A 53,829-nucleotide genomic window follows, 5' to 3' on the forward strand; every position below is an offset into this window, starting at 1 on the left:
CGCTGGAGGAGGCGAGCCTGCTCGACGGGGCCAACCGCCGGCAGCGCCTGCGGTACGTGACGCTGCCGATGCTCAAGCCCAGCGTCTTCCTGGTGCTGACGCTCGGGCTGATCAGCACCTGGCAGGTCTTCGACCAGGTGTACGTCATGAGCCAGGGCAATCCGGCCAAGACCACCCTGACGCCCGCCTACCTTTCGTACCGGACCGCCTTCCGCGACTTCGACTACGGGTCGGGAACGGCGATCTCGTTCATCCTCTTCCTCATCATCGTGGTGCTGGCGTTGATCCAGCGAGCGGTGATGCGCGACCGTGTCGCGGACGCGGGAGCGGGCGCTCGCACGCGAAGGAGCTCGTGACATGCCGGTGATCCCTGACCGCGCCGCGCCGCCGAGGTCCGCCCGCCGGCCGGGGGACGGCAGGAGCCTGGTCTCCTCGTTCGTCGGCTACGCGGTCCTGGTCTTCTTCGCCCTGGTCTTCCTGTACCCGTTCGTCATCCAGGTCTCGAACTCCCTCAAGACCGCGCCCGACGCGGCCGCGCACCCGCTGTCACCGATACCCGGACCGCTGACGCTCGCGAGCTACGAACGGGTCTTCTCCGGCACGGACCTGCCGCTCTGGCTGGGCAACTCGATCCTCGTCACGGTGATCGTCACCGTCGGGCGGGTCTTCCTCGACTCGCTCGCGGGGTACGCGCTGGCCCGGCTCCGCTTCCGGGGGCGAAGGGCGATGTTCGCCACCATCGTCGCGATCATCGCCGTGCCCGGGGTCGTGCTGTTCATCCCGAAGTTCCTGGTCCTCAACCAGCTCGGCATGTACGACAGCTACTCGGCGCTGATCCTGCCGGTGATCGCGGACGCGACCGGGGTCTTCATCATGAAGCAGTTCTTCGACTCGATCCCGGTGAGCGTCGAGGAGGCCGCGCGCATCGACGGGGCCGGGGTGTTCCGTACCTTCTGGTCGGTCGTGCTGCCCATGGGACGCCCCGCGCTGATCACCTTGACGATCCTCTCGTTCCAGGGCACCTGGAACGAGTTCCCGCACAGCCTGGTGGCGGTGCAGAGCCCTGCCCTGTTCACGCTGCCACGCGGGCTGGCCGACCTGGTCAGCGGTTCCCTCGGCGTCGGCACGCAGTATCCGCTCAAGCTCGGCGCCGCGGTGCTCGCCACCATCCCCGTCGCGGTCATCTTCGTGGTCTTCCAGCGGTACTTCATCCGCGGCGCCAACGAGACCGGCGACAAGGGATGAGCACACCCCGGCGTGCCGATCAGTCGGGATGAATTACCACAAAAGCCGTCTTCACCAACAAACCCACGTTTACCTGCGCAAATGCGGGCAAAAGCCCTAAGAAGGGAACGCCGCCACCGGCATGGGAGGCAAGCATGGCGAACGTGTTCGAAGTACTGGAACGCGACCATGAAGAGGTCAAGGGACTGGTGACCGAGATGGAGGCAGGACCTCCCTTGACGGCCGCCAGCGAGCACGATCTGCTCCTGGCGCGCAAGCACCAGGTGGACCGGCTCATCACCGAGGAGTCCAAGCACGAGGCCGTCGAGGAGGAGTACTTCTGGCCGACGGTCCGCGAGCTGGTGCCCAACGGGAACGAGCTGGCGAACCATGCGGTCAAGCAGGAGCAGCAGGCCAAGTTCGTGCTGGACGACCTGATCGGCTACGAGCCGGGCGAGGCGCGGTACGAGGAGATGCTCACCGGGGCCATGACCATGCTGCGCGAGCACATCGCGTACGAGGAGGAGCAGGTCTGGCCGGAGCTCCGCCTGGTCATCAGCCCCGAACGCGCCATGGAGCTCGGTACGAAGATCGAGCGGGCCAAGAAGATGGCGCCGACCCGCCCGCATCCGCGTACGCCGCCGAACCCGGGACTGCTCAAGGCGACCAGCCCCTTCGTGGCCACCGCCGACCGGATCCGCGACCTGGTCACCGGCCGCGGCCGCCGCTGAGACCCCCTTCGACCGACGGAAGGACGGCAGTAGAAGCGGCGCCATGTCCAATACGGGTATGGGACTGCGGTTCATACGTATTCGCATATAGTCCCTGCCGATGGACCTGGTGCGACACCTGTACTACTTCACCGTGGTCGCCGAAGAACTGCACTTCGGCAACGCGGCCATCAGGCTCGGCATGGCCCAGCCGCCCCTCAGCCAGCGCATCAAGCGCCTGGAGGAAGAACTGGGCGTCCGCCTGTTCGACAGGTCGAGCCGCCAGGTCCGCCTGACCGAGCCGGGCAGGCTCCTGCTCGTGGAGGCCCGGGACATCGTCCACCGGGTCGACCGCATCCGCGATCTCATGGCACGTGCGGCCGGCGAGGGAACGGCGAGCCTGCGAATCGGCGTGCCACCCGACCTCGGCGGCGCGGCCATCGCCGCGCTGCTCGCCGGCTTTCGCGTCGCGCGTCCCGAGGTACGGCTGGCGCTCACAGAGATGTGCACGGCCGACCAGCTCAAGGCCCTGGCGGAGGACGGCCTGGACGGTGGCGTGCTCCGCCACCCGGTGGCCGCCTCCGGGCTGGGGTTCGGGCCCATGCTGGTCCAGCATCCGGGCGTGCTGCTGCCCGAGGGCGACCCGCTGGCCGCCTTCTCCTCGGTGCACCTCGCCGACCTGGCGGCGCGGCATCTGGTCCTGTTCCCCCGCGAGAGTGAGCCCGGCCTGTACGAGGAGACGCTGACCGAGTGCCGCCGCCACGGGTTCGTCCCCGGCGAGGTGCATCACGGGCAGCACCCGCAGTTCACGCTGGGGCTCGTCCTGTCGGGCACGGCCGTCGCCTTCGGGCCGCCGGCCGAGCAGCCGGGGGTCGCCTGGCGGCCGTTGCTCGGCGACCCGCTGGCCTGGCGGGTGTCGGTGGCGTGGCAGCGGCCGTCCGACGCGATGGCGGAGTTCTGCGCGGTGGCCGTGCGCGTGCTACGGGACAATGCCGGGATGGTCGACGACGGTGCGGCGCGGGCGCGCAGGATCAGCCCGCGCCCGGCTTCGGGGCTGCTCGCATGAGGGCTCCCGACCTGCAGGGCATCTTCCGCGCGGCGTCGGTCACCGGCGGCCTGCACGCCGTCGACCTCGACAGCGGAGCGGAGATCGGGATCGGCCCGGACGAGGCCGTCGTCCTGGCGTCGGTGTTCAAGCTGCCCCTGCTGGTCGAGTTCTACAGGCAGGCCGAGGCCGGGATCCTCGACCCCTCGCAGCCCTGCCGCGTCGGCACCGCCGAACGGACGGCCGGGGGCACGGGGCTGGCCGCCATGCTCGACGAGGCGACGCTCTCCCTGCGGGACCTGGCCTATCTCATGATCGCGGTGAGCGACAACGCCGCCGCGGACGTCGTGGCGCGGCACGTCGGGCTGGACTCGGTCAACGCCATGCTGTCGGCGTCCGGTCTGCCGAACACGTGGATCGAGCACGACTGCCGCGGGCTGTTCGCGGCGCTGGAGGCGGACGCCGGGGCCCTGACCGCGCCGCTCGATCCCCGCACGGTCGGCCGCCTGCGCGTGCTCGACCCGGCGCACACCAACCGGAGCACCCCCAGGGAGATGACCCGGCTGCTCGGCATGGTGTGGCGGGACGAGGCCGCCGGGCCCGAGGCGTGCGCCGCGGTCCGCCGCCTGCTCGGCCTGCAGGTGTGGCCCCATCGCCTGGCCTCGGGATTCCCCTACGACGACGTCGTCGTCAGCGGCAAGACGGGCTCACTGCCGACCCTCCGCAACGAGGTCGGCGTCGTGGAGTACCCCGACGGCGGGCGGTACGCCGTGGCGGTGTTCACCCGCTCGATCGGCACCGCGCAGAACCAGCCGAGGGCCGACGCCGCCATCGGCACCGTCGCCCGGGCGGCGGTGGACCACCTCCGCTCGCTCTGACGCCCTCTCTCCGCTCGGCGTCTCACCCTCTTCAAAGCACGGACGCCAGGTGCGCGCCACCTTCCCGATTTCCCCATCACCCGCGTGCCGTGCTGGACCGGTGACGCCACGTAGTGACATGACTCGAATAGGCAGTCATTTCGGGAGTCGCCGGTCCAGCACCGGCAACAGCCAGGAAGAGGTGTCATTATGTGCGTCCATACCACCAAGACCGCCTCACGACCTGAGGAGACGCCTGCCCGGCCGCGCGCCGGGCACCACGGAGCGTCCTCGGGACAGCGCCGCCGGCGGCTGGCGACGCTGGTCCTGCCGCTCGCCACGGCGTCCCTGGCGGGATCGGCGCTCACGACGGCGACCGCCGCCGCCCACGCGGCCGTGGCCGACTCGGTGCGGGCCGACCGGGTCGTCACCGTGAACACCGAGACCGGCGGGCACATCAACGTACGGGCCAAGGCCTCGATGGACAGCAGGGTGGTGGGCAAGCGGCGGGACGGCCAGCGGGTCGCCATCGTCTGCCACAAGGTGGGCGACCAGGTCTCGGGCACCTACGGGACCAGCAGGTTCTGGGACCTGCTCGCCTCAGGAGGGTACGTCTCGGACGCCTACCTGAGCACCGGGTCCAACGCGCCGGTGGTCCCGATGTGCGGCCGGGCGGCCAAGGAGCCACCGCACCGGGCGCTCGCCCCTCGCATCCACATCGGTTTCATCTCACACCGGTGAGGTGCCGGCGCGTGCACGCTCAACGTGACCGGAGATGACCACCTCCATGATGTCAAGCGGTGCATGCGATCCATGAGCGTAGTGCTGACGCCGTAGGCCCGTCCGGCGTACCGGACGGGCCTACTAAAGCAGGGCGACCGTGCAGGTCAGTCGACGTCCACCCAGTTCATCGTGCGCTCCACGGCCTTCTTCCAGCCCGTGTAGCCCCCGGCGCGCTGCTCGTCGCTCCAGGTCGGCAGCCAGCGCTTGTCCTCGTTCCAGTTCCGCTTGAGCTCCTCGGTGGAGCCCCAGAAGCCGAGGGCGAGGCCGGCGGCGTAGGCGGCGCCGAGCGCGGTGGTCTCGGCCACGACCGGCTTGGACACCGGCACGCCGAGGATGTCGGCCTGGATCTGCATGCACAGGTCGTTGGCGGTCACGCCGCCGTCGACGCGCAGCACGTCCAGGGGGACGCCCGAGTCGTTCTGCATGGCCTCGACGACGTCCCTGGTCTGGTAGCAGATCGCCTCCAGGGTGGCCCGCGCGATGTGCGCGTTGGTGTTGAACCGGGACAGCCCGACGATCGCGCCGCGCGCGTCGGACCGCCAGTACGGGGCGAACAGGCCGGAGAAGGCGGGCACGAAGTACACGCCCCCGTTGTCGTCGACCTGCCGCGCCAGGGACTCGCTCTGCGCCGCGCCGGAGATGATGCCGAGCTGGTCGCGCAGCCACTGCACCGCGGAGCCCGTCACGGCGATCGAGCCCTCCAGCGCGTACACCGGCTTCTCGCTGCCGAACTGGTAGCAGACGGTCGTGAGCAGGCCGTGCTCGGACCGGACCAGTTCGTTGCCGGTGTTGAGCAGCAGGAAGTTACCGGTGCCGTAGGTGTTCTTGGCCTCGCCGACGCCGAAGCACACCTGGCCCACGGTCGCCGCCTGCTGGTCGCCGAGGTCCCCGGAGAGCGGGACCTCGCCGTGCAGCGGTCCGTTGGCCCGCGTGACGCCGTACAGGTCGGGGTTGGAGGAGGGCCGGATCTGGGGCAGCATCTGGCGGGGGATGCCGAAGAACGACAGCAGCTCGTCGTCCCAGTCGAGCGTCTCCAGGTTCATGAGCATGGTGCGGCTGGCGTTGGTGGGGTCGGTGACGTGCACCCCGCCGTCGGTGCCGCCGGTGAGGTTCCACAGCAGCCAGGTGTCGGTGTTGCCGAAGACCGCCTCCCCCGCCTCGGCCGCCGCCCGGACGCCGTCGACGTTGTCGAGGATCCACTGGATCTTGCCGCCGGAGAAGTAGGTCGCCGGGGGAAGCCCGGCCTTGCGCCGGATGACGTCGCCCTTGCCCTCGCGCTCCAGCGCGCTGGCGATGCGGTCGGTCCGGGTGTCCTGCCAGACGATGGCGTTGTAGTACGGCCGTCCTGTCCTGCGGTTCCAGACCACGGCGGTCTCGCGCTGGTTGGTGATGCCGAGCGCGACCAGGTCGGCCGCGGACAGATTGGCCTTGCCGAGCGCGGTCTCGACGACCGCGCGGGTGCGCTCCCAGATCTCCACGGGGTTGTGCTCGACCCACCCGGCCTGCGGGAGGATCTGCTGGTGTTCGAGCTGGTGGCGGGCGATCTCGTTGCCACCGTGGTCGAAGATCATGAAGCGGGTGCTCGTCGTGCCCTGGTCGACTGCTCCAACGAAGTCAGCCATGAAATGTTGCCTCCTTTGTGACCCGCGGGTGCGGCCCCGCGAGCCGGCGTTCCCTTCGCGTCCGTGCCTGCCCGTGGCCGCTCGGCGCGCCGAGCGGCGGGCGTGCCGGCCGGCGCCTCAGACGGCTTCCCTCTCGGTCGGGACGGTACCTGGCTCGGGCTCCGCCAAGGTGGGCAGGAAGCGGCCGACCAGCACCTGGTAGAGGCCGGCTCCCAGCACGCCTCCGATGATCGGCGCCAGGATGGGCACCCAGAAGTAGAGGTTTCCGTACTGATCTCGCCAGGCCGTTTCGTATCCGGTCAGGAACGAGGCGAGGCGGGGGCCGAAGTCACGGGCGGGGTTGATGGCGTACCCGGCGTTGGTGCCCCAGGCCATGCCGATGGCCACGACGATGAGGCCGACGATGAACGGGGCGAGGTTGGCCGCCGGGGAGCTGTTGTTGAGGTCGGTGACCGCGAGGACGAGGAAGAGGAGGATCGCGGTGCCGATCACCTGGTCCCGGAAGGCGCCCCACTCGGTCACGGGCAGTGCCCCGTTGCCCGGCAGGGTGGAGAAGACGCCCTGGCTCTTGATCGTGAGTCCGGGGTCGAACTTGGAGAGCACCTCGGTGTAGTTCCACCTGACCAGGAGCGCCGCCACGAAGGCGCCCGCGGTCTGTGCGAGCGAGTAGGGGAGGACCTTGCGCCACTCGAAGCCCTTGAAGACGGCAAGGGCGATGGTGACGGCGGGATTGAGGTGCGCGCCGCTGATCCGGCCCGCGACGTAGATACCGAGCGTGACGCCGAGTCCCCATGCCCACGCGATGCTGTCGTGGTCGCCGATGCCGCCCGCGACCACCTGTGCCACGACCGCTGCACCGAAGAGGATGAGGATCAGCGTGCCCGCGAACTCCGCGGCAAGCTCACCGAGCAGACTGGGGGCTTCCCTCGGTTTGGCCATGTCTTTCTCCTTACTTGTTGCTGTACGACTCGCGTCCGTCCGTAGACCGCCGTGAGGCGAAGACCGGTCGCACCGCGGGTCACCCGACGAGGTCCTGACACCTCGCAGGTCTCGTGACCTGCAGCAACACTGCACCCCAACGCTGACAAGACACGTTAACGACGGGGTCAAGAATATTTTGCCGACATGCCCTGACACAGTCGGCATCGTCATGGACTGTTACGGTCTCCGCACTGATCAGGCTTCCCGATTATGAAGAACTGACGCGAAATTTCAACGGCAAGATTGTCGATCTTGCGGCAACCCCAGGAAACCGGCCCCTCGAATCGTCTCCGGACCGGGGGTGGCCGTCCGGCGCCGGCCCGCGTACCGCGATCGCGGTAGCGGTGTACGGTCCCCGAAGACGAGGAAACGTGGCCAGGTCAGCCCTAGTGTGAGGACGTGAGTCGTGTGATCCGGCTGCGAGACGCCATCCGCTCCCGCCCTTACCTCGTGGACACCGCCATTGCGGTGCTCACCTTCGCGGCGACGATGGCCGGCCGGCCCGGCGGCCATCCCGAACGTGCCGTGCCGCTGACCTCGGCCACCATCGCGCTCGGCGCGGTGATGTGCGCGGCCCTGGTGTTCCGGCGCGCGTGGCCGCGCACCGTCGCCGCCGTCGCCGTGGCCGGTCTCATCGTCAGCCTCGTCGCCGGAGGCCCGCGCACCCCCCTCGACCTCGCCACCGCCGTCGCGCTGGCCACCCTGGCGACCCACAACCCCCGCCGGGTCGCGTGGACGGCGGGAGCGATCTCGGCGATCCTCCTGGCCGGGACGCGCATCGCCGTCTCCGACGTGTCCTGGATGGGGCAGGAGGTGGCCGGGCAGATCGCGTGGATCGGCATGGCGATCGCGGCGGGAGACTCCCTGCGCAGCCGCCGCGCCTACATCTCCGCCGTGGAGGAACGCGCGCGCCGGGCCGAGCAGACCCGTGAGGAGGAGGCCGAGCGGCGGGTGATGGAGGAACGGCTGCGGATCGCCAGGGAACTGCACGACGTGCTCGCCCACCACATCGCGCTCATCAACGTCCAAGCGCAGGTCGCCTCGCACGTGATGGACGACGAGCCGCGCCAGGCCCGCGAGGCCCTCGGGCACATCCGCCAGGCCGGCCGGTCGGCGCTGGAGGAGTTGCGCACCACGGTCGGCCTGCTGCGCCGGCCCGGCACCGTCGAGGAACTGCCCACCGAGCCCGCGCCGGGTCTCGACCGCCTTCCCGAGCTGATCACGTCCTTCACCGCGGCGGGCCTCACGGTCGACTGCCGCCTCGAAGGCACGCCGCGGCCGCTGCCGTCCCCGGTGGAGCTGACGGCGTTCCGCGTCGTCCAGGAGGCGCTGACCAACGTCAGCAAGCACGCGGGCAAGGCGACGACGCAGGTGCGGATCACCTACGGGCGCCGCGACCTGACCGTCGACGTCACCGACGACGGCCGCGGCGGCGGGAACGCCACCTCGACCGGCCACGGCCTGGTGGGCATGCGCGAACGGGCCCTGTCGGTGGGCGGGACGTTCAGCGTCGGGCCGTTCACCGAACGCGGCTTCCGCGTCCACGCGGTGTTGCCCGCCCCCGAGACGAGCGCCATATGACCGTCCGCGTCCTGCTGGCCGACGATCAGGCGCTGGTACGGGCCGGTTTCCGGGTCCTGATCGACTCCGCGCCCGACCTCGAAGTGGTCGGTGAGGCCGACACGGGGCAGGACGCGGTACGGCTGGCGCGGGACACCCGGGCCGACGTGGTGCTGATGGACATCCGCATGCCGGGGATGGACGGTCTCGCCGCCACGCAGGCCATCACCTCCGACGAGGACCTCGCGGCGGTGCGTGTCCTGGTGCTGACGACCTTCGAGATCGACGAGTACCTCTTCGCCGCCCTTCGCGCCGGGGCCAGCGGGTTCCTGGGCAAGGGGGTCGAGGCGGGCGAGTTGCAGGAGGCCATCCGCGTGGTCGCGCGTGGCGACGCGCTGCTGTCCCCCAGCGCGGTCAAGGGCCTCATCGCCCGGTTCCTGTCGGCGCCCGGAGCGCGGGTCGACCATTCGGCGCAGAGCCTGTCCGCGCTCACCGACCGGGAGCGCGAGGTCATGACGCTGGTCGCATGCGGGCTGACCAACGACGAAATCGCCGACCGTCTCGGCATAAGCCGTATGACCGCCAAGACCCACGCCAACCGTGCCATGATCAAGCTGGGCGCGCACGACCGCGCCCAGCTCGTGGTGATCGCCTACGAGACCGGTCTGGTCCGCCCCCAGGCACACTGACCAGCTCGCCCTCGCCGGCCGGGACCCACCGCACGACGGCGTCATCCCATCCTCACCGGATCGGCGGGCGTGGTACTCCCCCGCGGGGCCTACGGCGATCGCCGTAGGCCAAGACCATCCCCGCGACGGACGTTCCCGCCTCCGGCACCGGCGAGCCTTGAAGTGCAGGCTGGGTCATCCTGCACTCGACCCGTACGAGCTGCGCCTCTCCCAACGACGCCAGGCGTCTACCCGCCGAACCGACAAGAAGTGGACCGATGTCGTTACTCGCCAGACTGAGCCTCGCCAATCGCGGGCTCATCGCTCTCATCACGATCGTGGTGGCCGCGTTCGGGGTGTACACCATCCCGGCGCTCAAGCAGCAGCTCCTGCCCTCGCTGTCCTTCCCCGCCGTGTCGATCGTCGCGCCCTACCCCGGGGCGGCACCGCAGATCGTCGAGGACCACGTCACCCGGCCGCTGGAGGACACCGTCCGGGGGCTGTCCGGCGTCACCGGGGTGAACTCCACCTCTCGTGAGTCCAGCGCCACGGTCCAGGTGCAGTTCGACTACGGAACCGACATCGACGCGGCTCAGAGCCGGATCCAGCAGGCGATCGGCCGGGTACAGGCGCAGCTGCCGACCGGCGTCGACCCGCAGGTGATCGTGGGCAGCACCGACGACCTGCCGGTCATCCAGCTCGCGGCCGCCTCCACCCAGGACCAGCGGCGTCTCGCGGACAGGCTGAACGACCAGGTCGTCCCTGTGCTCGCCGGCGTGGCCGGGGTCAGGGACGCGACGGTCACCGGCACGCGCGACCAGGTCATCACGATCACGCCTGACGACGACGCCCTGGCCAAGCGAGGGCTCACCACCTCGTCGATCGTCTCCGCGATCCAGTCGGCCGGCACGCCCGTGCCCGCCGGCACGCTGACGGTGTCGGAGAAGTCCCTCAGCGTCCAGGTGGGCACGGCGCTCGGTTCGGTCAAGGACATCCGCGATCTCTACCTCCCGGCGTCCGCCCCCGCCGGCCAGGGCCAGGCACAGAGGCAGGGCCAGGCACAGGGGCAGGGGCAGGCACAGGGGCAGGGGCAGGCACGGCCCGGTGGTCTGGGCGCGCAGGGCGGTCAGGGTGGTCAGGGCGCGGTGGCACCGGCTCGGGCGGCGGACAGGCCCAAGCCCGTGCGCCTCGGCGACGTGGCGACGGTCAAGCTGGGCCTCGCCGCCTCGACCACGCTCACCCGCACGGACGGCAAGCCCAGCCTGGGCGTCTCGATCACCATGAAGCCCGACGGCAACGCGGTGTCGATCTCGCATGACGTGCGGGCCAAGCTCCCCGCGCTGGCCACGGCGGTCGGCGACGGCATCCGGTTCACCGTGATCTTCGACCAGGCGCCGTCGGTGGAGCAGGCCATCGAGAGCCTCACCACCGAAGGGCTGCTGGGCCTGGCGATGGCCGTGCTGGTCATCCTGGTGTTCCTGTTCTCGCTGCGGTCCACCATCGTGACGGCGGTGTCGATCCCGCTGTCGGTGCTGATCGCGCTGATCGCCCTGTGGACGCAGAACTACTCGCTGAACATGCTGACGCTGGGCGCGCTCACGATCGCGATCGGGCGGGTGGTGGACGACTCCATCGTCGTCCTGGAGAACATCAAGCGCCACCTGTCGTACGGCGAGGACAAGAGGCAGGCCATCGAGAACGGCGTGCGCGAGGTGGCCGGCGCGGTCACCGCCTCCACGCTCACGACGGTGGCGGTCTTCCTGCCCATCGCCTTCGTCGGCGGTCTGGTGGGCGAGCTGTTCAGCCCGTTCGCCATCACGGTGACCGTCGCCCTGCTCGCCTCGCTGCTGGTGTCGCTGACCGTCGTCCCGGTGCTGAGCTACTGGTTCATGAAGCGGCCGCGCGACGGTGACTCCGAGGCGACCCGGCGGGCGGCCGACGAGAAGGAGCGCAGGAGCCTGCTCCAGCGCGCCTACGTGCCGGTGATCCGCTTCGCCACCCGGCATCGGATCACCACTGTGGCGATCGCCATGGTGATCTTCATCGGCACCCTCGGCCTGGTGCCGATGCTGCGCACGAGCTTCATCGACAACTCCGGCCAGAACACCATCAGCGTCAGGCAGACCTTCCCCGCGAGCACCTCCCTCGCCTCGGCCGACGCCATGGCCAAGAAGGTCGAGCAGGTGGTCACCGGCACAAGGGAAGTGGAGTCGTACCAGGTCACCGTGGGAGGCGGCAGCGGCGTGGGGTTCGGCAGCGTGCGGGGCGGCGGTGGCGGCACCACCCGCGCCAGCTACTCCCTCACCCTGCGCGACGGCACCGACGCGGGCGCCGTCGAGAAGGCGCTGACCGAGCGGCTCGGCGGGCTGAGCGACGCGGGCGAGATCAGCGTGGGGCAGTCCGGCGGGTTCGGCGGCGGCTCCCTCGCGGTCGTGGTCCGGGCGGCCGAACTCGACACCCTGCGCACCGCCGCGGAGGCCGTGCGGAAGGCGATGTCGGGGGTCCCCGAGGTCACCGAGGTGACCAGCAGCGTGGCCGACACCGCCCCGCGCGTCGACATCACCGTGGACCGCGAGAAGGCGGCCGAGAAGGGCCTCAACGAGGCCGTCATCGGCCAGGCCGTGTCCCAGGCGTTCCGTGGCACCACGGTCACCCAGCTCGCCTTCGACGGCACCACGGCCGACGTCATCCTGCGGAGCGGTGAAACGCCCGCGTCGCTGACCGGCCTGCGCAACCTGAAGATCGCCGGGAAGGTCACGGTCGGGGACGTGGCGACCGTCAAGCAGGTCAACGGGCCCCTGACGGTCACGCGCATCGACGGGGACCGCAGCGCCACCGTCTCTGGCAAGGCCACCGGGTCGAATCTCGGCGCGACCACCACCGAGCTGCGGACCAGGTTGGCGGCCCTGTCGCTCCCCGCCGGGGCGACGTACGAGATCGGCGGCGTGAGCGCCGACCAGCAGGAGGCCTTCGGCAGCCTCGGACTGGCGCTGGTGGCCGCCATCGCGCTGGTGTTCTTCATCATGGTGGCGACGTTCCGCAGCCTGATCCAGCCGCTGGTGCTGCTCGTCTCGATCCCGTTCGCCGCCACCGGGGCGATCGGCCTGCTCCTGGTGACGGACACCTCGCTGGGCCTGGCCGCGATGATCGGCATGCTGATGCTCGTCGGCATCGTGGTCACCAACGCCATCGTCCTGCTGGACCTGATCAACCAATACCGCAAGCAGGGCATGCCGTTGCACGAGGCGGTGGTCGAGGGCGGCCGGCGGCGGCTGCGCCCGATCCTGATGACGGCCCTGGCCACCATCTTCGCGCTGCTTCCCATGGCGCTGGGGATCACCGGCGGAGGCGGCTTCATCTCCAAGCCGCTGGCGATCGTCGTCATCGGCGGCCTGATCAGCTCAACGCTGCTCACCCTCCTGCTGGTCCCGACCCTCTACACCATGGTGGAGAACCGCAAGGAGAGGAGCCGCGCCCGCCGGCAGCGCCGCCGGGGCGGAACGCCTCCCGCGCCGCCCATCGAGGAGGCTCCCGGCGAGCCGGCGACGGCCGGGGCCGGGGCCGCCCGGGCGTGACACCGGCGGGGAGGCCGGAGACGGCCTCCCCGCCCGGTTCTACCGCGCCCGGTCGCCGAGCAGGCGCCGGGGGTGGTGTCCGTCGACGTAGCCGATGAACGGTGGGCAGATGTTGTAGCCGAGCAGTTCCTGCAGCCGTTCGGGAAGCTCGCGCACGATCTCCCTCGGGACGGCGAGCAGGTGGTTCTCCTGCGTGCGCAGCCAGGCGGCGGCGTAGTGCATGACGACGCCGAGACGCGGCCGGTCCGTACGGTTGGCGCCACCTCCGTGCCACAGGGTGCCGAGATAGATGAGCGCGGATCCGGCGGGCATCTCGGCGCTGATGACGGGGGCGTCGGGGCCGGGCTGCTCGTCGCCCCAGCGGTGGCTGCCCGGCACGATGCGGGTGGCCCCGTTGGCCTCGGTGAACTCGTCCAGCGGCCACATGACGTTGATGACGAGCTCGCGGTGCGGCCGGGGGACCGGGTAGATGCCGTCGTCGGGGTGGAGTGCCTGCGCCACCTCTCCCGGCCCGATCTCGATGCCGGTCGGCGCGCTGAGCTGGTAGTGGTACAGGTAGTGGTCGAGCACGGCGAGCACCAGCGGATGGGTCGCCGGGCCGTCGAAGAGCCGGGTCTTGGCGAAGATGGCGTAGATCCGCCGCGTGAGGTGCCCCTCGAAGTCGGTGCGGCCCACCGGGGTCCGCGCGAGCAGCATGCCGAGCTCGTCGCGGGCGGCGGTGACCTCCTCCTTGCTCAGCACGTCCTCGACGATCACGTACCCGTCGCGGTCGAGGGCCTCCAGCACGGTCGCGGTATCGGGAAGAGTCACAGACCGAGGCTAACTCTCCGGAACATAGTTCGGTAGGCCTCTCGTGAAGACCAAGATCCCAGCTCGGAAGTGCCAGGGCGCCGAGGTTCCCCGATGAGCCCGAACTAACCCGTTGTCATTCCAAATACGGCGTTTTAGCGTTTAACAAGCCAAAGCAAAAGTGCAGGTGACGGACGCGCACCAGCACGCTCCGCTACGTGAGCCAGGAGGACCCGACCCCGATGGTCAAGCCACTCGGCGTGCAGCTCTACACCGTGCGTGATCTCATGAGGGCCGATCGCGACGACGTGTTACGGCGGATAGCGGAGATCGGCTACGGTTCCGTGGAGCCGTACGATCCCACCGATGATCCCAAGGGCTTCCGGCAGGTGATCGACGATCTCGGGCTCACCGTCTCCAGCACCCACGCCTACGCCCTGCTGACGGAGGAGCCGGACGCCGTCCTGGACGCGGTCGCCACCATCGGCACCGACCTCGTGATCATCCCGGGCGGGATCCCGGAGGAGGAGTTCACCACGCGCGACGGCATCGCCCGCACCGCCGACCGCCTCAACGGGCTGGCCGGGCACGCGGCCCGGCACGGCATGCGGCTCGGCTACCACAACCACTGGTGGGAGATCGAACCGAGGATCGACGGAGTCCACGCCCTCGAGGTGCTCGCCGGGATGCTCGCCCCCGAGGTGTTCCTGGAGGTCGACACCTACTGGGCGTCCGTGGGCGGCGCCAACGTGCCGGACCTGCTCGGGCGCCTCGGTCCCCGTGTCACGGCACTGCACGTCAAGGACGGCCCCGGCGTCAAGGGCGAGCCCCACACCGCCGTGGGCCAGGGCGCGATCCCGGTGCCGGACATCCTCGCCGCCGCCCCCGGCGCCTGGCGCATCGTGGAACTCGACGACTGCGCCACCGACATCGTCGACGCCCTCGCCGAGAGCCACGCCTACCTGACCAGGCTGGAGCACGCATGAAGACAGGGCCCGTAGGGGTCGCCATCGTGGGAGCGGGCGCGATCAGCGACGCCTACCTGCGCAACCTCACCGCCTTCCCCGATGTCGAGGTGCTCGGGGTCGCGGACCTGGAGGTCGAACGCGCCCAGGCGAAGGCCCGGGCCTACGACGTGCCCGTGGCCGGGGACGTCGACACGATCCTCGCCCTGCCCGAGGTGGAGATCGTCGTCAACCTGACGATCCCCGCGGCGCACGCCGCCGTCGCGAGCGGCGTCCTGCGTGCCGGGAAGCACGTGTACGGGGAGAAGCCGCTGACGCTCGACCCCGAGGAAGGCGACAAGCTCCTGGCCGAGGCCGCCGCGCGGGGGCTGAGGGTCGGCAACGCGCCCGACACGTTCCTCGGCGCCGGCCTCCAGTCGGCCAAGCGGGCCCTGGCGTCCGGCATGATCGGCACGCCGATGGCGGCGACCGCCGTGATGCAGAGCCCCGGACCGGAGTCGTGGCATCCCAACCCCGAGTTCCTGTACCAGCGCGGAGCCGGCCCGCTGTTCGACATCGGCCCGTACTACCTCACCGCGCTGATCGCGATGATGGGCCCGCTGTCCAAGGTCGCCGCCACCGCCCGGCAGGCCCGGCCGCACCGGGTGATCGGCTCGGGGCCCAAGGGCGGCACGAGCTTCGCCGTGGAGGTGCCGACGCACGTCATGGCATTGATCGACTTCGTGGGCGGGGCGAGCGCGTCCTCGACGTTCAGCTTCGACTCGCCGGCCAACGTGACGATGATCGAGATCATCGGCACCGAGGGCACGCTGTCGCTCCCCGACCCCAACACCTTCGGCGGCCCGCTCAAGGTCCGCGGGGCGGGGGACGGTGACTGGCGCGACCTGCCCCTGGAGGGGACCACGATCGGCCGTGGCCTCGGCGTGCTCGACATGGCCCGCGCGCTGCGCGCCGACCTTCCCCACCGCGCCTCGGGCACGATGGCCCTCCACGTGCTGGAGGCCATGACGGCCATCATCGAGTCCGCCGACCGCGGGGAGTTCCGGCACCTGGAGACGACGGTGACGGAGCCGGACCCGCTGCCCATCGGGTGGGACCCGCACGAGGCCACCCTGGGCTGACCGCCTGCGCCGCGTGCCCGTGGACGGTTCGACGGGCACGCGGCCTTCGGCGGCGCCCGTCCCTCTCAGAACGGCGCGATCAGCGTGGCATCGCCACCGTGAGCAGGATCGCGGAATCCTCCAGGGCCTCCAGGCGATGGCGTGAGTCGGGCACGACGATCAGGTCCCCCGCCAGGGCGTCCCATGACACGTCGCCGGCTATCACCCGCACCCGCCCCCACAGCACGTAGATCGTCGCCTCGCCCCGTATCTCGTGCTCGCTCTCCACGGAGCCCTGCGTGATGCCGACCACGGTCTGCCGCAGGACGCGCTCGTGCCCGCCCACCACCGTGTCGGCGGCGTGCCCTCCGGTCGACTCCGCCGCGCGTTCGAGTTGCTGGCGAGCCACGGCTACGAGAGAGAACTTGTTCATCGCAGTGCTTCCCCTTGCGTTCGGCACGACCTCTCGCCGTGCAAACCGGGCCTCCAGGTACCGTGGCCCGGCCACCCTGCCGCAACGAGGTGACGAAGGCCTAACCCATGCCTACCCTCGATGCGCGCCTCTCCCCGGTCACCGAGGGCGTGAACCGTGGCACCGCCTTCACAGCTTGCGCCGGAGTTCCTCCGAGCGGCGACGGGCTTCCGCGGCCTTGCGGGCCGCCCGGTCGCGTTCCCGCTCGGCCATGCTCAGCCGCTTGGAGACGGCCTCCTCGCGATCGAGTGCGGCCTTGAGCTCCTTCCGTAACCGCTGGGTCTCGCCGGTGACGGCCGTGCGAGCCTGTCCCGCCTCCTCGACCTCCGCCTCCCACTCGGCGAGGACCTGTTCGGCGTCGCGGACCTCCGCGGCCGCGGTCGCCGCCTGCTCGGCCAGCCGCCGGCGCCGCTGCTCCTCCTCGCGCCTCTTCTCCTCGGCCCGGTCCCGCTGCTTGGCCGCGGTGTCCTTCTTCACGCCCTTGCCGCGTTTCTTGCCCGCGTCCTTCGCGGTCACGCGACGCTCGCCGGCGTCCGGCCGTACGCTCACGCCGCCCGATGCCCCTCCTGCCCCGGCGAGCCCCCCGGCCGGGACGAAGCCGGCGTGGCTGCGCGGCTGCGCGAGCCACCCCCGCCGTACCTCCTCGGCCACCGCCGAATCCATCGTCGCGGCGTGCAGGGTGTCCTCGATCTCCCGGGTCACCGGCTCCCGCAGTGGCCGCCCCGCCTCCGTGGCCAGTGACAGCGCCGTGCGGACCAGCCGGGAGACCAGCTCGCCGCGCCGCTGGTCCAGCTCGCCGATCCGCCCGCCCGACTGCCAGGCCGAACGCAGGTCCTCGCCGAGGCCGAGCAGCTCTCCCAGCTCATCAGGGGCGGAGTGCGCCAGCCGGTTGACCGCCCAGGCCGACACGGTGGGCCGCCGCAGGGCTGCGATGCTCTTGGCGAGGCCGGCGTCACCCGCCTTCTTGGCGTCGGCGGCCAGGCGCTTGCGCCTTTCGACGAAATCCTCGGGCACGCCCCCGTAAAGCTCGCTCGCCGCGGCAGACAGGTCCACCCCAACCCCTTACCCGCGATACGGCCGGATGAGATCGCCGATCGCGATCGCGTCTCACGGAGAAGTTTGCGCCGCCCGGCGAGGGTGAGGAGCGGTACGAGTTCATGCACTTGCGGGCGGAGACCAGCGACGCCGAACGCCAGGCCATGGCGGCGGGGGTCAAGGCGGCCGAGGCGATGGCGCCGACCCATCCTCACGCCGGGGTGGAGTCCGCGACCAAGAACCTGCTGCTCGGACCACCGGCCGCGATCATGGACCGGGCACGGGACGTGATCCGCAAGGCCATGGGCAAGTAGCACCGAAGTTCCGTACGGCCCGCACCGCGATCGAGCGGCGCGGGCCGTACTCATGTCCGCACGTCGTCGTGGAAACCCGACAGGTGCACGAGTTCGCGGGCACAGATCTGACCGCCCACCGCTTCTCCCCGTCAAAGATCGAACACGTGGTCGACCAGGACCGCATCCCTACAAGCCTTACTAAAGGGAACAGTTTCCTTACCTCAAGGGGTACATCATCTGTCCGTAGTGCCAACCCCTAATAGGTGTCTTTCGGATTTCACGGGTAGCACAGGTCCCCCATCGGACAGCACTCAGGGAGGAACCGGTGACTGAATACTCGTCAAACCAGGGCAGCGGGACGACCGCTCGCCAGACGGGGCATAACACGGGTACGGCAGACCGTGCCAAGGAAGCGGTCGGAGAGGTCGCGGGTACGGCCAAGCAGCAGGCCACCGTGGTGGCGAGCGAGGCGAAGACGCAGGCGGGCCAGGCCATCGGCCACCTGCGCAACCGCGCGGCCAAGGAAGCCGACACGCAGGCGCAGAAGGCCGCCCAGGGCATCCGGCAGTGGGCCGACGACCTGGCGAACATGGCCGACAACGGCAAGCCCGACTCGCCGGTACGCACGGTGACCCACCAGGTCGCGGATACCAGCCGGCGCGCGGCCGACTACCTGGAGGAGCACGGGATCGCGGGAGTGGCCGAGGACGTCCAGCAGTTCGCGCGCAGGCGCCCGGGCCTCTTCCTGGCCGGAGCGGTGGCGGCGGGCTTCCTCGTCGGACGCCTCGCCAAGACCGGTGTGAACGCCGGCAAGGAGGACCAGGAGACGACAGAACGCCGCGGCTGGCAGGGCACCGGCCAGGGCTACGACCGCGGGTACACCTCTCCCGCGGGTGAGACCGGGTACACGAGCGAGCCCTACGCCACCCAGGTGCGCGAGGAGTACATCGTCCAGCAGCCCGGACAGGGCACCGTCACCCAGCCCGGTCACGCCCGGCCGTACACCGGAAGCGCGCTGGGCGGCATCCAGGACCCGCCGTCGACCATGCCGGGGACCACGGAGACGCGGTGGCCGGACGCGGGCGAGGAGCGGAGATGACCACACCGCACCACCCGGAGCCCACGCTCGGCGAGCTGGTCGGCGACATCGGCAAGGACCTGTCCACCCTGTTCCGCCAGGAGATCGAGCTCGCCAAGACCGAGATCCGGGAAGAGGCCACCAAGGCCGGGAAGGCCGCGGGCATGCTGGGCGGCGCCGGTTTCGCCGGCGCGATGGCGGCCGTGCTCCTCAGCCTGGCCCTGGTATTCGCCCTGGCGAACGTCATGGACGCCGGCTGGGCGGCACTGATCGTCGGCGTTCTGTGGGCCGCGGCCGGAGCGGTGCTGTTCAGCACCGGACGCACGCGGATGCGCCAGGTTTCCCCAAAACCGCAGGAGACCGTCGAAACGCTCAAGGAGGACGCTCGATGGGCACGAAATCTGACGAGATAAGGCAGGAGATCGCCCGGACCCGGGCCGAGCTCACCGGTGACGTGGACCGCCTCGCCGACCGCACGAGCCCGGCGCGGATCGTCCGGCGCCGCACCGAGCGGGTCCGCTCGGTGGCCCGCGACCTTCGCGAGCGAGTGATGGGAACGCCGGACGACTTGCGATACGGCACTCACCAGGCGGCGGGCACGCTGCAGCAGGGAGCACACCAGGCGATGGACAAGGTGCAGCAGGGAACCGAGACGGTGAAGCAGGGAGCGAGCCAGGCGGTGGACAAGGTGCAGCAGCAGGCACAGGAAGCGGCGCAGAGCGCCAGGCACGGCGCTGAGGAAGCGGTCCAGGCCGTGAAGTCGGTTCCCGCACGCGCGGTCCGAACCACGCGGGGCAACCCGATGGCGGCGGGCCTGATCGCCTTCGGCGCGGGGCTGCTGGCGGCCACCGTCATCCCCGAGACCCGCGCGGAGAGGCAGGCCGCCCGGCAGCTCAAGGACCAGGTCCAGGAAGTGGCGGAGCCGGTGACCCGGTCGCTCAAGGAGTCGGCCGAGAACCTGGCCCAGGAGGCCAAGGACGTGACCCAGCAGGCCGCCCAGGAGGTGCGCGACACCGCGACCGACGCGGCGAAGACCACCGGACAGCAGGCCGGGGAGCAGACCCGGCAGGTCAAGCAGACGGCGACCGGCGCCGAGCGGTGACCCATGCCGCCGGTGGCCCTGGCACGATGCCGGGGCCACCGGCGCCCGCCGCCGACGGTGCCGGCGATACCAGGCTCGCCGTCATCCCGGATGCCTCTGGGCGAGCACGGTCACGGCCTGGTGGACGCGTCCAAAGGCCTCGACCTAGATTGACCGTGTCGGCTCGATCCCCCGGAGGCGGATTCATGGACACCGGCACGCTCGCCGTACCCGGCGCCCGCATCTACTACGAGGTGCGCGGCACCGGACCGGCCTTTCTGCTCATCAACGGCGGCGACGCCGACGCGGCGATGTACGCGCCGCTGGCCAACCTGCTCGCCGACCGGTACACGGTCATCACCTACGACCCCCGCGGCAACTCGCGCAGCCCCCTCGACGGCCCGCAGTACGAGCAGCGGATCGAGGAGCACGCCGACGACGCCCACCTGCTGCTCCGCGAGGTCGGCGCCGGTCCCGCGCACGTCTTCGGCAACAGCTACGGCGCCATGGTCGGCATGGACCTGCTCGCCCGCCATCCGGAGCAGGTCCGGGCCCTGGTCGCCCACGAGCCGATGGCGATCGAGGTGCTGCCCGACGCCGACCACTGGCACGCGGTCTTCCACGAGGTGTACGAGATCTACCGGCGCGACGGCGTCGACCCGGCCGTCCGCAGGCTGGCGGTGGAGGTCAATGTCGACTTTCCACCGGAGCCGTCCGCCGACCTGCCGGCGCCGGTGCGGGACATGCTCATCCGCATGCGGGCCAACATGGAGACGTGCCTGGCGTACGAGCTGCGCTCGTTCGTCCGCTTCCGGCCGGACCTGGAAGCCCTGCGCGGCGCCTGGGTGATCCCGGCGGTCGGCGCCGACACGGGCAAGACGTTCGCGTACCGCGTCAGCGCCGCCCTGGCCGACAGCCTCGGCACCGAGCTGGTGGAATTCCCCGGCGGGCACGTGGGCTGGCTGGTGCGCCACGCCGAGTTCGCCACGACCCTGCACGAGGTGCTCGACCGCTGAGCGGCCCAACCCGAGCGATCGAAGGAGCGCGCCGCCGAGTCATCCGAGCGGTCTAAGGAGCGCGCGCCGAGTCATCCCGAGCGGTCGAAGGAGCGCGCCGCCCGGTCGCCCGCTTCCCGCAGGCGTCAGGGGCGGCGCCCCACTCCGGTGGACAGCTCGTGGAGGCGCTCCTTGGCCCCGGCCTCGGGCCGCAGCGGGGGCGTGTCCATCCCGGCGCCGCCACGCATGCCGTAGATGAGATCGCGGATGGCCTGCACGGCGGTGTGGCGCGGCTCCCAGCCGAGCTCGGTACGGGCGCGCGTGGTGTCCATCAGCGGAATCCTCAGCGCCATCTCCACCAGGCCCGGTGAGACCGGGATCAGGTGCAGGTGCCAGCCCGCGGCCACAGTGGCCCTGGCCAGCGACGGTGAGAAGGGCACCAGGCGGGCCGTGAGCAGTTCGGCCAGCGTGGCGGGCTCCACCACCGGATCGGCCGCGAGGTTGAACGGGCCCGAGACCGGCCGGGTCACCGCCAGGCGATAGGCCTCCGCCGCGTCTTCGGTGTGCAGGGTCTGGACCCGCAGGCCGGGTATGTCGGGCACGAACGGCACCCACCCGGGCCGTACCATCCGCTGCGGCAGGAAGGGGCCGGCGAACAGCCGGCGCTGCTGGGTGGCCGACTCCCGCTTGAAGATGAACCCCGGGCGCATCCGCACCACCCGGGTGCCGGGGTTGTCGCGCTCGAAGATGTCGAGGACCCGTTCGAGGTAGGCCTTCTCCCGTGCGTATGCGGCACCGGGCCAGCCGTGGGTGGGCCAGCTCTCGTCCACCCGGTCGTCCTTGGGGCCGGGCGAGTACGCCCCGACCGAGGAGGCGTGCACCAGCGCGGGCACGCCGGCCTCGGCCACGGCGCGGAAGAGGCGCATGCCGCCCAGCACGTTCACCCGCCAGGTGGTCAGCGGATCGTGGGTCGGCTGGAACAGCCACGCCAGGTTGACCACCGCGTCGGCGCCGGAGAACAGCTCCGTCAGATCGGCGGCGGCGATGTCGGCAGACCGCCACTCCGTCTTGCCGGGCCGCCAGCCGGGCAGCCGCCTGGCGACTCCGACGATCGAAGTGATGTCCGGGTCGGCCTCCAGCGCGGAGACCACGCTCGTCCCGACATTGCCCGTCGCGCCCACCACAACTACCCGCATACCGGACAGGTGCCCTCTGCCTCTGAGCCCAAAACTCGCAGGTGGGAGGGGGCCCAGGCGTTCGAAGGGCCGCTGGATGGTTTCCCACCACCGCCGGCGGGCACACACCGTCAGATGCGACGCGTGACCGTGGTGGTGGCGACCCGTGACCGCCGCCACGATCTTGAGCGCTCGCTGCCGCGCCATCCCGCACCGGTGATCCTTGTCGACAACGGCTCCGCGGACGGCACTCCGGCGTTCGTCCGCCAGAGGTTCCCCCACGTCCGTGTCGTCGAGGTCGGGCGCAACCTCGGAGCGCCCGCGCGCAACATCGGGGCGCGTCTGGCCGCCACGCCGTACGTCGCCTTCGCCGACGACGATTCCTGGTGGGACCCCGGCGCGCTGGAGCGTGCCGCCGACGTGCTCGACGCCCACCCCCGCCTGGCGGTGCTGGCGGCGCGCATGCTCGTCGGTGACGAGCAGGCACTGGACCCGATCTGCGGGGACATGGTGGATTCTCCGCTCAAGACCGAGCCGGATCTTCCCGGGCCGAGCGTCCTTGGGTTCCTGGCATGCGGCGTGGTGGTGCGCCGGGAGGCGTATCTGGCCGCAGGAGGCTTCGACGACGTCGTCTTCTTCTACGGCGAGGAGCAGCGGCTGGCCCTGGACCTGGCCGCCGCCGGATGGGGGCTGGCCTATGTCGAGGAGGTCGTCGCCCACCACCATCCCTCCGGCTCCCGCGACTCTCGTGGCCGGCGGATCCTCGCGGCCAGGAACGCCGTGCTCACCGCCGTGCTGCGGCGGCCATGGCGGGTGGTCGCGCGGATCGTGCTCACCACCGCGCGGAGCGGGCCGGTGGGGTGGCATGGGCTGCGCGCGGCCCTCGGGCGGCTGCCCCGGGCACTGGCGCGTCGCCGTACGTTGCCCCCGCCGGTGGAGGCGGCATGCCGTTCGCTGGAGCGCGTGGTGCGCGTGTCCTCCCAGCGCTCGTCCAGGCCCGCCCCGCCCGGCCGTACCAGCCCCGGATCATAGGAGTACGCGACCGCGTCCAGATCCTCCGGCCGCAGCCCCTCCTGTTCCATGCACCAGGCCGCGGCCTGTTCCGGCGGCCGGATCATGGAAGATTGCGTTGATACCCAGGAACTTCACATGGCTCCCCCTTGGGCAGAGCAGATGTGACTACCGAGAGAAGCGCTGCTGAAACAGACCTCTCGGTAGAAGTGCAGCCAGATGCGGTGCGAGCTGCGCGGTGTTACGCGAAGTAGTTGTCAGAGGAATTCGCTGGCGGGTACCACCGCCGTCCGGAGGTGCCCTTTGCCCACGATCCCGCGCCCCGCCGCGGTGCTCTTCGACCGCGACGGCACCCTGATCGAAGACGTCCCCTACAACGCCGATCCCCGCCGGGTACGGCCGGTTCCCGGAGCGCGCGAGGCGCTGGACCGGCTTCGGCGGGCCGGGCTGCCGATCGGCGTGGTCACCAACCAGTCCGGCGTCGCCAAGGGACTCGTCAGCGTGACGGCGCTGCACGACGTCAACGCGCGGGTCGAGGAGCTGCTCGGTCCGTTCGGCGTCTGGTCGGTGTGCCCGCACGACGAGGCCGACGGATGCGCCTGCCGGAAACCGCTGCCCGGGCTCGTGCTGAGAGCGGCCGCGGCCCTCGGCGTCGACGCCCGTGCCTGCGTGGTGATCGGGGACATCGGACCGGACATGGAGGCGGCCCGCGCGGCCGGAGCGCGCGGCATCCTGGTGCCGACACCGGAGACCCTGCCGCAGGAGGTCACCGCGGCGTCCGAGGTCGCGGACGACCTGGCCGCCGCGGTGGAACGGGTGATCAGATGAGGATCCTTCTCTGGCACGTGCACGGCTCGTGGACCACCGCCTTCGTCCAGGGCCGCCACGACTACGTGGTGCCGCTCACGCCCGATCGCGGGCCGGACGGACGCGGCAGGGCGCGCACCTACACCTGGCCCGATGGGGTGCGCGAGGTTCCCTGGGACCGCCTTGGCAATGAGGAGGTCGACGTGGTCGTCCTCCAGCGTCCGCACGAGGCCGAACTCGCCGAGCGCTGGCTCGGCCGGCGCCCCGGCCGCGAGCTTCCGGCCGTCTACGTGGAGCACAACACCCCGATCGGCGACGTCCCCCGTACCAGACATCACCTCGCGGGACGCGAAGACATCCCGCTGGTCCACGTCACCCACTTCAACGAGCTGTTCTGGGACTGCGGTGCGGCGCCCACCCGCGTCATCGAGCACGGGGTCGTCGATCCGGGACACCTGTACACCGGTGAGCTGCCGCGTGCGGGCGTCGTGGTCAACGAGCCGATCCGCCGGGGGCGGATCGCGGGGACCGACCTGCTGCCGTCGTTCGCCGCCGCCGCACCTCTGGACGTCTTCGGGATGAAGGTGACGGGCCTGCCGTACGGGACCTTCGAGGATCCGCCCCAGCGGAAGATGCACGCCGAACTGGCCCGCCGCCGGGTCTACCTGCACCCCTACCGGTGGACGTCGCTGGGCCTCTCCCTCATCGAGGCGATGCTGCTCGGCATGCCGATCGTGGCCCTCGCCACCACCGAGGCCGTCGAGGCCGTGCCCGCCGAGGCCGGGGTCATCTCGACACGTGTCGCCACCCTGACCGCCGCGCTCGAGTCGTTCGTGTCCGATCGCACGCGAGCGGCGCAGGCCGGAAAGGCGGCACGGGCCGCCGCCCTGTCCCGTTACGGTCTCGACCGTTTCCTGGCCGAATGGGATGGCCTGCTGGGCGAGGTGGTCCCCCTCGGCCGCTGACCGGCCGCGGTCGGTGGCCGCCGTCGAAGGACGGCGGCCGTGTCCGCGCGAGGCCGGCCGCGTGGTCAGCCGGGCAAGAGGCGTGCGTGCGCCCGTGGCGGCACGTGCGCACGACGCCTTTCACGACCAGATGGTCACTACTTCTTCTTCTTGCCCATCGCCTGGCGGATGACGTCACGAGCGCGGTCCATGATCGCGGTCGGCGTGCCCAGCACGATGTTCTCGGTCGCCGTCTCCACTCCGGGGTGCGGATGCGTGGGGGCGATGGCCTCGGCCGCCTTGACGCCGAGCGCCATGGCGCGCCGCTCGGCCTCACTGGTCTCCCTGACCAGCTGGGCGAACTCGTAGCGCTCCTCCGCACGGGCGTGCTCGGTCACGGCCAGACGCAGATTCTCCAGATTGGAGAGGAAGGACTCGTGTTCGGTGCCGCGCTCCTCCATCAGCGTGAGCAGTTGCTTGGCCTCGTTCTCCTCCCGGAGCCGGTCGTCGACGATGGCTTCGCCCCCCTCGATCTTGCGGCGCACATAGGGATGGACGATCTCCTCCTCGGCCGTCTCATGCACCGCCAGCAGGCGCACCAGTCGCTCGAAGGCCTCCGCCCTCGCTCCCCCGGTCGCCATCTCCACCTCGCCGAACAGGTCGCGGATCATGGCGTGCTGGCGGAGCAACAGGCCCACCACATCGCTCTCGTCCAGCAGTTCCGGCATCGTCTTGCTGTCTGCCATGGCATTTTCCTCCCAAATGGAGCCACTCCCCGCAGAACGGACGAGCCGAACCGACGGCATCCCCACGGTTGGGCAAGGTAAGGGAGCAAGGCCAGGCAGGAGGTCACCCGGTCAACCGGACGTGAAACGTTCACCACGGCCGCCGGTGGCGCTCGCCTCCCAAGGGGGCGAAAGCCGCGATGACGGCGCCTCTCCCCATGGGATCCGTCGGCAGCGAGAGGGACATACGCGCTTGGCTCCGCCGCGCTTCCCGGCCGCGCCCTCCGGCCGGCCGCGAGGAACGCGCATCTTGACAGGTCTTGATGTGAGCGCTCACCATCGCGCTCATCCGTCCCGGACGGATCCGGCTCGCCGTCCCGTTCTGAGGCGGTCCATGGTCCGTACGGATTCCGCCCGCGCGGGCGGAGCGACCGAAGGTTCGTGCCCGCATGTTCGTCGTTGTTTGTTAGCGCTAACATCATGAGGAGACATCGAGATGCACAACCGCCTCGTACTCGCGTCCGCGCGTCGGAGGCTCCTGTCGGTGGTGATCGGGGTGACGGTGCTGTTCGCCGCCGTCGTGACCGGCGCCTTACCACCCGGCACCGCCTCCGCGGCCACCTATTCCGGTTACGCCATGGCGTACTTCACCGAGTCCCCGAACACCACGGGAGCGAACTACGGCCTGCATCTGGCGGTCAGTTCCGATGGCCTGAACTGGACGCCGCTGAACCAGAACAATCCCGTGGTCACCCCCGCCCAAGGGACCGGTGGCCTGCGTGACCCGTTCATCCTGCGCAAGCAGGACGGCACCTTCACGATCCTGGCCACGGATCTCCGAGGAACCGACTTCACCCAGCCCAACCAGTACATCCACGTGTGGGAGTCGGCCGACCTGCGCACGTTCACCAACTACCACCGGTTGAGGCTGCACTCGCTGAACACCCACAGCTGGGCGCCGGAGGCGTTCTGGGACGCGTCCCGAGGCCAGTACGCGATCATCTACTCCGCCGTCAGCGGCGGTCACGACGTGATCATGGTGAACTACACCAGCGACTTCGTCACCGTCAGCGCCCAGCAGAAGTTCTTCGACCCCGGGTACGGCGTGATCGACGGCAACATGATCTCCGACGGCTCCACCAACTACCTGTACTTCAAGAGCACCGCGACCGACGCCCTGATGGGCGCACGGTCCAGTTCGCTGAACCCCGGGAGCTTCAGCGTCTACACCGGAGCGGTCAGGCCAGGACGCGGAGTCGAGGCACCGGAGACCTACAAGTCGCTGACCTCGAACACCTGGTACATGTGGGGCGACACCTACAGCCCCAACGGCCGGTTCTTCTCCTGGCAGACGAGCAGCCTGAGCGGCGGCTCATGGAGCCCTCTCAACGACCGCTCGTACACGCAGCCGCTGAACTCCAAGCACCCCGGCATCACTCCGATCACCGCGACCGAGATGAGCAACCTGACCGCCAGATGGGGCACACCTGGCTGGAACCGGCTGAAGTCCTACAACTTCCCTGACCGCTACATCCGGCACGCCGACAACGTCGCCCGCATCGACGTCTATCCCTTCGACCCCTACCAGGACCAGCAGTGGAGGCTGGTACCCGGGCTGGCCGACTCGGCCGGGGTGTCGTTCCAGTCGGTCAACTACCCCGGCATGTACCTGCGGCATTCCAACTACGCCCTGGTACTTGCCACCAACGACGGCACCACGGTGTTCAGATCCGACGCGACGTTCTACCGGACGGCCGGCTTCGCCGACTCCTCCTGGACCTCGTTCCGGGCCTACAGCCACCCCGACCGCTACATCAGGCACTACGGCTACGTACTGCGCATCGATCCGATCACCAGCGGTTCCTCCGCCACGGACAGGCAGGACGCGACCTTCCGCGTCGGCTACTGACCCCGGGCGAGGAAGAGAAACGTGAACTTTTCACATCGGCCCGCCAGGCCCCGGCACAGATCAGGGCCGACGCCCTTTACCGGACATCGGCCCTGATCGTTGGTGCGCCGCCAGGGACTCGAACCCCGGACCCGCTGATTAAGAGTCAGCTGCTCTAACCAACTGAGCTAGCGGCGCCTGACCCACATCTAGGGTAGCGGTACAAACGGGGTGCCTGTGCCATTCGCCCGGCATCTCGCCCCTCAGGCGTGTCTCCTGGTGGGCGTACATCCGGACATCCCGGCGTTGACGCGGCTTACCTCCAAGTAAGGCGGACGTATCGGACGCAAGACGTTTGGCGCGGAGCTGACGGGTAGAGCGGAGAGTCCCGACGAAGTCAATCGAAGGGAGAACGCGAAGATGCAGCAGGATCTTTGGAGCTACAGCCCGACCGTCACCGGTGCCAACCAGAACTTTGATGTGGTCGGATATCACGTCGAGGCGACGGACGGCAAGATCGGTAGCGTCGACGAGGCCACGTACGAGGTCGGCGAGAGCTACCTGATCGTGGACACCGGTCCGTGGATCTTCGGTAAGAAGGTCATGATTCCCGCGAGCACGGTCACCCAGATCGACCCGCAGGAGAAGAAGGTCTTCCTGGCTCGCACCAAGCAGGAGATCAAGGACGCGCCGGAATTCGACGAGGCCGCATTCAAGGAGCCGGCGTACCGTAACCAGGTGGGCGACTACTACGGTCGCTTCCCCTTCGGGCCGGGCACACTTTAGGCCATCACCCGCCCAGAGAACGAACGAAGGCCGCGCCGCGAGGCGCGGCCTTCCGCCGTCCGGGGGCGGTTTCCGCCGCAGGGGCACTCGGCCGCCACCGTGTGACGAGACGGCCGGTACGAGACGGCCGCCGTGTGACGAGACGGCCCGTACGAGACGGCCCGTACGAGACGGCCGCCGTGTGACGAGACGGCCCGTACGAGACGGCCGCCGCCATAGGAGCTGGCGACCGTCAAGTGCCGGCCGTCAGGGCCAGTGGGTGTCGGCGTCGTCCGGGGGTGGCTTGGGGCAGGCCACGCCAAGCCGGTCGAGCAGGGTCAGGAAGGTGGAGGCGTACGGCGAGAGCGAGGCGACGATGGCGACCTGGTCCCAGTCGACCTGCTCCCTGAGCGCGCGGACCTGAGGCAGGATCGACCCGTAGTCGCAGCTGTGCTCCGACATCGGCAGGATCCATGAGATCACCAGGTCGGTGGCGTCCAGCACCGGCAGGCTCAACGCGGCGGTGTTGATCATGTCGGCCCTGCCGATCATCGCCGCCGTGATCGGCCGCTCCTCGATCCGGAAGATCAGATCGACCAGCCTGTCGCCCTCGTCGAACGCCTTGACCAGCCAGTCCTCGGGTGGCTTGGCCGTGCGGAACCCCAGTTCCCTGAGGGTCTCCAGGGCGCGAGGCACGTCCTCCTCCACCAGCACGAAGTCGACATCGTGCAGGGAAGGCGCCGCTCCTCTGGCGTAGGCGGCACACCCTCCGGCGAGGGCGAACCGCACGCCTTCGGCCTTCAGCGCGGAGCCGGCGCGCTTCAGCGTCTCGATGATCGCGTCGGTCACCTCGTGCGTATGACTACCCAAGGCTCACCCCCTGACGAGCGACGAATAAAGATCTCCTCTACCCCTCTTCTTTCAAGGCGAAACGCCGGGCATGGTCGAGGCCTCCGAGGGTAGACGGCGGCCTATGACCAACACATTCACCAGCAAACTTCGCGAGGAGGGACGCGCCTACGAGAACGGAGCAGACCGGCCTCTCGGCTCATACCTCCGCGTTCTCGGCGTGTACAGCGGCGCGGTCGCGGGCCTGGTCGCCCTGGGCAAGCTGACCGGTGCGCGTCCGCCTGCGCGGATCTCTCCTATGGACCTGTTCCTGATGGGCCTGACCACGCATCGGCTCGCTCGCACGATCGCGAAGGACCCTGTCACCAGCCCCTTCAGGGCACCCTTCACACGGTACGCCGGTGTGAGCGGCCCTGCCGAACTGAAGGAGGAAGTTCGCGGTCACGGTATCAAGCACGCCGTTGGTGAGTTGCTGACCTGCCCCTTCTGTCTCGCCCAGTGGGTCGCGACGGCCTATGCGGCCGGGATGGTGTTCGCCCCCGGGGTCACCCGGCTGACCGGGACCACCATGTCCGCCGTCGCCATAGCCGACTGGCTGCAACTGGCATACGCACGACTGATGCAGGCCACAGAGGAGGAGTCATGACTGAGACCTCTTCAGGGGCGTCGCTGAAGGCGTTACAGGAGAACCCCTATGGCAGATGGCTGGGATTGGCCACGCTGGGATTGATCGCTTTCACCCTGCTCAGCGTGGTGGCGGGCCAGTCGGGAGCCGTCTGGCTGACCATCCTGCTCGGTGTCCTCGCCTACGTGGCACTGGCGGGTGTCCTTTTCACCGTACGGCGCCTCGTGCGCGCTTACCGGCGTCAAGGAACGAGGAACCGCGGATGACGTTGGGTGACATGACCGGGACCGGGTCCGACGAAAGCCACAAGGAACGCGTCGACCGTGAGCTCGGTGAGCTTCTCCAAGGACTGAGGGTCGCCGCCACGGGTGTGCAGGTGCTTTTCGCATTCCTGCTCACCCTCCCCTTTTCCACAGGGTTCGATAAAGTCGACGCGACCGGGCGCTGGTTGTTCTACGTCGCGATGCTGAGCGCCGCCATCGCGTCCATCTGCTTCATCGCGCCGGCCACGCAGCACCGGATCCTGTTCCGCAGCACTCTGAAAGAGCTCATGCTGCATCGCGCCAACCGGCTCGGGGTCATCGGCGGGATCGCGCTGGCCATCTCCATGACCTGCTCGACCGGGTTGGTCGTGGAGGCGTTCCTCGGCGTCCTGCCCGCGGCGCTGATGGCGGGCGGGGTGGCGGGGCTGAGCGGCTGGCTCTGGTTCGTCTTGCCGCTCATCTCCAGGTACCGCAGACGCGACCAGATCGAGCAGAGCTAGCACAGGGCACGGCGAGCCGGAGTTCACGCTCACGGCCACGGGCGCCTCCCCGCAGGACGGCGGGAGGCGCCCGTTTGCGCTGGTCAGGTCCGGGGTTGGCACTTACTTGAACATTAATCCAGTGATAGCAAGAGTTGATCCGCAAAGACGTTAAGGCGGCATTTGTCAGGGCAGAGGGATGCCCATGGGTACACTTCTTTGGCTCATCGCCGTCGTCCTCGTCATCGCCGGGATTTACGTGATCCTGGCCCGTCGCGACCTCCTGTGGGGGATCGTCCTCATCGTGCTCGGGTTGCTCGTGGGCCCGGGTGGCGTCAGCATCTTTCATCCATAACCGCCTCTCGAAGAAGAGGGGAATCGGGACGCGGAGGCGGCGGACCGGCCTATCCGGTCCGCCCGCCGCTGCCGTCCCCGCCGCCTGAGCCTCGCGGCCGACACCGCGAGGGCTTGGCCCCGATTCACATCGGCTGGCGGTGTTCCGACCTCTCAGAAGGGCTCGACGATTTCCAGCGGGCGACCGGCACCATCGGGTCGCACCGCCTACAACCTTGTACGCCTATCGCCATCCCGGCCCGTGCCCCGGTTCCACGCGGGCCGTCAACCTGGACAACGCACCCTGCACTATCGGCAGCAGAACGGCGCCCACCCGTCACGCGTGGACGGGTGGGCGGAAACGTCGATCGACCATCCCGGCGGGGGGCGGGCCATGGTTCCAGATCGGTCGGTCAGCAGCTTTCGGGATCCTCGCCGCCCAGGCAGTAGACGGCGTACGCGCGCCCCAGCACGGGGAGTGCCACGTTTCGGACCCGGACCCCGCCGGGCGTCACGCCCTTCTCCACGCCCGCGTGCGCGTGCCCATGGATGAACAGATCGGCGCCCTCGGCGTCGACCGCCTCGGCGAGCAGGTAGCTGCCGAGGAAGGGATAGATCTCCAGCGGTTCCCCCGCGAGGGTGTCCTTGATGGGTGAGTAGTGGCTGAGCACCACCCTGTGATCGGTGTCCAGACCCTTCAGCGCCTTGTGCCACAGCTCGGCGATCTCTCGTGTGTGCCGGACGAACGACTTCATCTGCGGCTCGCCGAACTCGCTCGCGCACTTTCCCGCGAACCCTCCGCCGAAGCCCTTGCCGCCCGCCACACCCAGCCGCGCGTCCCCGCACCTGATGATCGTGGAGTCGTCCTGCAGCACCTGGATGCCGGCGTCCTGCAGCACGGCGACGATCTCGTCCTGGGCGTCGGACTGGTAATCGTGGTTGCCGAGGACGGCGACAACGGGAACGGGCAGGTCGCGGAACTCGTCGGCGACGAGCCGGCCCTCCTCGGGCGTACCGTGGCGGGTCAGGTCGCCCGCGACCATCAGAACGTCGGCTCGTTCCTCGATGCCGTCCAGCCTGCGGCGATATCGCCCTCGGATGTCCTCACCCAGGTGGACGTCGCCCACGGCCGCGACTCTGATCTTCACAGGGTCTCCTCCTCTCCCGGCCCTCTGACCTCGACGACGCTGACCTCGTTGTGGACCTTCAGGCCGGGCGCGGTCTCCTGCGCCACGGCGGCCACCAGCACCCTGCGTTCGTGGCATTCGACCTGGCCGCGCAGGAAGAGCTGGTCACCTCGGATATCGACCCGGATCCCGAGCTCGTAGGTGCGCTCATCCTCCGCCAGCGCCCGCTGCACGCGGGCCGCGACGTAGTGAGGAGCGTCGTAGTGCGGAGCGTCGCGATGCGAGGCGACGTGATGCGGAGCCTCGTTGGACATCGTCTACCCCCCTCCGATCGAGTACAGGTCTCGCCCTGCCCGTCGTACCGGTGGCGAAACCGGGGAGGTTTGGTCGGTCAATCTCAGGATAGAACCGATCGTCAACGAACTGTCCCCCTTGTACCTCGCAGCCCACAGGCGCCGCGAGTCGCCGTCGTTCGGGACCCATGCCGCGCCGGCGGCCGACATGTTCCACATGGTCACCGGCGATGGGTCAGCCCAGTTCACGGGCGCCCCTGAGCTCCCTGCACCCGAGCCAGGAACTCAGCAGGCATCGGCCGACCTGGAGGAGGCCCGGTGAAGATAGCAATGGTTTCCGAGCATGCGAGCCCCCTTGCCCCGATCGGGAGCGTGGATTCCGGTGGGCAGAACGTCCACGTCTCGGCCCTGGCCCGCGGCCTGGCCGCCCGAGGACACGAGGTGACCGTCTACACCCGCCGGGACGGCACGGAGCTCCCCGAAGAGGTGCCGTTCGCCCCCGGGGTCCGCGTGGTCCAGGTCCCCGCGGGACCGCCGGAGAGGATCGACAAGGACGCCATCCTGCCGTGGATCCCCGATTTCGGGCACTGGCTGCGGCAGCGCTGGATGTTCCAGCCGCCGGACGTCGTCCACAGCCACTTCTGGATGAGCGGTCTCGCCGCTCTGGCCGCCGCCCGCGATCCCGGCGTGCCGGTGGTGCACACCTTCCACGCGCTCGGCGTGGTGAAGCGGCGGCACCAGGGCGCTGGCGACCCGAGCCCTCGCGAACGCCTGAAGGCGGAGGCCGTCATCGCGCGGGGCGTCGACAGGGTGATCGCCACCTGCGGCGACGAGGTGCGGGAACTGACGGGGATGGGCGTCCCCCTGCGCTCGCTGCGGGTGGTGCCCTGCGGCGTCGACTGCACGGAGTTCAGCCCCGCCGGGCCCGTCGCCCCCCGCCCTCGTGGCCAGCGCCTGCTGTCCATCGGGCGGCTGGTGCCTCGCAAGGGCGTCGACACCCTGATCGAGGCCATGCGCCTCATCCCCGACGCCGAGCTGATCGTCGCGGGAGGGCCCCGGTCGCACGAGCTCGACCGCGACCCCGAGGTGGCGCGGTTGCGCACGATCGCCTCCAAGGCCGGCGTCGCGGGCCGGATCCGTTTCATCGGCCAGGCCGCCCACGAGAACGTCCCGGCGCTCATGCGCTCCGCCGACCTGGCCGTGTTCGTGCCCTGGTACGAACCGTTCGGCATGGTCGCCCTTGAGGCCATGGCCTGCGCGCTGCCGGTGGTGGCCTCCGCCGTCGGGGGCCAGTGCGAGACCGTGGTCGACCGCCTGACCGGCATTCTGGTCCCCCCGCGCGACCCGAGGTCGCTCGCCACGGCCGTCAACACGCTCCTGGACGACCCCGGCCTGCGCCAGGCGTACGGCAGGGCCGGGGCCGAGCGCGCCCGCGCACGTTACAACTGGCCGAGGATCGCCGCGGAGACCTGCGCCGTCTACGAAGAGGTCGTGCGGGCCCGTGGCCGTGTCCCCGCCGGAAGGAAGGCGTCGTGAAACCCCGTCCAGCCCCGGGCACTCCGGCCCCGGCCGCGGCCGGGGACCTGGAAGCCGGCCAGGAGGCCCCGGTCACCGCCGGGGCTCCGGGGCCATGAGCATCGCCCTGGTGCTGCGCGCCCTCGGCATCGGCGAGTTGCTCACCGCCGTGCCGGCCTTGCGCGCGCTCCGCCGTGGCGGCCTGAACGTGGTCCTCGCGGCGCCCGCGGAGCTGAAGGACCTCGCCCTGCTGAGCGGTGCGGTCGAGGGACTGCTTCCCGCATACGGGCTCGACGAGCTTCCCTGGCAGGGGCGCCGGCCCGACCTGGCCGTGAACATGCATGGCCGCGGGCCGAGGAGCCACCGCCTGCTGATGGACATGCGGCCCCGGCGGCTGTGGGCGTTCGCCAATCCGGCCGTGCCGCGGCTGAGAGGGCCCCGCTGGCACGAGCATGAGCACGAGGTGCAGCGGTGGTGCCGGCTGGTCAAGTGGTACGGCTCCCGCGTGGACCCCGAGGACCTGGCGATTCCCGTACCGAACGGCCCGAATCCCGCACCGGGCGCGGTGCTGATCCACCCGGGCGCCAAGGGCGCCGCGAGACGGTGGCCGCCCGAGCGCTTCGCGGAGGTGGCCAAGGTCATGGTCGCGGAAGGGCTCCAGGTGGCCGTCACGGGAAGCCGTCGCGAGCGTCCCATGGCCCTGCTCGTCGCGGCCCAGGCCAAACTGCCCCCGCGCAGCGTGCTGGCCGGCCGTACCTCTCTGAGAGAGCTGTGCGCCCTGGTCGCCGGCGCACGGCTGGTGATCTGCGGGGACACCGGAGTGGCCCACCTCGCCACGGCGTACGGCACCCCGTCCGTGGTGATCTTCGGCCCGGAGTCACCCGCTCGGTGGGGGCCGCCCGCTGACCGGCCGTGGCATCAGGCCGTCGCACGTGGCGGTGACGCGAGAGCGGTGACCGTGAACGACGTCGTGTCCGCCGGCCGCAAGGTCATGTCCGTCCCGGTTCCGTGATCGAAGAGGCGTGATCACGGCGGGGACGTGCCCCGAGCGAGGTCCGCTCGGAGGCGGGTCAGGTTTGGAAGGCCTCCTGCACGGTAGCTGGGTGGGACAGGCGTCACCAGCAGGAAGGACAGGCGTGCTTCGATGGTCGGCTCCTTCCGATGAACATTCGGAACGCACATGACGTCGGATTTGTCGGGTATGGGGAACGTTCACTGGAAAGGGGGACCGAGAATGAGCGAAACTCCGGAACAGCGGTCTACAACCGGTAAGCCCATGGTGACGGGAACTCCCCGCGACCTCATTCATATACGTCTCGCGTCGTTCGTGCTTTTCCTCACGATCGCGCTGGGGGTCCTCGCGCTGGTGGCGAAGGCAACGGTGCTGGTCATCGTCCTGGCGGTCGTCGCCGTCGTCGCGATCGTCGACGTGATGTTCGCCGTACGGCGGCAGCGCCGCCTCGGCACCGGGCCCCGATCCACGGGGTGAGAGGGGATGACGTGTTGGACGGCAAGGTCGTAGTGGTTACCGGCGCCAGCGGTGGCGTCGGTCGTGCCGTTGTACGGATGCTCGGAGACAAGGGGGCCAAGGTCGCCCTCATCGCCCGGGGCGAGACCGGCCTCGCGACCGCCGCCACCGAGGTGGGCGCCGAGGGCGGCGTGGCCAAGGTCTTCCCCGCCGACGTGGCCGACCACGAGCAGGTGGACGCGGCGGCCGACAGCATCGAGCGGGAACTCGGTCCCATCGACGTGTGGATCAACGTGGCCTTCTCGTCGGTGTTCGCGCCGTTCACGGAGGTCGAGCCCGCCGAGTACGAGCGGACTACCGCGGTGACCTACCTGGGTTACGTCTGGGGCACCCGTGCCGCTCTGCTGCGGATGCGCCCGAGGAACAGGGGCGTGATCGTGCAGTGCGGGTCCGCCCTGGCCTATCGCGGCATCCCCCTCCAGTCGGCGTACTGCGGCGCCAAGCACGCCATCAAGGGCTTCACCGAGTCGGTCCGTACGGAGCTCCTGCATGACCGCAGCGACGTGAAGATCACCATGGTGCAGCTGCCGGCGGTGAACACCCCGCAGTTCGACTGGGTGCTCTCCCGCCTGCGCCGCCACCCGCAGCCCGTCCCGCCGATCTTCCAGCCCGAGGTCGCCGCGCAGGCGATCGTGTACGCCGCCGAGCACCCCGAGCGCCGCGAGTACTGGGTCGGCGGCAGCACCGCGGCGACGATCATCGGTGAGCGGCTCGTCCCCGGCCTGATCGACCGCTACCTCGGCAAGACGGGCGTCACGTCCCAGCAGACCAAGGAGAAGCCGCCGACCGGAGTGGCCAACCTGTGGCAGCCCGCGGACGAGAACCGCGACTACGGCGCCCATGGCGGCTTCGACGACCGCGCCAAGGACCGCAGCGTCCAGGTGTGGCTCTCCCAGCACCGCGGCCTGATCGCCGCGGGCGCGGGTGGTGCCGCGGCGGCGGCGCTCGCCGTCCTCGCCACCCGCCGCTAGAGGTGTCCCGGGCACGAGGACAAGCCGGGCGGGCACGAGGGAGGACAAGCCGGAGGGCGGCGGACCAGGTGGTCCGCCGCCCTCCGGCGTTCTCGGCTCCCGTAACGCGGTGACGCCGGGTGGGAGGCCGTCACTGCCAGGTGTCCGCCCAGGGCGTCACTCTCCGGGCCACTCCCCGGTGGCGTTCTGGACGCCTTCCGCGCTGGCACGGTCGATCGCGGCCTTCACCACTCCGAAGATCGCCCCCTGGAGTGCGGCGGCGATGAGGATCTCGGGCCAGTTGTACTGCCTGGACGTGGCCTCGGGGGCGTCGTCCTTGCCGGCCACCAGCTTCCAGACCTGCTTGAAGATCAGGCCGGAGAGGTAACCGCCGACCATGCCGGACAGCACACCCGCCGACCTGTAGGCCAGTTTCTTCACGACTACTTCTTCCTCCGCAGCATCCGCCAGAACAGCAGGACACCGGCGGCGATCGCGGCGGTCACCCACGGGCGGTTCTTGGCCTGGGTGACGACCTTGTCCGCGGCGTCCTTCACCTCGTCGGGCATGTTGGCGCGGGCCTTGTCCGCCAGTTCGCCCGCCTTGCCGGCCAGCTCGGTGGCCTTGGTCCCGGCCATCTCCGCCAGGTCACCCGCCTTGTCGCCGGCCTTGGAGGCCAGCACCCCTGCCTTGTCCCCGGCCTTGGATGCCAGTTCCCCGGCCTTGTCGCTCGCCTTGGCCGCCAGGTCACCCGCCTTGTCGCCGGCTTTGGAAGCCAGCACCCCTGCCTTGTCCCCGGCCTTGCCGGCGAGGTCGCCCACGTCGTTCTTCGCCCCGGTCACCGCATTCTGGGCGCGGTCCGTGATATCCGCCATCGTGTCCTCCTTTGCCATGGCCCCCCGCTACCCCTGGAAGAGGGCCTCTAACGGGCTTTCTCCGTTGGCACAGGCAGAAGGAGCACCGATGGCCTGCGGCGGGAACCCGTGCACGCCGGAAAGCCGACCCGACAGAGCGGGCCGGCCCGGCGAGAGGACTTATCGCGGCACGGTCACCGGGCTTTCGCGGTGGCCCTGCGGTTCGCCTTCTTGATGGCCTCGACAAGCTGGCTCTTGTCCATCTTCGAGCGGCCTTCGATGCCGAGCCGGGCGGCCACCTTGTACAGGTGTGCCTTGCTCGCGTTGGCGTCGACGCCCTCGGCGGTGTTGCCCTCTTCTGGGGTGCTCCGCGCGGCCTGGGCGTCGGACGGGCCCTTCTTGGCCTTCGGTTCCCAGTGGTCGCCGACCTTCTCGAACGAGTGCTTCAGCGCGGAGAACGCGGTGCGATGGGCTCTCTCGCCCTCTCCGTACGTCTGCACGGCCGCATCGTGCGCTTTGATCCAGGTTTCCTGCGCCTTTTTCGGCGAGCGCTCAAGGGTCGACGGGAGTTCCTGCTTTCCAGGCATGACTGTCTCCTCGAAGTCGTCCCGCTGGTCTCACCTCGAGGTCAGACCATGGGGTCGTCGTAACGCCGCTCCTCGTAGACCTGCGTCCTCGTGCCGTCGACCGGCGTCACGGGGGTGCCCGGGGCCACGGGAGTCGTGCTGGTGACGGCGGTCCGGCGCACGTTCGTCATACGCCAGATGCCGAACAGCAGCCCGGCGATACCACCCAGCATGAGAATCACGCCGACGACGTTGATGTCGACGCCGGCGAGGTCGAACTCGACCGCCCACGTCAAGATGGCGCCGAGCATGATCAGGAAGATGCTTCCGGCTAGGGTCATGGAAATGCCTCCTTCGGTCCTCGCCCCCCCTTCTTTCCCCTCCACGAATCTCAAACGTCGGCGGACCGTCCGGCACGTCCCCTCGTACGCCGGCGTGGCTCACCTAATCAGTTTGCCCAGGCAGACACGCTGGTGATACGCACTCTTCCGTGATGTTCAGCGATAAACCCACCCTCACCGGCAAGCGCGTCGTGCTGCGTCCTGTCGGCCCGGAGCACGCGGACGGCCTGTGGGAGCTCGTACGCGACCCCGAGACCCGGCGGCTCACCGGCTCGCACGCCGAGTTCCACCACGAGGCCACCCGGATCTGGTACTCCACCCGTGGCGAGCAGAACGATCGGCTGGACCTGGCGATCTGCGACGCGGCCGACGGCTCTTACGCCGGCGAGATCGTGCTCAACGACCTCGACATCCACAACGTATCCTGCAACCTGCGGATAGCCCTGGTCGGCCCTCGCGTGTACGGCAGGGGGTTCGGCACCGAGGCGACCCGGCTGGTGCTGGCCCACGCGTTCGAGACCGTGGGGATCCACCGCATCGCTCTTGAGGTCTTCGCGTTCAACGCGCGGGCGCACCACGTCTACGAGAAGGTCGGCTTCGTCAGGGAGGGAGTCCTGCGGGACGCCCTGCGCTGGGATGGAGAGTGGCACGACGCGATCGTGATGTCCGTCCTCGCCTCCGACTGGAGCGCCCACCGCGGACATCCGGCGATCGGTGGAGCCTCACGATAGCCCGCGCCACTCCCGGTGGTCGTGGCGGTGGTCGTCGCGACCACCGCCCTTGTACGCCTCCTAGGATGACCGTGTTTCTAGGCGCCGCCGTTCCTTGCCGCGTTCTTCTTGGCGATACCCCGTACGACCTCATCGACGTGGGGCTCGCACACCGGGTCCCGGGAACGGCGGCCGGAGAACCAGTTGGTCTCGATGACGTAGTCGGCTGGATGCCCGCATAGACAGGTGCCAGGGTTTTCTGGATCTACCGGTAGTACCGCTGTTTGCTGCCTGACCATGGATTGAGCGTAACCGCGATATGACATCGTTTCTCCCAGAACGCTCGGTTCTTTCGAGAAAGCAGGCCGTGTGACCTGCCGCTCGACGGACTTTCGTCCCGGAAGATGGGCTACCTGACCCTTCTACAGTCGTCTCACCGGATCTGCGCCGAGGAGCGTGATGGGGCGATCAATCGAGATGCCCTTCTGGCGGGCCATCACCGTCTACCGCGTCGCCTCGCTCGCGTACGCGGCGCTGGTGCTCGCGGGCGCGGGCGGCTACCAGCGGCCCGTGATCGGATGGCTCGTCATCGGCGTGATGGCCCTGTGGACCGCCGCCACGGCGTTCGCCTACTCGGTCGCCCGCAGCCGCACCCTGCTCGTGATCGACATGCTGGTCACGCTGGGCTGCCTGCTGGCATCGCCGTACGTCCAGGGTGCCGACGCGGGGCCCGCAGGGGTCATGCCGGTCCCCGCGACCTGGATCGGCGGCCCGGTGCTCGCCTGGGCCGTGTACGGCGGGCGGCGGGCGGGGGTGCTGGCGGCGGTCCTGCTTTCCGTGGCCGACCTGTGGTTGCGTGGCGCGCGTGGATTCGACCTCTCTGTTCCCCTCAACGGAGCCGTGCTGCTGATCCTCGCCGGGGCCGTGGTCGGCCACGTCGCCCGGCTGACCGAGCAGGCGGAGGAACGGCTCCAGCGGGCGGTCGAACTGGAGGCGGCCGGCCGCGAGCGGCAGAGGCTCGCCCGGGGCATCCACGACTCGGTCCTGCAGGTGCTGGCGCTGGTGCAGCGTCGCGGTCTGGAGATCGGCGGCGAGGCCGCCGAGCTTGGACGGCTGGCCGGGGAGCAGGAGGCCGCGCTGCGGGAGATGGTCCGTGGCGAACCGGTCGTGCCCGGGTACGAGGGCGCGGGGCTGGTCGACGTGGGAGCCCTGCTGCGCCGCCACGGCTCGACCGCGGTGACGGTGTCCACGCCCGCCACCCCGGTGCTCCTCCCCGCCGGCCGGGCGCGGGAGGTGGCGGCGGCCGTGGGCGCGGCACTCGACAACGTGCGGCGGCACTGCGGCGAGGACACCCGGGCCTGGGTGCTCGCGGAGGAGGGCCCCGGATCGGTGACGGTGACCATCCGCGACGACGGTCCCGGCATCCCCGCCGGACGCCTCGCGGAGGCGGAGGCCGAGGGCAGGCTCGGCGTCGCCCAGTCGATCCGCGGCCGCGTCGCCGGCCTGGGCGGCACGGCCTGCTTCATCTCCGTTCCCGGCCAGGGCACCGAGGTGGAGCTGACCGTCCCCACTGCGGGCTAGGCCGCGGCGCCGGGCCACCCTACAGTTGCCGTCGTGAACGCTCTGCGCGTGATGGTGGTGGACGACCATCCGATGTGGCGGGACTCGGTGGCCCGCGACCTCGAGGAGGCGCGGTACGAGGTGGTGGCGACCACCGGCGAGGGCCGCCAGGCGCTCCGCATCGCCGCCGCCGTACGTCCCGACGTGGTCATCCTCGACCTGAGGCTTCCCGACCTGAGCGGGGTCGAGGTCGCCAGGGGGCTCGCCGCCTGCCTGCCCGCGCCCCGGGTGCTGGTGCTGTCCGCGAGCGCGGAGCAGGAGGACGTACTCGAGGCGGTCAAGGCGGGCGCCTCGGGATACCTGGTCAAGTCGGCGAGCAGGGAGGAGTTCCTGGACGCCGTGCGGCGCACGGCCGAGGGGGAGCCGGTGTTCACCCCCGGCCTGGCCGGGCTGGTGCTCGGCGAGTACCGCCGCCTGGCCGTGCAGACCTCCCCCGACGACGACGGCCCGCGCCTGACCGACCGCGAGACCGAGGTCCTGCGCCTGGTCGCCAAGGGGCTGTCGTACAAGCAGATCGCCGAACGCCTGGTGCTGTCGCATCGCACCGTGCAGAACCACGTGCAGAACACGCTGAACAAGCTACAGCTCCACAACCGGGTCGATCTGGTGCGCTACGCGATCGAGCGGGGGCTCGACGAGGGCTAGGGCCGGCCCCCGATGTGGTCCGGTCCCAGGGCTTCAGCGCCTGCCGGCTCCGCCCCCGCGGGCCTCAGAGGCTGTCGACCTTGTAAGGATCGTGCTCCGAGAGCCGCTTGTCCAGGCCGGGCCTTGGGCGTCGTGGCGCCGGACATGGGGGCCTCTTTGGTGTCTGACGCCGCTACCGGACCGGATGGGAGTCCGGGACGGGAACCTCGGGGTCGAACTCGTACACGCGGGAACGCGGGTTGTAGAGACCGGCCGGCACCAGGTAGAGGTTCGTGACTACCTGCATGAGAAGGAGGAACACGACATACTGCGCAGCGTTCAGACCGGGGACGACATCGACCGGAAGGGTGTAGGCCATGACCACCCGGACGACCGCGTCGAGCACCAGGCCGATGCCCCAGAGCACCGTGCACACCCGCCATATCCGGCGGAACCCCGGCGCGCGTCGCCACAGGACATCCCATGACTGCTTGCCCGGGCCCACCCGTCTCTCCAGCAGGAGGCGCGCGAAGGGAAACGTCAGCGGCTGGTCGGTACGTGCGCTCGCCAGCATCCATACGCCGGTGACCACGGTCAGCCAGCCGTCCTTGGCGAGCATGAAGCGGGCGCTCCCGCTGATGAGCGACACCGCGAAGCTCAGCAGCATCATGACGGTCATGAACACCGCCAGGCCGTCGGGTCTGCGCCCGCGCGCCAGGTCGGTGGTCGCGCTCAGCCCCGGTACCAGCGAGCTGATCACCAGGGAGGCCTGGTAGCTCAGGCCGGCCGCCCGCAGGAGGTAGTAGAGGCCGATGGGGATGGCCAGGTCGATGAGCAGCATCAGGCCGTATCTGCGCCGCCGAGCCGGGGTTCGATCGTTCATCGCCGTCATTCCGGTCCGCGGGTGGCCAGGTCGAACAGCGTGACAAGCTCCTCCGCGTACGCGTCGAGGTCGCGGCCGGGGTCGGTCTCCAGAAGGAACGGCAGCCCGTCGATGGCCCGCTGCACGGTCAGCGCCATCACCCGGGTGTCGAAGGCCCGGAAGTCGCCTTCACGCTGCCCCCACTGCAGGATCTCCTCGATCGGGGCCAGGACGGCCAGGTCGGTGCGGGCGTCGTACGAGCGTGTCCCCTCTTCGCTCTGGAAGTTCAGGAAGATCTCGAGCAGCGCCTTCATCTGCGGCCGATGCGTCGCGATGTAGCCGACCAGCGCCCGGATATAGGTTCGCAGCGCCTCGCTCGCGGTGGGCTGTGCCCGCATCCGCTCGTACATGTACCGGCCCATCTCGCCGTGGAGCCGGGCGAGGACCTGCTGGATGAGCTCCGCTCTGCCGGCGAAGTGGTAGGAGATCAGGCGCGTGCTGCTCAGCCCGGCACGCTCGGCGATGCGCGCGAAGGAGGCCTGGGTGTACCCCAGCTCGGCGATCGTGGCGACGGCCGCCTCGACGATCTGCGCGCGCCGTGCCTCACCCGCGAACGTGTTCTTACGGGGCGGCTGCTGCCTTACTTGCATGAGTAATAAATACCTCGGCTGAGTAAATCCCGCAAGAGCATCGGAACACCGTCAGCCGACCGGCGGGGTCGGCAGGTCAGGGGGTCCGGCGGATCAGGGGGTCCGGCGGATCAGGGGGTCCGGCGGATCAAGCGGTCCGGCGGATCAGGGGGACCGGCGGATCAGGGGTCGGGCGGATCAAGCGGTCCGGCGGACCAGGGGGTCCGGCGGATCAGGGGGTCCAGCCGAGGAAGGTGCCGCCGGCCCAGAGGGCGAGGAACCATACGGCGAAGCCTGCGACGGGAAGGGCCAGCACGGCGTAGGGCCGGCGCTTGAACCATGCGATGGCCAGGGCGAGCAGCACGACCCACAGCACCAGGAACGTCACCACGGCCCAGCCTGGCGACACCAGGCCGCTGGCGATGTAGAAGTACAGCAACGGCAGGAGACACGCGATACCGATCGAGGGGGGGAGCCACCGCAGCCGCATGGCTGCAAGATAGCGCCGGCGTCGCGGTAGGGGAAGGGATCTGCCGGGCGTCCATGGCCTCGGAAAGGCCGCCGATGCCTCGCACCCGGCCGCCGGTGCGGCCGACCGAGCGGCGATGCGGCCGACCGGGCGGCGGTGCGGCCGGCCGGGTGGCGGCCCCCGACAAGAGATCAGAGCCGATCGTGTCGGCCGTCTCCTTGCGTGCCCGGCCGCAGGGTCAGCAGGATGCCTGTCATGAGATCCTTCGCGAACATCGAGGAGTTCTCCGCGGCCAAGGGGGAGCACCTCGGCTACAGCGGATGGCGGGAGGTGACGCAGGCCCAGGTGAACATGTTCGCCGAGGCCACCGGCGACCACCAGTGGATCCACGTCGATCCCGAACGGGCCGCGGACAGCCCTTTCGGTGGCACCATCGCCCACGGCTACCTGACGGTGGCGCTGCTGCCCGCCTTCATCACCGAGATCTTCTCTGTGGGCGGGCTCAGCATGGTGGTGAACGTGGGGCTGAACAGGCTGCGCTTCCCCACCCCGGTCCCCGTCGGCTCCCGGGTCCGCGGCGGCGCCGAGCTGACCGAGCTGAAGAACTCCCCCGCGGGACGGCTCGCCTGGATCAGGATGACCGTCGAGGTCGACGGCCAGAAGAAGGCGGCGTGCGTCGCGGACACGATGTTCCTGTACGTCCCGTGACCGTAGCCGTACCGAGCACCGCGCCGGTCCTCTCAGCGCGCCCCGGCCGCGACCTCAGGGGCGTACGGCTCCGATGAGGCGGCCACGATAGTAGGAGTCCAGCGAGACCACCCGCACCACATCGCCCGTATGCGGCGCGTGCACCATCTTGCCGCTCCCCGCGTAGATGCCCATGTGCCCGAGCCCGTTGCTGAACAGCAGGTCACCGGGCTGGATGTCGTTGAGCGACACCCGCCGTTTCGCGCCCCACGCCCACTGCTGGTAGGTCGTACGCGGCAGCTTGACCCCGGCCTTGGCCCATGACGCCTGTGCGAACCCCGAGCAGTCGTAGGCGGCCGGCCCGGTGGCGCCGTAGCGGTAGGGCTTGCCCACCTGAGCGTAGGCGAACTGCAGTGCCACCTTGGCGTTCCCGGACGCGGCACCGTCGTACTTGATGCCCACGCTGTTCGGGTTACCCGGGTTGAACCGGTTGAGCCGCCGCAGCAGGCTTTCCTGCTCGCCGACGAGCTTCTCCACCTGCTTCTTCTCCTTGGCGACGTCGGCCAGGACCTTGGCCATGTCGTCGTAGGCCTCCTTGGCCTTGCCTCGCCGCGTGCGCAGGCCCTTCGTGGCGGCGTCGAACTCCTCCAGAGTGCGCGCCTGTCCCGCCGACACCTGGCCGGCCACCGACAGCCCGGCCAGCAGGCGGGCGGGGTCGTCCTGGGAGATGACGCCGGGCACGCTCATCATGCCGCCGTACTGGTACATGTTCGAGGCGGTCGATACGACGTCCTGGCGAAGCGTGTCCACCTTGTCGCGCTCGCGACCCAGTTCCCGGTCGAGCGCGTTGTACTTCTTCTTGGCGGCCTTGTAACGCTCGGCGACGGTGTTATAGCGCTCCACCATCTTGTCCGCCTGGTCCTGGAGCTTGTCGAGCCTGGCCTGGGCCTGGGCGACGGTGGGACGCGGCTCGGCGGCGGCGCTCCCCTGAGACGTCACCAGCACGGCGACGGCCAGCCCGGCGACCGCCGGAACCAGTCTCTTCCGGACGCTTCGCACGAGCACGAGGTCCCCTTCCTGGTCAACCGCACCGTCTCGGCGGCCCATGCGTGATCCACGGACCGGCCACGGCTGTTCGCACCAGCAGGTACGGGCCAGGACGGCGGGCGGTTCACCATCGGAGGAACGAACCGGGCACGACCGAGAACCGCCACCGGACCCGGTGAAGCCGGTCAGGGGATCCGGGTCACCTCCCCGACGGCGACGATCTCCTCGCGCCGGACCACGGCGAGCTTCATCGCGCGGGGGCGGCCGGACGCCTCCATGCGCAGTTCGGCCCCGTTCTCCGGCTCGCAGACCTCGTCTCCGGGCGAGCGGTCCCCGGAGTCCATCGACATGGCGGCCCCCGGCGTGATCTCCGAATCCCTGAGCAGGAAGACGCACTTGCCGTTGCCGAGCCGGATGACCAGCCGGCCGGACACCACGTGCGCGTGGTCGAGGGCATCGATGCGCACGTACACGTCGTGCCGGCCGGATTCCGGGTACTCCAGGAAACCCTTCCACTCCCCGCCCCTCGGAGCGGGCCGAGGTCGGACCGGCCCGAGGAGCGCGGGGAACACCAGAGTGCCCGCCACGAAGACCACCACGGTTCCCACCAGGGTGCTGAACAGCAGGGCGGTCAGGGTACGCAGGCGCAGGGGACGGAACAGGCTCCTGCTCCCGAGCATGAGGAGCACGGTGAGGAGACCGATGACGATCATCCCCATGCGCTGGCCGGGCGTGAGCTGCTCGAGCGGGAAGGCCTTCGCGAGGACGAGGGGGGTGCCGAGGCATCCCGCGACGATCAGGCCGAACCCCAGGCCGGCCAGGGACACGCGGACACCGTCCACGGAACGCTCCAATTGGTGCTGGTCGAGGTCGCGTCGCTAGCCCGCGGGCTGCTTCTGGGCGGCGTGGTCACGTAGCCACTGGCTCGCCGACTCGGTGAAGGCCGGGTTCCTCATGGCGTCGGCGACCGCCTGCAGGTAGACCGCGGCGCACACTTCGTACGGCTTTCCCCGCGCGGCGATCCACGCCTGCCAGCGCTCGGCATGACGCTGCTTCCGCGTCTCGGCGAGGCTCACCAGGTAGTCGTCGCGGTGCCTGCGCCCCTCCAGGGCCGCGAGGACCTTCTCGAGCTTCCTGCGTTCCCGCTGGATGTCCGCGAGCCTCGCCGCGTACGGGTTCTCGCCGAGGTAGCCGTAGGTGAAGGTCACCACCCCGCTGAGCGTGAGCAGCGCGGCGAACAGCACGGTCACCGGCGCACGGCCGAGATCAAGCGCGTCGATCGTCGACCTGACCGGTTCGAGGGTGACCGAGTCGACGGTGGGCACGAACAGCACGGCCGTGCGCAGGAAGGCGAGCAGCCACACCCCGGCCAGCCAGCCGAGCAGGACGACGAGCGTGCCGGGCAGCAGCGGCGAGCGCCAGCCCTCCATGCGCATCCGCTTGGTCCATCCCCCGGCCAGGTGCGGGGCCACGAGCATCGCGCCGGCGGTGCCGATGACGAAGGCCCAGGTCATCATCGGGCTCTCACCGAAGTAGAGGAACGTGGCGTACTGGATCGGCAGCTCCACCGCGGCGAACAAGGCCATCACCGCCACCCGCGCCACGCCGGCGAGCAGCCGGCGCTTGAGGCCGCGGGTGGGCTCGGCCCACCGGTAACCGGGGTGATCGGGCACCGTGGCCCCGCCTGGGGCGGCCCCCTCCCGCCTCGTGCCGTCCGGGTGCCCCCCAGGTGGGCTGTCCTGGTTCGCCCCTGCTTTCGGCCGGTTGCCGCTGAGGAGCTCCTGGATCTCCTGCTCCTGCTCCGCCAGCCGCTCGATCTCGTGCTCCGTACGGCGGTACTGCTCCTCGCACTTCTTCAGGTCCTGCGTCGTCACGGCGATGCGCTCTTCGAGGCGCTGCAGATCGCGCAGCGAACGCACCCGCTCCTCGGCCAGGGCCTCCTCCCGCTTGGCCTCCAGCGTCATCAGGTAGGGCGGCCTGCTCCCCGTCGACAGGCTCCACTCGTCGTACATCCCGGACCGGCCGTCGCGATATCCGTTGTCACGCGCCTCGTCGCGGAGCTTGGCCAGCTCCTTGTCGGACATCCGCCCTCCGGGGACGGGGCCTCCGTAGGGGTCCTCCTCGAGCTCCAGCTCGATGTCCACCGCGTCCGGCCGCCCGCCCTCGCTGAGGTAGGGCTTGATCCGCCACCAGAGCGCGCGCCGCTGGTTCTGGCCCATGTGCTCTCTCCTTCCGGAGGCCTAGAGGTAGGTCACGGGTAACGCGCCGGACTTCTGGAACAGCAGGTCCCAGAAGTCCCTGATCTGCTGCTGGCGTACGGCCTCGGGGGTCACCCCGATACCGAAACCGATGATCGTGACATGGACGCCGCTCAGCTGGGGGAGCCGGTTCGCCTGCTGGAGGCCGGAGATGATCGCGAGGCGTTCGGCGGGAGAGCCGATCTCCGCCGTGTACAGGTTGAGCTCCTTGGTCCTGTGGGCCATGTCGCTGATCACCAGGAGTTTCGCGGAGCCGTCGAGCGCGCCGGCCTGGCGCGCGGTGCCGATCAGCGCGCCGATGACATCGGAACCGTTCCGGGTGGCCTTCTCCCCCAGCGCGCAGGCGAGCAGGTCGTTCATCGTCTTCACGGCGGAGACCTTGCGCTGCAGGTTGATCTGGCCGGCCCTGGTGGGGTTGTCCTGCGCGTTGTCCTCTGGCCCTGCGACCAGGCCCATCGGCTCGTGGCGGCAGTCGGAGGCGCCGATGGCGCCGCTGATGACCCCGAAGGCGACACGGTCGCAACCACCCAGGAACTTGGGGACCGCCGCCTTGAGCTTCTGCGGCACATCGGTGTTGCGGCTGAACGAGGTGGCGTCGACCACCAGGCCGCACGAGCGGACCGGCTTCGGCGGCGCCCCGGTGCATCCGGCCGCGAGACAGGCGGTGCAGGCCAGCAACGCGGCCACCGCGATCAGGATCCGCGACATCAGGCGACCCCTCCTTCACCGGCGGGCTCGGCGAGGTGCCGCAGCGCCTCCTCCACGACTTCACGGATCTTCGGGGGAAGCAGGCTGAGGAGGTCACCGGACAGCACCAGCTGCTCCTCCGACTTGTCGGGCTCGATCCTGGAAGGCTCCCAGCGGGGCAGCCTGACGTTCGTCTGGCCCTCACGCTTCTTACGCGCCAGGTAGGCGCGGTCGAGAGCCTGGTGGTAGTGCGCGACCACATGATTCGCCCACCACGCCACCTCGGTCATGTCGGTACGGAGCCGGCGCACGGCCGCCTCGTAGACGGAGAGCTTCTCGGCCAGGACCCGTCTCGCCGTGTCGAGCTCGCCGGCGATGGCGTTCCGCCTGCCGGCGGCGGCCTTTTCGCGCCTGGCCGCGCCGACGTCGGCCACGGACAGGGGGAACGTGGAGTCGCCCGCCGGTGGCGCGGCGGCGCGGGCCGGTTCGGCGTCCCGCAGGAGGCGGGTGAGGTCGTTGACCCGGCCGGCCGCCACCAGCAGCGCGCCTTCCTCGTCCCTGGTGTTCTGGATGAACGACTTCATGACGTGGGCCCTTCGGCCGGCGCTGCCCGCGGCGACGGTGCCGATGAACCTGGTCCACTGCCGGCCGCCGGATTCCATGGCCTCTGCCGCGAAGTGATCGTAGGGAACGCCGAGTCGCCCGTCCTTGCGTCCTACGTGAGCCGCCCACACGAACCGGACCGTTCGCGACAACGGGCCCGGCAGCCCGGGGTTTCGCGCCTTGTGCACGTAGCCACCCGCTCTTTCCTGCCGCTGTACGGAGAGAGCGACGGGGCGGGCGCACCTCGCCGTACAGCCACCTTTAGGTGAGTAAATGTCTCGGCTATAGAACGTTCTTGGCATGCTATACGTTCCGAGGTCACCTAAGATCGTAAAACTTACTGTAACCAGCTAAATACACGTACTTAATGCCGCCCATGGCCGTAATGACGGCAAAACTTCATGAGTGTGATCGGGTCGGTCCCCACGTATGCGTGGACCGCTCCAAAACCCTCGCGAGCGGACCCGCCCCGGCGCGACGTGGCGTTAGGGGGCGGTCTCGCGGACCTTGCCGCCGTCGACCTGGAGGTGGCGTGCGGTGTGCACGGCCTTCAGCATCCGCCGGTCGTGCGTGACCAGGAGAAGCGTGCCGGGATAGGACGCCAGCGCCGACTCCAGTTGCTCGATCGCCGTCAGGTCGAGGTGGTTGGTGGGCTCGTCCAGCACCAGGAGGTTCACCCCGCGGGCCTGGAGCAGCGCGAGGGCGGCCCGGGTGCGCTCGCCGGGCGACAGGGTGGCGGCGGGCCGCAGAACGTGGGCGGCCCGCAACGCGAACTTCGCCAGCAGCGTGCGCACGTCCGCGGGCGGGAGATCGGGCACGGCGGCGCCGAACGCGTCGAGCAGGGGCTCGTCGCCCAGGAACGACCCGCGGGCCTGGTCGACCTCGCCCACCACCACGCCCGGACCGAGCGCGGCGTGCCCCTCGTCCAGCGGCACCCGGCCGAGGAGCGCCGCGAGCAGCGTCGACTTGCCCGATCCGTTGGCCCCGGTGATCGCCACCCGCTCGGCCCAGCCGATCTCCAGGTCGACCGGGCCCAGGGTGAACGCGCCCCGCCTGACCACCGCGCCGCGCATCGTCGCGACGACCGCTCCGGCGCGGGGGGCCGCGGCGATCTCCATCCGCAGCTCCCACTCCTTGCGGGGCTCCTCCACCACGTCGAGCCGCTCGATCATGCGCTCGGTCTGGCGTGCCTTCGCCGCCTGCTTCTCGCTCGCCTCGCTGCGGAACTTGCGGCCGATCTTGTCGTTGTCGGTGGCCTTGCGGCGGGCGTTCTTCACGCCCTTTTCCATCCAGGCCCGCTGCATCCCCGCCCGTGCCTGGAGCGAGGCCCGCGTGTCGGCGTACTCCTCGTACTCGGCGCGGGCGTGACGGCGGGCGACCTCGCGCTCGGTCAGATAGGCCTCGTAGCCGCCGCCGTACACCTGCACCAGCTGCTGAACCAGGTCGAGCTCCACCACCTTGGTGACGGTCCTGGCCAGGAACTCGCGGTCGTGGCTCACCACCACCGTGCCGGCCCGCAGGCCGGTGACGAAACGCTCCAGCCGGTCGAGGCCGTCGAGGTCGAGATCGTTGGTCGGCTCGTCGAGCAGGAAGACGTCGTAGCGGCTGAGCAGCAAGGACGCCATGCCGGCCCGGGCGGCCTGCCCGCCGGACAGCGCCGTCATCGGCTGGTGGAGGCCGACGCCCAGGCCGAGGTCCGCGGCGACCTCCTCCGCCCGCTCGTCCAGATCGGCACCACCGAGGGCGAGCCAGCGCTCCAGGCCCAGGGAGTAGGCGTCATCGGCCCCCGGACGGCCTTCGACCAGGCCTTCGGTCGCGGCGTCCAGATCGCGCTGGGCGTCCGCCACGCCCGTGCGCCGGGCGAGGAAGGCGGCCACCGTCTCCCCCGGCCTGCGCTCGGGCTCCTGGGGAAGGTATCCGACGACCGCCGTGGGCGGGCTGAGCTGCACGCTTCCGTGCTCCGGCGCGGCCAGGCCCGCGAGGATCCGCAGCAGCGTCGACTTGCCCGCGCCGTTGACCCCGACCAGGCCGATCACGTCCTCCGGCGCGACGACGAGGTCCAGCCCGGAGAACAGCGCCCGGTCACCGTGTCCGGCGGCGAGATCCTTGGCGACGATGGTGGCGGTCATGCCCAAACGCTATCCGGCCCTGGCACGACAGCACACAATCACCCGCCGGCCGTCCCCGCCGCGTGTTCCCCGTCCGACAGTGACTTGGTTACGATCGCCATGTGACGATCGGTGGCGGGGCCAGCGGCAGGCTCATGGCGATCAGCGACCTCCACGTCGCCTACCCCGACAACCGCCAGATCGTCGAGAAGCTCCGGCCCGAGTCCGACGGCGACTGGCTGCTGATCGCGGGTGACGTCGGAGAGTTCGCCGCCGATATCGAGTGGGCGCTGACCCTGCTCAAGGAGCGGTTCGCCACGGTCGTGTGGACGCCGGGCAACCACGAGCTGTGGACTCCGAAAGACGATCCCCTGCAACTGCGCGGTGAAGAGCGTTACCGCCACCTGGTCGAGATGTGCCGGCGCATCGGCGTGCTCACCCCGGAGGATCCCTACGCCGTATGGACGGGGCACGGAGGGCCGGTCACCATCGCGCCCCTTTTCGTCCTGTACGACTACAGCTTCCGGCCGCCGAACACGACCAAGGAAGAGGCGCTCGCGTGGGCGTACGAAGCCGGCGTCGTGTGCACCGACGAGTTCATGCTCCATCCCGATCCCTATCCCAGTCGTGACGCCTGGTGCCGGGCACGGCTGCGCGAGACCGAACGGCACCTCCAGACCCGTGATCCCGCCATCCCGACCGTCCTGGTCAACCACTTCCCGTTGGTGCGCCAGCCCACCGACATCCTGCGTCACCCGCAGTTCGCGCAGTGGTGCGGCACGGTCGAGACGGCCGACTGGCACCTGCGCTACAACGCGGCGACGGTGGTGTACGGCCACCTGCACATCCCCCGCACCACCTGGTACGACGGCATCCGCTTCGAAGAGGTGTCCCTGGGCTACCCGCGCGAGCGCCGTGCGTACGGGCTCGACGGCACGCAGGCGATCAGGCGCGTCTTCCCGGACGAGCCCCCCTCGTGATCGAGCGCATCCTCCCGTCGTGCGTGGTCTCGGCCGACCGTTTCGATGACCCGCCGGACGCCATGCTGTTCCCGGAGGAGGAGAAGATCGTCGCCCAGGCGGTCGAGAAGCGGCGCAAGGAGTTCGCCACCGCGCGGCTGTGCGCCCGGCGTGCCATGAGCCAGTTGGGCCTGCCTCCCGCGCCGGTGCTCCCCGGCGTGCGCGGAGAGCCCCGATGGCCGAGCGGCGTCGTCGGCAGCATCACCCACTGCAAGGGCTACCGCGGCGCCGTGCTGGGCAGGTCGTCGCACGTCACCACGGTCGGCATCGACGCCGAGCCGAACGACGTCCTGAGCCCGGGCATCCTCGAGGTGATCTCCTTGTCCCGGGAGCGTGATCATCTCCGCGCGCTCGCACGCCGGAACGGGACCGTGTGCTGGGAACGGCTGCTCTTCAGCGCCAAGGAGTCGGTCTACAAGGCGTGGTTCCCGCTGGCCGAGCGATGGCTCGACTTCGAGGACGCCGACGTGACGATCGACTACGAGCGTGGCACCTTCTCGGCGCGGCTCCTCGTGTCCGGCCCTCAGGTGAACGGCTCGGAGGTGAAGGGGTTCACGGGGCGCTGGCTGGTCAGGGACGGCCTGATCCTCACCGCCATCGTCGTCCCCTCACCGGCCACCTTGGCCCGCGCCCGCGCGTCCGCGGCCCGCGGCGTCTCGGGAATGCCCCGGCCGATCCCGGGTGACGACCAGGACTCGTCGTTCCCCCGGTGAGCCCGCTTCCTACCAAGGCAGCGTAACTTCCCATTTATGGGCGTTCGTCGGTATTTACGCTCGGGTAAGGATCAAAGATGGCCTCCAGATCCCGGATGAGCGGAAGGGAGGATCACCGATGGTAACCGTTGGCGTTCTGGTACGCCTCCATGCCCGCCCAGGCAAGGAGCGGGAGATAGAGAACTTCCTCCTGGACGGGCTGGGCCTGATAGAGGACGAGTCGGACACGGCCACGTGGTTCGCACTGCGGATCAACTGCGCGACCTACGGCATCTTCGACGCGTTCACCGAGGACACCGGGCGGCGGGCCCACCTGTCCGGCAAGGTGGCGACGGCCCTGAGGGAGAGAGCCGACGAGCTCTTCACCCGGCCGCCGACCGTCGAGCGAGTCGACGTCCTCGCCGCCAAGATCCCCACCTGACCAGAGCGGGCGCGCCGCGGGCCCTCGACCCAGGGCGCGGCGGCGACCCGCTCGGAGGGCCACGGTGCGGTGTCAGGCGCCCGAGCCGGTCGGGGCGGGCTGGATGCGCTCGGACAGCCAGGCGAGGGAGAGCGGGTAGCGATAGTCGATGGCGCCGTGCCCGGCCTCGAACAGCTCGAACCGCACGACGTCGTCCCGCACTCCGTGGTCGAGGAGCGCCCCGTGGAAGGCCTGGGCGCCGAGGTCGAGGTAGAACTCGTCCCGCCTGCCCGCGTCGATCCAGATGGCGCGCATCGACCGCATCGCCTCGGCATGCCCCGGCACCATGCGGACAGGGTCCCAGTCGAGCCAGCGCTGCCACACCTGGTCCCTGAGCACTCCGGTGTGGGGATCGAACGGTAGCTCCGGAGTGCCGTCCGGCTGGGCGGAGAAGGCCGCGGAGCAGCCGAGAACGGACAGCAGCACGGCGTCCGCCTCCTCGGTGAAGGCGGTGCGGGCCTGGAACTCCTTCCACCACCGGTGGATGTCTCCGTCGAACGAGCGGAGATGGCGGACGGCATGGGCGAACTCGGGCAGGTAGCAGTATTCGTAGAGGGTGTCACCGGCGTGGGTGGCGAACGCGCCGAACAGGTCGGGACGGAGCATCGGGGTGATCATCGCGCCGAATCCACCGCTGGACTTGCCCGTGATCGCGCGGTGGTCGCGATCGGCGAGGGTGCGATAGCGGTCGTCGACCCACGGCACGATCTCGTCACAGAGGTAGGAGTGGTAGTCACCGGTGCCGGGCGAGTCGACGAACTGGCTGCCGCCGTAGGCCGTCCACGCGTCGACGTAGACGACGATCGCCGGCGGCGCCTCCTCGCGGGCGAAGACCTGGTCGGCGGTCTCGGGGAACGGCTGGCGGTAGGGCGTGCGGTTCCGCCACATGGCCACATGACCGGTGTAACCCTGGATGACGTAGATGGACGGGTAACGCCGGTCGGGGTGGTCGTCGTATCCGGGGGGCACGTACACCCACAGGGGTCGCCGGTGCGGGTCCCCCAATGGGTTCGCGCGCAGCAACTCGCTCTCGAAGACGTGCTCGTCGATTCGTCCGGACAGGTCAGCCTGCCAAGGCAGCATCGGTACTCCTCCTTCGGCCTCCACATCCGTATCACGATCCCCGGCGTTCCGCCTCCCCGGCCGGGCGTCGAGCGCACCTGTCAGCGGAGCAGGATACGGGCCCATCGGCGGCGGGCCACGAGCAGACCGAGCATGCCCATGCAAAGGTCACCCAGGTTCCGGGGAGGCCGAACCCCCGGCCGGATGACCGGCCGGAGCTCTCCGCGAAGGTGCGCTAGTCGGCGGTGAGCGCGTCGAGCAGGTCACCGACCGGGGCGTCGGGCAGCGAGCGGGCCACATCGGCCAGCGCCACCATCCCGACGAGCTTGTGCCCGTCGATGACCGGGAGCCGGCGGATCTTGTGCGAGGCCATGGTCCGCAGGATCTCCGTGGCGTC

The 53,829-nt window shown here is 70.0% G+C and carries 61 protein-coding genes and 1 tRNA gene (2 of these 62 running past the window's edge); 36 read left to right on the forward strand and 26 right to left on the reverse strand.

From position 1 onward, the window contains the following. The 6 genes from ABD810_RS31725 to ABD810_RS31750 all read left to right on the forward strand — a co-directional run. On the forward strand, positions 1–356 hold the 3' portion of the coding sequence (locus tag ABD810_RS31725) for a carbohydrate ABC transporter permease (RefSeq protein WP_344949131.1). 739 nt of this gene lie to the left of the window's left edge; only the last 356 of its 1,095 coding nucleotides appear in the window; the start codon falls outside the window, past its left edge; it ends in the stop codon at positions 354–356. 1 nt (position 357) lies between these two features. Further along, positions 358–1,245 (forward strand): carbohydrate ABC transporter permease, encoded by an 888-nt coding sequence (locus ABD810_RS31730; RefSeq protein WP_344949134.1) that lies wholly within the window; start codon positions 358–360, stop codon positions 1,243–1,245. 134 nt (positions 1,246–1,379) lie between these two features. Then, positions 1,380–1,955: a hemerythrin domain-containing protein gene (locus tag ABD810_RS31735; RefSeq protein ID WP_344949139.1), complete on the forward strand. Its 576-nt coding sequence runs from the start codon at positions 1,380–1,382 to the stop codon at positions 1,953–1,955. A gap of 100 nt (positions 1,956–2,055) precedes the next feature. Beyond that, the gene (locus tag ABD810_RS31740) at positions 2,056–3,000 is read left to right on the forward strand and encodes a LysR family transcriptional regulator (RefSeq protein WP_344949143.1); all 945 of its coding nucleotides are present in this window, start codon (positions 2,056–2,058) and stop codon (positions 2,998–3,000) included. Beyond that, the gene (locus ABD810_RS31745; protein ID WP_344949147.1) at positions 2,997–3,857 is read left to right on the forward strand and encodes a serine hydrolase; all 861 of its coding nucleotides are present in this window, start codon (positions 2,997–2,999) and stop codon (positions 3,855–3,857) included. Before ABD810_RS31740 ends, ABD810_RS31745 begins: the two co-directional genes overlap by 4 nt. A gap of 189 nt (positions 3,858–4,046) precedes the next feature. Continuing rightward, positions 4,047–4,577 (forward strand): hypothetical protein, encoded by a 531-nt coding sequence (locus ABD810_RS31750; RefSeq protein ID WP_344949150.1) that lies wholly within the window; start codon positions 4,047–4,049, stop codon positions 4,575–4,577. A 146-nt stretch (positions 4,578–4,723) separates the two neighbouring features. Here the strand turns inward: ABD810_RS31750 and glpK are convergent, their stop codons facing one another. Together glpK and ABD810_RS31760 are read right to left on the reverse strand one after the other, a co-directional pair. After that, complete coding sequence (glpK, locus tag ABD810_RS31755) at positions 4,724–6,241, reverse strand: glycerol kinase GlpK (protein WP_344949153.1); 1,518 nt, start codon at positions 6,239–6,241, stop codon at positions 4,724–4,726. Positions 6,242–6,358: 117 nt separating this feature from the next. After that, the gene (locus tag ABD810_RS31760) at positions 6,359–7,180 is read right to left on the reverse strand and encodes an MIP/aquaporin family protein (protein ID WP_344949155.1); all 822 of its coding nucleotides are present in this window, start codon (positions 7,178–7,180) and stop codon (positions 6,359–6,361) included. Positions 7,181–7,621: 441 nt separating this feature from the next. Here ABD810_RS31760 and ABD810_RS31765 point away from each other — a divergent pair, with 441 nt between their 5' ends. From ABD810_RS31765 to ABD810_RS31775, 3 genes are all read left to right on the forward strand, one after another. Then, positions 7,622–8,803, forward strand: coding sequence for a sensor histidine kinase (locus ABD810_RS31765; protein ID WP_344949157.1), 1,182 nt, complete (start codon positions 7,622–7,624; stop codon positions 8,801–8,803). After that, positions 8,800–9,471 (forward strand): response regulator transcription factor, encoded by a 672-nt coding sequence (locus ABD810_RS31770; RefSeq protein ID WP_344949159.1) that lies wholly within the window; start codon positions 8,800–8,802, stop codon positions 9,469–9,471. Before ABD810_RS31765 ends, ABD810_RS31770 begins: the two co-directional genes overlap by 4 nt. 257 nt (positions 9,472–9,728) lie before the next feature. Beyond that, entirely contained in the window at positions 9,729–13,025 is a 3,297-nt protein-coding gene (locus tag ABD810_RS31775) for an efflux RND transporter permease subunit (RefSeq protein ID WP_344949161.1), read from the forward strand. A gap of 39 nt (positions 13,026–13,064) precedes the next feature. On the opposite strand, the gene ABD810_RS31780 is transcribed toward ABD810_RS31775, so the two are convergent. Beyond that, positions 13,065–13,835 (reverse strand): phytanoyl-CoA dioxygenase family protein, encoded by a 771-nt coding sequence (locus tag ABD810_RS31780; protein ID WP_344949163.1) that lies wholly within the window; start codon positions 13,833–13,835, stop codon positions 13,065–13,067. 221 nt (positions 13,836–14,056) lie between these two features. Between ABD810_RS31780 and ABD810_RS31785 the strand changes: the two genes are divergently transcribed. Then, the gene (locus tag ABD810_RS31785; protein ID WP_344949166.1) at positions 14,057–14,800 is read left to right on the forward strand and encodes a sugar phosphate isomerase/epimerase family protein; all 744 of its coding nucleotides are present in this window, start codon (positions 14,057–14,059) and stop codon (positions 14,798–14,800) included. After that, positions 14,797–15,900: a Gfo/Idh/MocA family protein gene (locus tag ABD810_RS31790; protein WP_344949169.1), complete on the forward strand. Its 1,104-nt coding sequence runs from the start codon at positions 14,797–14,799 to the stop codon at positions 15,898–15,900. The genes ABD810_RS31785 and ABD810_RS31790 overlap by 4 nt, the downstream gene beginning before the upstream one ends. A gap of 79 nt (positions 15,901–15,979) precedes the next feature. Here the strand turns inward: ABD810_RS31790 and ABD810_RS31795 are convergent, their stop codons facing one another. Beyond that, positions 15,980–16,312, reverse strand: coding sequence for a cupin domain-containing protein (locus tag ABD810_RS31795; protein ID WP_344949172.1), 333 nt, complete (start codon positions 16,310–16,312; stop codon positions 15,980–15,982). Between the two features lie 168 nt (positions 16,313–16,480). Next, positions 16,481–17,404, reverse strand: a complete 924-nt coding sequence (locus ABD810_RS31800; RefSeq protein WP_344949175.1) for a hypothetical protein — start codon at positions 17,402–17,404, stop codon at positions 16,481–16,483. Between the two features lie 104 nt (positions 17,405–17,508). Here ABD810_RS31800 and ABD810_RS31805 point away from each other — a divergent pair, with 104 nt between their 5' ends. From ABD810_RS31805 to ABD810_RS31825, 5 genes are all read left to right on the forward strand, one after another. Continuing rightward, the gene (locus tag ABD810_RS31805; RefSeq protein ID WP_344949178.1) at positions 17,509–17,700 is read left to right on the forward strand and encodes a hypothetical protein; all 192 of its coding nucleotides are present in this window, start codon (positions 17,509–17,511) and stop codon (positions 17,698–17,700) included. Between the two features lie 307 nt (positions 17,701–18,007). After that, positions 18,008–18,781 carry an ATP synthase subunit B family protein gene (locus tag ABD810_RS31810; protein WP_344949181.1) on the forward strand — a complete coding sequence of 258 codons (774 nt, stop codon included), beginning with the start codon at positions 18,008–18,010 and terminating at the stop codon, positions 18,779–18,781. Then, entirely contained in the window at positions 18,778–19,173 is a 396-nt protein-coding gene (locus ABD810_RS31815; RefSeq protein ID WP_344949184.1) for a phage holin family protein, read from the forward strand. The genes ABD810_RS31810 and ABD810_RS31815 overlap by 4 nt, the downstream gene beginning before the upstream one ends. Further along, positions 19,149–19,862 carry a DUF3618 domain-containing protein gene (locus ABD810_RS31820; protein ID WP_344949187.1) on the forward strand — a complete coding sequence of 238 codons (714 nt, stop codon included), beginning with the start codon at positions 19,149–19,151 and terminating at the stop codon, positions 19,860–19,862. Before ABD810_RS31815 ends, ABD810_RS31820 begins: the two co-directional genes overlap by 25 nt. Positions 19,863–20,047: 185 nt before the next feature. Then, positions 20,048–20,857, forward strand: coding sequence for an alpha/beta fold hydrolase (locus ABD810_RS31825; RefSeq protein ID WP_344949190.1), 810 nt, complete (start codon positions 20,048–20,050; stop codon positions 20,855–20,857). A 125-nt stretch (positions 20,858–20,982) separates the two neighbouring features. On the opposite strand, the gene ABD810_RS31830 is transcribed toward ABD810_RS31825, so the two are convergent. Beyond that, positions 20,983–22,032 carry an NAD-dependent epimerase/dehydratase family protein gene (locus ABD810_RS31830; RefSeq protein ID WP_344949193.1) on the reverse strand — a complete coding sequence of 350 codons (1,050 nt, stop codon included), beginning with the start codon at positions 22,030–22,032 and terminating at the stop codon, positions 20,983–20,985. A 114-nt stretch (positions 22,033–22,146) separates the two neighbouring features. Between ABD810_RS31830 and ABD810_RS31835 the strand changes: the two genes are divergently transcribed. From ABD810_RS31835 to ABD810_RS31845, 3 genes are all read left to right on the forward strand, one after another. Next, positions 22,147–23,043, forward strand: a complete 897-nt coding sequence (locus ABD810_RS31835) for a glycosyltransferase family 2 protein (RefSeq protein WP_344949196.1) — start codon at positions 22,147–22,149, stop codon at positions 23,041–23,043. 282 nt (positions 23,044–23,325) lie between these two features. After that, positions 23,326–23,850 carry a D-glycero-alpha-D-manno-heptose-1,7-bisphosphate 7-phosphatase gene (locus tag ABD810_RS31840; protein WP_344949199.1) on the forward strand — a complete coding sequence of 175 codons (525 nt, stop codon included), beginning with the start codon at positions 23,326–23,328 and terminating at the stop codon, positions 23,848–23,850. After that, positions 23,847–24,794: a glycosyltransferase gene (locus ABD810_RS31845; protein WP_344949202.1), complete on the forward strand. Its 948-nt coding sequence runs from the start codon at positions 23,847–23,849 to the stop codon at positions 24,792–24,794. Before ABD810_RS31840 ends, ABD810_RS31845 begins: the two co-directional genes overlap by 4 nt. A 137-nt stretch (positions 24,795–24,931) precedes the next feature. Here ABD810_RS31845 and ABD810_RS31850 read toward each other — a convergent pair whose 3' ends face one another. Continuing rightward, positions 24,932–25,519: a hemerythrin domain-containing protein gene (locus ABD810_RS31850; protein ID WP_344949205.1), complete on the reverse strand. Its 588-nt coding sequence runs from the start codon at positions 25,517–25,519 to the stop codon at positions 24,932–24,934. Between the two features lie 475 nt (positions 25,520–25,994). On the opposite strand from ABD810_RS31850, the gene ABD810_RS31855 reads away from it, so the two are divergent. Next, complete coding sequence (locus ABD810_RS31855; RefSeq protein WP_344949208.1) at positions 25,995–27,407, forward strand: glycoside hydrolase family 43 protein; 1,413 nt, start codon at positions 25,995–25,997, stop codon at positions 27,405–27,407. Positions 27,408–27,507: 100 nt separating this feature from the next. Here the strand turns inward: ABD810_RS31855 and ABD810_RS31860 are convergent. Then, positions 27,508–27,584 (reverse strand) — tRNA-Lys (locus ABD810_RS31860). Between the two features lie 222 nt (positions 27,585–27,806). On the opposite strand from ABD810_RS31860, the gene ABD810_RS31865 reads away from it, so the two are divergent. Then, positions 27,807–28,172, forward strand: coding sequence for a PRC-barrel domain containing protein (locus tag ABD810_RS31865; RefSeq protein ID WP_344949211.1), 366 nt, complete (start codon positions 27,807–27,809; stop codon positions 28,170–28,172). Between the two features lie 246 nt (positions 28,173–28,418). On the opposite strand, the gene ABD810_RS31870 is transcribed toward ABD810_RS31865, so the two are convergent. Next, entirely contained in the window at positions 28,419–29,021 is a 603-nt protein-coding gene (locus ABD810_RS31870; protein ID WP_344949214.1) for a nucleotidyltransferase family protein, read from the reverse strand. Positions 29,022–29,124: 103 nt separating this feature from the next. Here ABD810_RS31870 and ABD810_RS31875 point away from each other — a divergent pair, with 103 nt between their 5' ends. The 4 genes from ABD810_RS31875 (at position 29,125) to ABD810_RS31890 (ending at position 30,722) form a co-directional block, all read left to right on the forward strand. Continuing rightward, positions 29,125–29,646 (forward strand): DUF1360 domain-containing protein, encoded by a 522-nt coding sequence (locus ABD810_RS31875; protein WP_344949216.1) that lies wholly within the window; start codon positions 29,125–29,127, stop codon positions 29,644–29,646. Further along, entirely contained in the window at positions 29,643–29,891 is a 249-nt protein-coding gene (locus tag ABD810_RS31880) for a hypothetical protein (protein ID WP_344949219.1), read from the forward strand. Before ABD810_RS31875 ends, ABD810_RS31880 begins: the two co-directional genes overlap by 4 nt. Continuing rightward, on the forward strand, positions 29,888–30,388 hold the full coding sequence (locus ABD810_RS31885) for a DUF6328 family protein (protein WP_344949222.1): 501 nt from the start codon (positions 29,888–29,890) through the stop codon (positions 30,386–30,388). Before ABD810_RS31880 ends, ABD810_RS31885 begins: the two co-directional genes overlap by 4 nt. A gap of 184 nt (positions 30,389–30,572) precedes the next feature. Continuing rightward, complete coding sequence (locus ABD810_RS31890; RefSeq protein ID WP_344949225.1) at positions 30,573–30,722, forward strand: GPGG-motif small membrane protein; 150 nt, start codon at positions 30,573–30,575, stop codon at positions 30,720–30,722. A 391-nt stretch (positions 30,723–31,113) separates the two neighbouring features. Here the strand turns inward: ABD810_RS31890 and ABD810_RS31895 are convergent, their stop codons facing one another. Together ABD810_RS31895 and ABD810_RS31900 are read right to left on the reverse strand one after the other, a co-directional pair. Next, the gene (locus ABD810_RS31895) at positions 31,114–31,848 is read right to left on the reverse strand and encodes a metallophosphoesterase family protein (protein WP_344949228.1); all 735 of its coding nucleotides are present in this window, start codon (positions 31,846–31,848) and stop codon (positions 31,114–31,116) included. Beyond that, positions 31,845–32,141, reverse strand: coding sequence for a BON domain-containing protein (locus tag ABD810_RS31900; RefSeq protein ID WP_344949231.1), 297 nt, complete (start codon positions 32,139–32,141; stop codon positions 31,845–31,847). Before ABD810_RS31900 ends, ABD810_RS31895 begins: the two co-directional genes overlap by 4 nt. Before the next feature lie 297 nt (positions 32,142–32,438). Between ABD810_RS31900 and ABD810_RS31905 the strand changes: the two genes are divergently transcribed. From ABD810_RS31905 to ABD810_RS31920, 4 genes are all read left to right on the forward strand, one after another. Continuing rightward, a complete protein-coding gene (locus tag ABD810_RS31905; RefSeq protein ID WP_344949234.1) occupies positions 32,439–33,656 on the forward strand; it encodes a glycosyltransferase in 1,218 nt (405 codons plus the stop codon). Between the two features lie 94 nt (positions 33,657–33,750). After that, on the forward strand, positions 33,751–34,647 hold the full coding sequence (locus ABD810_RS31910) for a glycosyltransferase family 9 protein (RefSeq protein ID WP_344949237.1): 897 nt from the start codon (positions 33,751–33,753) through the stop codon (positions 34,645–34,647). 222 nt (positions 34,648–34,869) lie between these two features. Next, positions 34,870–35,124: a hypothetical protein gene (locus tag ABD810_RS31915; RefSeq protein ID WP_344949240.1), complete on the forward strand. Its 255-nt coding sequence runs from the start codon at positions 34,870–34,872 to the stop codon at positions 35,122–35,124. A gap of 14 nt (positions 35,125–35,138) precedes the next feature. Continuing rightward, positions 35,139–36,134, forward strand: a complete 996-nt coding sequence (locus ABD810_RS31920; protein WP_425566992.1) for an SDR family oxidoreductase — start codon at positions 35,139–35,141, stop codon at positions 36,132–36,134. A gap of 156 nt (positions 36,135–36,290) precedes the next feature. Here the strand turns inward: ABD810_RS31920 and ABD810_RS31925 are convergent, their stop codons facing one another. From ABD810_RS31925 to ABD810_RS31940, 4 genes are all read right to left on the reverse strand, one after another. Further along, positions 36,291–36,554, reverse strand: coding sequence for a DUF4235 domain-containing protein (locus ABD810_RS31925; protein WP_344949245.1), 264 nt, complete (start codon positions 36,552–36,554; stop codon positions 36,291–36,293). A 2-nt stretch (positions 36,555–36,556) separates the two neighbouring features. Further along, positions 36,557–36,988, reverse strand: a complete 432-nt coding sequence (locus ABD810_RS31930) for a hypothetical protein (protein WP_344949247.1) — start codon at positions 36,986–36,988, stop codon at positions 36,557–36,559. Positions 36,989–37,161: 173 nt separating this feature from the next. Beyond that, complete coding sequence (locus ABD810_RS31935) at positions 37,162–37,554, reverse strand: ChaB family protein (RefSeq protein WP_344949250.1); 393 nt, start codon at positions 37,552–37,554, stop codon at positions 37,162–37,164. 41 nt (positions 37,555–37,595) lie between these two features. After that, positions 37,596–37,874, reverse strand: a complete 279-nt coding sequence (locus tag ABD810_RS31940) for a DUF6458 family protein (RefSeq protein WP_344949253.1) — start codon at positions 37,872–37,874, stop codon at positions 37,596–37,598. Between the two features lie 152 nt (positions 37,875–38,026). Between ABD810_RS31940 and ABD810_RS31945 the strand changes: the two genes are divergently transcribed. The 3 genes from ABD810_RS31945 to ABD810_RS31955 all read left to right on the forward strand — a co-directional run bounded on the left by ABD810_RS31945 (position 38,027) and on the right by ABD810_RS31955 (position 40,849). Continuing rightward, positions 38,027–38,605 (forward strand): GNAT family N-acetyltransferase, encoded by a 579-nt coding sequence (locus tag ABD810_RS31945; protein ID WP_344949311.1) that lies wholly within the window; start codon positions 38,027–38,029, stop codon positions 38,603–38,605. 438 nt (positions 38,606–39,043) lie between these two features. Next, positions 39,044–40,165 carry a MacS family sensor histidine kinase gene (gene macS / locus ABD810_RS31950; RefSeq protein WP_344949256.1) on the forward strand — a complete coding sequence of 374 codons (1,122 nt, stop codon included), beginning with the start codon at positions 39,044–39,046 and terminating at the stop codon, positions 40,163–40,165. 51 nt (positions 40,166–40,216) lie between these two features. Beyond that, on the forward strand, positions 40,217–40,849 hold the full coding sequence (locus tag ABD810_RS31955; RefSeq protein WP_344949313.1) for a response regulator: 633 nt from the start codon (positions 40,217–40,219) through the stop codon (positions 40,847–40,849). Positions 40,850–41,021: 172 nt separating this feature from the next. Here ABD810_RS31955 and ABD810_RS31960 read toward each other — a convergent pair whose 3' ends face one another. The 3 genes from ABD810_RS31960 to ABD810_RS31970 all read right to left on the reverse strand — a co-directional run bounded on the left by ABD810_RS31960 (position 41,022) and on the right by ABD810_RS31970 (position 42,809). Then, positions 41,022–41,711 carry a VC0807 family protein gene (locus ABD810_RS31960; RefSeq protein WP_344949259.1) on the reverse strand — a complete coding sequence of 230 codons (690 nt, stop codon included), beginning with the start codon at positions 41,709–41,711 and terminating at the stop codon, positions 41,022–41,024. 5 nt (positions 41,712–41,716) lie between these two features. Further along, entirely contained in the window at positions 41,717–42,340 is a 624-nt protein-coding gene (locus ABD810_RS31965; RefSeq protein ID WP_344949262.1) for a TetR/AcrR family transcriptional regulator, read from the reverse strand. Between the two features lie 211 nt (positions 42,341–42,551). After that, positions 42,552–42,809 (reverse strand): hypothetical protein, encoded by a 258-nt coding sequence (locus ABD810_RS31970; RefSeq protein ID WP_344949265.1) that lies wholly within the window; start codon positions 42,807–42,809, stop codon positions 42,552–42,554. A gap of 234 nt (positions 42,810–43,043) precedes the next feature. Here ABD810_RS31970 and ABD810_RS31975 point away from each other — a divergent pair, with 234 nt between their 5' ends. Further along, on the forward strand, positions 43,044–43,496 hold the full coding sequence (locus tag ABD810_RS31975) for a MaoC family dehydratase (RefSeq protein WP_344949267.1): 453 nt from the start codon (positions 43,044–43,046) through the stop codon (positions 43,494–43,496). A gap of 54 nt (positions 43,497–43,550) precedes the next feature. On the opposite strand, the gene ABD810_RS31980 is transcribed toward ABD810_RS31975, so the two are convergent. From ABD810_RS31980 to ABD810_RS32005, 6 genes are all read right to left on the reverse strand, one after another. Then, on the reverse strand, positions 43,551–44,540 hold the full coding sequence (locus ABD810_RS31980) for an NlpC/P60 family protein (protein ID WP_344949269.1): 990 nt from the start codon (positions 44,538–44,540) through the stop codon (positions 43,551–43,553). A gap of 167 nt (positions 44,541–44,707) precedes the next feature. After that, the gene (locus ABD810_RS31985) at positions 44,708–45,364 is read right to left on the reverse strand and encodes a hypothetical protein (protein WP_344949272.1); all 657 of its coding nucleotides are present in this window, start codon (positions 45,362–45,364) and stop codon (positions 44,708–44,710) included. Positions 45,365–45,400: 36 nt separating this feature from the next. Then, the gene (locus ABD810_RS31990; protein ID WP_344949275.1) at positions 45,401–46,741 is read right to left on the reverse strand and encodes an MFS transporter; all 1,341 of its coding nucleotides are present in this window, start codon (positions 46,739–46,741) and stop codon (positions 45,401–45,403) included. Positions 46,742–46,762: 21 nt separating this feature from the next. After that, a complete protein-coding gene (locus ABD810_RS31995; RefSeq protein ID WP_344949278.1) occupies positions 46,763–47,488 on the reverse strand; it encodes a hypothetical protein in 726 nt (241 codons plus the stop codon). Beyond that, positions 47,488–48,258 (reverse strand): hypothetical protein, encoded by a 771-nt coding sequence (locus tag ABD810_RS32000; RefSeq protein WP_344949281.1) that lies wholly within the window; start codon positions 48,256–48,258, stop codon positions 47,488–47,490. Before ABD810_RS32000 ends, ABD810_RS31995 begins: the two co-directional genes overlap by 1 nt. Positions 48,259–48,555: 297 nt before the next feature. After that, on the reverse strand, positions 48,556–50,199 hold the full coding sequence (locus ABD810_RS32005; protein ID WP_344949283.1) for an ABC-F family ATP-binding cassette domain-containing protein: 1,644 nt from the start codon (positions 50,197–50,199) through the stop codon (positions 48,556–48,558). A 134-nt stretch (positions 50,200–50,333) separates the two neighbouring features. On the opposite strand from ABD810_RS32005, the gene ABD810_RS32010 reads away from it, so the two are divergent. The 3 genes from ABD810_RS32010 (at position 50,334) to ABD810_RS32020 (ending at position 52,331) form a co-directional block, all read left to right on the forward strand. Beyond that, positions 50,334–51,158, forward strand: coding sequence for a metallophosphoesterase family protein (locus tag ABD810_RS32010; protein WP_344949316.1), 825 nt, complete (start codon positions 50,334–50,336; stop codon positions 51,156–51,158). Beyond that, positions 51,155–51,910 (forward strand): 4'-phosphopantetheinyl transferase family protein, encoded by a 756-nt coding sequence (locus tag ABD810_RS32015; protein ID WP_344949285.1) that lies wholly within the window; start codon positions 51,155–51,157, stop codon positions 51,908–51,910. The genes ABD810_RS32010 and ABD810_RS32015 overlap by 4 nt, the downstream gene beginning before the upstream one ends. A 118-nt stretch (positions 51,911–52,028) precedes the next feature. Continuing rightward, positions 52,029–52,331: a putative quinol monooxygenase gene (locus ABD810_RS32020; protein ID WP_344949288.1), complete on the forward strand. Its 303-nt coding sequence runs from the start codon at positions 52,029–52,031 to the stop codon at positions 52,329–52,331. Positions 52,332–52,403: 72 nt separating this feature from the next. Here ABD810_RS32020 and ABD810_RS32025 read toward each other — a convergent pair whose 3' ends face one another. Next, positions 52,404–53,453 carry an alpha/beta hydrolase gene (locus tag ABD810_RS32025; RefSeq protein WP_344949291.1) on the reverse strand — a complete coding sequence of 350 codons (1,050 nt, stop codon included), beginning with the start codon at positions 53,451–53,453 and terminating at the stop codon, positions 52,404–52,406. A 214-nt stretch (positions 53,454–53,667) separates the two neighbouring features. Continuing rightward, positions 53,668–53,829, reverse strand: partial view of a CBS domain-containing protein gene (locus tag ABD810_RS32030; RefSeq protein WP_344949294.1) — the 3' portion only. It continues 48 nt past the right edge of the window; only the last 162 of its 210 coding nucleotides appear in the window; its start codon lies off the right edge, out of view; the stop codon is at positions 53,668–53,670.

Origin of the sequence: Sphaerisporangium flaviroseum, assembly GCF_039537005.1 — a bacterium.
Classification (GTDB): domain Bacteria; phylum Actinomycetota; class Actinomycetes; order Streptosporangiales; family Streptosporangiaceae; genus Sphaerisporangium; species Sphaerisporangium flaviroseum.

What these genes read in the sequence shown, in the direction of transcription:
- ABD810_RS31730 (WP_344949134.1), top strand. Translation starts at nt 358, where the DNA reads ATGCCGGTGATCCCTGACCGCGCCGCGCCGCCGAGGTCCGCCCGCCGG.
- ABD810_RS31735 (WP_344949139.1), top strand. Translation starts at nt 1,380, where the DNA reads ATGGCGAACGTGTTCGAAGTACTGGAACGCGACCATGAAGAGGTCAAG.
- ABD810_RS31740 (WP_344949143.1), top strand. Translation starts at nt 2,056, where the DNA reads ATGGACCTGGTGCGACACCTGTACTACTTCACCGTGGTCGCCGAAGAA.
- ABD810_RS31745 (WP_344949147.1), top strand. Translation starts at nt 2,997, where the DNA reads ATGAGGGCTCCCGACCTGCAGGGCATCTTCCGCGCGGCGTCGGTCACC.
- ABD810_RS31750 (WP_344949150.1), top strand. Translation starts at nt 4,047, where the DNA reads ATGTGCGTCCATACCACCAAGACCGCCTCACGACCTGAGGAGACGCCT.
- glpK (WP_344949153.1), bottom strand. Translation starts at nt 6,241, where the DNA reads ATGGCTGACTTCGTTGGAGCAGTCGACCAGGGCACGACGAGCACCCGC.
- ABD810_RS31760 (WP_344949155.1), bottom strand. Translation starts at nt 7,180, where the DNA reads ATGGCCAAACCGAGGGAAGCCCCCAGTCTGCTCGGTGAGCTTGCCGCG.
- ABD810_RS31770 (WP_344949159.1), top strand. Translation starts at nt 8,800, where the DNA reads ATGACCGTCCGCGTCCTGCTGGCCGACGATCAGGCGCTGGTACGGGCC.
- ABD810_RS31775 (WP_344949161.1), top strand. Translation starts at nt 9,729, where the DNA reads ATGTCGTTACTCGCCAGACTGAGCCTCGCCAATCGCGGGCTCATCGCT.
- ABD810_RS31785 (WP_344949166.1), top strand. Translation starts at nt 14,057, where the DNA reads ATGGTCAAGCCACTCGGCGTGCAGCTCTACACCGTGCGTGATCTCATG.
- ABD810_RS31790 (WP_344949169.1), top strand. Translation starts at nt 14,797, where the DNA reads ATGAAGACAGGGCCCGTAGGGGTCGCCATCGTGGGAGCGGGCGCGATC.
- ABD810_RS31795 (WP_344949172.1), bottom strand. Translation starts at nt 16,312, where the DNA reads ATGAACAAGTTCTCTCTCGTAGCCGTGGCTCGCCAGCAACTCGAACGC.
- ABD810_RS31805 (WP_344949178.1), top strand. Translation starts at nt 17,509, where the DNA reads ATGCACTTGCGGGCGGAGACCAGCGACGCCGAACGCCAGGCCATGGCG.
- ABD810_RS31815 (WP_344949184.1), top strand. Translation starts at nt 18,778, where the DNA reads ATGACCACACCGCACCACCCGGAGCCCACGCTCGGCGAGCTGGTCGGC.
- ABD810_RS31820 (WP_344949187.1), top strand. Translation starts at nt 19,149, where the DNA reads ATGGGCACGAAATCTGACGAGATAAGGCAGGAGATCGCCCGGACCCGG.
- ABD810_RS31825 (WP_344949190.1), top strand. Translation starts at nt 20,048, where the DNA reads ATGGACACCGGCACGCTCGCCGTACCCGGCGCCCGCATCTACTACGAG.
- ABD810_RS31830 (WP_344949193.1), bottom strand. Translation starts at nt 22,032, where the DNA reads ATGCGGGTAGTTGTGGTGGGCGCGACGGGCAATGTCGGGACGAGCGTG.
- ABD810_RS31835 (WP_344949196.1), top strand. Translation starts at nt 22,147, where the DNA reads ATGCGACGCGTGACCGTGGTGGTGGCGACCCGTGACCGCCGCCACGAT.
- ABD810_RS31845 (WP_344949202.1), top strand. Translation starts at nt 23,847, where the DNA reads ATGAGGATCCTTCTCTGGCACGTGCACGGCTCGTGGACCACCGCCTTC.
- ABD810_RS31850 (WP_344949205.1), bottom strand. Translation starts at nt 25,519, where the DNA reads ATGGCAGACAGCAAGACGATGCCGGAACTGCTGGACGAGAGCGATGTG.
- ABD810_RS31855 (WP_344949208.1), top strand. Translation starts at nt 25,995, where the DNA reads ATGCACAACCGCCTCGTACTCGCGTCCGCGCGTCGGAGGCTCCTGTCG.
- ABD810_RS31865 (WP_344949211.1), top strand. Translation starts at nt 27,807, where the DNA reads ATGCAGCAGGATCTTTGGAGCTACAGCCCGACCGTCACCGGTGCCAAC.
- ABD810_RS31875 (WP_344949216.1), top strand. Translation starts at nt 29,125, where the DNA reads ATGACCAACACATTCACCAGCAAACTTCGCGAGGAGGGACGCGCCTAC.
- ABD810_RS31880 (WP_344949219.1), top strand. Translation starts at nt 29,643, where the DNA reads ATGACTGAGACCTCTTCAGGGGCGTCGCTGAAGGCGTTACAGGAGAAC.
- ABD810_RS31885 (WP_344949222.1), top strand. Translation starts at nt 29,888, where the DNA reads ATGACGTTGGGTGACATGACCGGGACCGGGTCCGACGAAAGCCACAAG.
- ABD810_RS31890 (WP_344949225.1), top strand. Translation starts at nt 30,573, where the DNA reads ATGGGTACACTTCTTTGGCTCATCGCCGTCGTCCTCGTCATCGCCGGG.
- ABD810_RS31900 (WP_344949231.1), bottom strand. Translation starts at nt 32,141, where the DNA reads ATGTCCAACGAGGCTCCGCATCACGTCGCCTCGCATCGCGACGCTCCG.
- ABD810_RS31910 (WP_344949237.1), top strand. Translation starts at nt 33,751, where the DNA reads ATGAGCATCGCCCTGGTGCTGCGCGCCCTCGGCATCGGCGAGTTGCTC.
- ABD810_RS31915 (WP_344949240.1), top strand. Translation starts at nt 34,870, where the DNA reads ATGAGCGAAACTCCGGAACAGCGGTCTACAACCGGTAAGCCCATGGTG.
- ABD810_RS31930 (WP_344949247.1), bottom strand. Translation starts at nt 36,988, where the DNA reads ATGGCGGATATCACGGACCGCGCCCAGAATGCGGTGACCGGGGCGAAG.
- ABD810_RS31935 (WP_344949250.1), bottom strand. Translation starts at nt 37,554, where the DNA reads ATGCCTGGAAAGCAGGAACTCCCGTCGACCCTTGAGCGCTCGCCGAAA.
- ABD810_RS31940 (WP_344949253.1), bottom strand. Translation starts at nt 37,874, where the DNA reads ATGACCCTAGCCGGAAGCATCTTCCTGATCATGCTCGGCGCCATCTTG.
- ABD810_RS31945 (WP_344949311.1), top strand. Translation starts at nt 38,027, where the DNA reads ATGTTCAGCGATAAACCCACCCTCACCGGCAAGCGCGTCGTGCTGCGT.
- macS (WP_344949256.1), top strand. Translation starts at nt 39,044, where the DNA reads ATGGGGCGATCAATCGAGATGCCCTTCTGGCGGGCCATCACCGTCTAC.
- ABD810_RS31955 (WP_344949313.1), top strand. Translation starts at nt 40,217, where the DNA reads ATGGTGGTGGACGACCATCCGATGTGGCGGGACTCGGTGGCCCGCGAC.
- ABD810_RS31960 (WP_344949259.1), bottom strand. Translation starts at nt 41,711, where the DNA reads ATGAACGATCGAACCCCGGCTCGGCGGCGCAGATACGGCCTGATGCTG.
- ABD810_RS31965 (WP_344949262.1), bottom strand. Translation starts at nt 42,340, where the DNA reads ATGCAAGTAAGGCAGCAGCCGCCCCGTAAGAACACGTTCGCGGGTGAG.
- ABD810_RS31970 (WP_344949265.1), bottom strand. Translation starts at nt 42,809, where the DNA reads ATGCGGCTGCGGTGGCTCCCCCCCTCGATCGGTATCGCGTGTCTCCTG.
- ABD810_RS31975 (WP_344949267.1), top strand. Translation starts at nt 43,044, where the DNA reads ATGAGATCCTTCGCGAACATCGAGGAGTTCTCCGCGGCCAAGGGGGAG.
- ABD810_RS31990 (WP_344949275.1), bottom strand. Translation starts at nt 46,741, where the DNA reads ATGGGCCAGAACCAGCGGCGCGCGCTCTGGTGGCGGATCAAGCCCTAC.
- ABD810_RS31995 (WP_344949278.1), bottom strand. Translation starts at nt 47,488, where the DNA reads ATGTCGCGGATCCTGATCGCGGTGGCCGCGTTGCTGGCCTGCACCGCC.
- ABD810_RS32005 (WP_344949283.1), bottom strand. Translation starts at nt 50,199, where the DNA reads ATGACCGCCACCATCGTCGCCAAGGATCTCGCCGCCGGACACGGTGAC.
- ABD810_RS32010 (WP_344949316.1), top strand. Translation starts at nt 50,334, where the DNA reads ATGGCGATCAGCGACCTCCACGTCGCCTACCCCGACAACCGCCAGATC.
- ABD810_RS32020 (WP_344949288.1), top strand. Translation starts at nt 52,029, where the DNA reads ATGGTAACCGTTGGCGTTCTGGTACGCCTCCATGCCCGCCCAGGCAAG.
- ABD810_RS32025 (WP_344949291.1), bottom strand. Translation starts at nt 53,453, where the DNA reads ATGCTGCCTTGGCAGGCTGACCTGTCCGGACGAATCGACGAGCACGTC.